Annotated in this window: 59 protein-coding genes, 1 other RNA gene and 2 pseudogenes (1 of these 62 running past the window's edge); 27 read left to right on the top strand and 35 right to left on the bottom strand. The window is 56.0% G+C overall.

Annotated elements, in window-relative coordinates:
- From emrB to D8B20_RS13095, 9 genes are all read right to left on the bottom strand, one after another.
- On the bottom strand, positions 1–1,265 hold the 5' portion of the coding sequence (emrB, locus tag D8B20_RS13135; protein ID WP_145889289.1) for a multidrug efflux MFS transporter permease subunit EmrB. The gene continues 271 nt to the left of window position 1, outside the view; the window shows 1,265 of its 1,536 coding nt (coding positions 1–1,265); its start codon is at positions 1,263–1,265; its stop codon lies beyond the left edge, outside the window.
- A 17-nt stretch (positions 1,266–1,282) separates the two neighbouring features.
- A complete protein-coding gene (emrA, locus tag D8B20_RS13130) occupies positions 1,283–2,455 on the bottom strand; it encodes a multidrug efflux MFS transporter periplasmic adaptor subunit EmrA (RefSeq protein ID WP_145889288.1) in 1,173 nt (390 codons plus the stop codon).
- A gap of 150 nt (positions 2,456–2,605) precedes the next feature.
- On the bottom strand, positions 2,606–3,136 hold the full coding sequence (gene mprA, locus D8B20_RS13125) for a transcriptional repressor MprA (RefSeq protein ID WP_145889287.1): 531 nt from the start codon (positions 3,134–3,136) through the stop codon (positions 2,606–2,608).
- Positions 3,137–3,447: 311 nt separating this feature from the next.
- Positions 3,448–4,635 carry an MFS transporter gene (locus D8B20_RS13120; RefSeq protein WP_145889286.1) on the bottom strand — a complete coding sequence of 396 codons (1,188 nt, stop codon included), beginning with the start codon at positions 4,633–4,635 and terminating at the stop codon, positions 3,448–3,450.
- Between the two features lie 215 nt (positions 4,636–4,850).
- Positions 4,851–5,810: a class 1b ribonucleoside-diphosphate reductase subunit beta gene (nrdF, locus tag D8B20_RS13115; protein WP_145889285.1), complete on the bottom strand. Its 960-nt coding sequence runs from the start codon at positions 5,808–5,810 to the stop codon at positions 4,851–4,853.
- Positions 5,811–5,818: 8 nt separating this feature from the next.
- Entirely contained in the window at positions 5,819–7,957 is a 2,139-nt protein-coding gene (gene nrdE, locus D8B20_RS13110; RefSeq protein WP_145889284.1) for a class 1b ribonucleoside-diphosphate reductase subunit alpha, read from the bottom strand.
- Positions 7,936–8,340, bottom strand: a complete 405-nt coding sequence (gene nrdI / locus D8B20_RS13105) for a class Ib ribonucleoside-diphosphate reductase assembly flavoprotein NrdI (protein ID WP_145889283.1) — start codon at positions 8,338–8,340, stop codon at positions 7,936–7,938. Before nrdI ends, nrdE begins: the two co-directional genes overlap by 22 nt.
- A 4-nt stretch (positions 8,341–8,344) precedes the next feature.
- Positions 8,345–8,587: a glutaredoxin-like protein NrdH gene (gene nrdH, locus D8B20_RS13100; protein ID WP_145889282.1), complete on the bottom strand. Its 243-nt coding sequence runs from the start codon at positions 8,585–8,587 to the stop codon at positions 8,345–8,347.
- Between the two features lie 306 nt (positions 8,588–8,893).
- The gene (locus D8B20_RS13095; protein WP_145889281.1) at positions 8,894–9,211 is read right to left on the bottom strand and encodes a DUF883 family protein; all 318 of its coding nucleotides are present in this window, start codon (positions 9,209–9,211) and stop codon (positions 8,894–8,896) included.
- Between the two features lie 149 nt (positions 9,212–9,360).
- Here D8B20_RS13095 and D8B20_RS13090 point away from each other — a divergent pair, with 149 nt between their 5' ends.
- The 4 genes from D8B20_RS13090 to D8B20_RS13075 all read left to right on the top strand — a co-directional run bounded on the left by D8B20_RS13090 (position 9,361) and on the right by D8B20_RS13075 (position 12,694).
- Positions 9,361–9,699, top strand: a complete 339-nt coding sequence (locus tag D8B20_RS13090) for a DUF2002 family protein (RefSeq protein WP_145889280.1) — start codon at positions 9,361–9,363, stop codon at positions 9,697–9,699.
- Between the two features lie 135 nt (positions 9,700–9,834).
- Positions 9,835–11,250, top strand: coding sequence for an S-methylmethionine permease (gene mmuP / locus D8B20_RS13085; protein WP_145889279.1), 1,416 nt, complete (start codon positions 9,835–9,837; stop codon positions 11,248–11,250).
- On the top strand, positions 11,240–12,175 hold the full coding sequence (gene mmuM / locus D8B20_RS13080; protein WP_145890572.1) for a homocysteine S-methyltransferase: 936 nt from the start codon (positions 11,240–11,242) through the stop codon (positions 12,173–12,175). The genes mmuP and mmuM overlap by 11 nt, the downstream gene beginning before the upstream one ends.
- A gap of 96 nt (positions 12,176–12,271) precedes the next feature.
- Positions 12,272–12,694: a hypothetical protein gene (locus D8B20_RS13075; protein WP_145889278.1), complete on the top strand. Its 423-nt coding sequence runs from the start codon at positions 12,272–12,274 to the stop codon at positions 12,692–12,694.
- 55 nt (positions 12,695–12,749) lie between these two features.
- On the opposite strand, the gene speG is transcribed toward D8B20_RS13075, so the two are convergent.
- From speG to D8B20_RS13045, 6 genes are all read right to left on the bottom strand, one after another.
- Positions 12,750–13,295: a spermidine N1-acetyltransferase gene (speG, locus tag D8B20_RS13070; protein WP_145889277.1), complete on the bottom strand. Its 546-nt coding sequence runs from the start codon at positions 13,293–13,295 to the stop codon at positions 12,750–12,752.
- A 79-nt stretch (positions 13,296–13,374) separates the two neighbouring features.
- A complete protein-coding gene (locus tag D8B20_RS13065; protein WP_145889276.1) occupies positions 13,375–14,049 on the bottom strand; it encodes an ABC transporter ATP-binding protein in 675 nt (224 codons plus the stop codon).
- Complete coding sequence (locus D8B20_RS13060; protein ID WP_145889275.1) at positions 14,042–14,875, bottom strand: ABC transporter ATP-binding protein; 834 nt, start codon at positions 14,873–14,875, stop codon at positions 14,042–14,044. The genes D8B20_RS13065 and D8B20_RS13060 overlap by 8 nt, the downstream gene beginning before the upstream one ends.
- Positions 14,865–15,722 (bottom strand): ABC transporter permease, encoded by an 858-nt coding sequence (locus D8B20_RS13055; protein ID WP_145889274.1) that lies wholly within the window; start codon positions 15,720–15,722, stop codon positions 14,865–14,867. Before D8B20_RS13055 ends, D8B20_RS13060 begins: the two co-directional genes overlap by 11 nt.
- Positions 15,719–16,771, bottom strand: a complete 1,053-nt coding sequence (locus D8B20_RS13050) for an ABC transporter permease (protein WP_145889273.1) — start codon at positions 16,769–16,771, stop codon at positions 15,719–15,721. Before D8B20_RS13050 ends, D8B20_RS13055 begins: the two co-directional genes overlap by 4 nt.
- A complete protein-coding gene (locus D8B20_RS13045) occupies positions 16,771–18,339 on the bottom strand; it encodes an ABC transporter substrate-binding protein (RefSeq protein WP_145889272.1) in 1,569 nt (522 codons plus the stop codon). The genes D8B20_RS13050 and D8B20_RS13045 overlap by 1 nt, the downstream gene beginning before the upstream one ends.
- A gap of 67 nt (positions 18,340–18,406) precedes the next feature.
- Here D8B20_RS13045 and D8B20_RS13040 point away from each other — a divergent pair, with 67 nt between their 5' ends.
- The 3 genes from D8B20_RS13040 to D8B20_RS13030 all read left to right on the top strand — a co-directional run bounded on the left by D8B20_RS13040 (position 18,407) and on the right by D8B20_RS13030 (position 22,648).
- Entirely contained in the window at positions 18,407–18,727 is a 321-nt protein-coding gene (locus D8B20_RS13040; protein WP_145889271.1) for a hypothetical protein, read from the top strand.
- Positions 18,728–19,089: 362 nt separating this feature from the next.
- Positions 19,090–21,810 (top strand): magnesium-translocating P-type ATPase, encoded by a 2,721-nt coding sequence (gene mgtA / locus D8B20_RS13035; RefSeq protein ID WP_145889270.1) that lies wholly within the window; start codon positions 19,090–19,092, stop codon positions 21,808–21,810.
- 160 nt (positions 21,811–21,970) lie between these two features.
- Positions 21,971–22,648 (top strand): SDR family oxidoreductase, encoded by a 678-nt coding sequence (locus tag D8B20_RS13030; protein ID WP_145889269.1) that lies wholly within the window; start codon positions 21,971–21,973, stop codon positions 22,646–22,648.
- A 36-nt stretch (positions 22,649–22,684) separates the two neighbouring features.
- Here the strand turns inward: D8B20_RS13030 and D8B20_RS13025 are convergent, their stop codons facing one another.
- From D8B20_RS13025 to D8B20_RS13000, 6 genes and pseudogenes are all read right to left on the bottom strand, one after another.
- The gene (locus D8B20_RS13025; protein ID WP_145889268.1) at positions 22,685–23,341 is read right to left on the bottom strand and encodes an epoxyqueuosine reductase QueH; all 657 of its coding nucleotides are present in this window, start codon (positions 23,339–23,341) and stop codon (positions 22,685–22,687) included.
- A 230-nt stretch (positions 23,342–23,571) separates the two neighbouring features.
- Complete coding sequence (locus D8B20_RS13020; protein ID WP_145889267.1) at positions 23,572–23,757, bottom strand: YegP family protein; 186 nt, start codon at positions 23,755–23,757, stop codon at positions 23,572–23,574.
- A 186-nt stretch (positions 23,758–23,943) separates the two neighbouring features.
- A complete protein-coding gene (locus D8B20_RS13015) occupies positions 23,944–24,300 on the bottom strand; it encodes a KPN_00521 family repetitive protein (RefSeq protein WP_145890570.1) in 357 nt (118 codons plus the stop codon).
- 419 nt (positions 24,301–24,719) lie between these two features.
- Positions 24,720–25,016, bottom strand: a complete 297-nt coding sequence (locus D8B20_RS13010; protein WP_145889266.1) for a contact-dependent growth inhibition system immunity protein — start codon at positions 25,014–25,016, stop codon at positions 24,720–24,722.
- A gap of 7 nt (positions 25,017–25,023) precedes the next feature.
- Positions 25,024–25,845, bottom strand: coding sequence for an RNase A-like domain-containing protein (locus D8B20_RS13005; protein ID WP_145889265.1), 822 nt, complete (start codon positions 25,843–25,845; stop codon positions 25,024–25,026).
- 311 nt (positions 25,846–26,156) lie between these two features.
- Positions 26,157–26,395, bottom strand: a pseudogene (locus D8B20_RS13000) (primase-like DNA-binding domain-containing protein); the annotation flags it as partial.
- A gap of 373 nt (positions 26,396–26,768) precedes the next feature.
- Between D8B20_RS13000 and D8B20_RS12990 the strand changes: the two are divergent.
- Both D8B20_RS12990 and D8B20_RS12985 read left to right on the top strand, forming a co-directional pair.
- Entirely contained in the window at positions 26,769–27,020 is a 252-nt protein-coding gene (locus D8B20_RS12990) for an ogr/Delta-like zinc finger family protein (RefSeq protein WP_145889264.1), read from the top strand.
- A gap of 181 nt (positions 27,021–27,201) precedes the next feature.
- Positions 27,202–27,387, top strand: a complete 186-nt coding sequence (locus D8B20_RS12985) for a hypothetical protein (RefSeq protein ID WP_186454374.1) — start codon at positions 27,202–27,204, stop codon at positions 27,385–27,387.
- A 182-nt stretch (positions 27,388–27,569) separates the two neighbouring features.
- Here D8B20_RS12985 and D8B20_RS12980 read toward each other — a convergent pair whose 3' ends face one another.
- From D8B20_RS12980 to smpB, 5 genes and pseudogenes are all read right to left on the bottom strand, one after another.
- Complete coding sequence (locus tag D8B20_RS12980) at positions 27,570–28,229, bottom strand: MAE_28990/MAE_18760 family HEPN-like nuclease (protein WP_145889262.1); 660 nt, start codon at positions 28,227–28,229, stop codon at positions 27,570–27,572.
- A 12-nt stretch (positions 28,230–28,241) separates the two neighbouring features.
- Positions 28,242–29,348, bottom strand: a complete 1,107-nt coding sequence (locus tag D8B20_RS12975; RefSeq protein WP_145889261.1) for a DUF262 domain-containing protein — start codon at positions 29,346–29,348, stop codon at positions 28,242–28,244.
- A gap of 10 nt (positions 29,349–29,358) precedes the next feature.
- A pseudogene (locus D8B20_RS12970) lies at positions 29,359–30,554 on the bottom strand (integrase domain-containing protein).
- A 198-nt stretch (positions 30,555–30,752) separates the two neighbouring features.
- Positions 30,753–31,117, bottom strand: a transfer-messenger RNA (tmRNA) gene (gene ssrA / locus D8B20_RS12965).
- Between the two features lie 43 nt (positions 31,118–31,160).
- Positions 31,161–31,643 carry an SsrA-binding protein SmpB gene (gene smpB, locus D8B20_RS12960; protein WP_145889260.1) on the bottom strand — a complete coding sequence of 161 codons (483 nt, stop codon included), beginning with the start codon at positions 31,641–31,643 and terminating at the stop codon, positions 31,161–31,163.
- Between the two features lie 159 nt (positions 31,644–31,802).
- Here smpB and D8B20_RS12955 point away from each other — a divergent pair, with 159 nt between their 5' ends.
- Positions 31,803–32,237 (top strand): type II toxin-antitoxin system RatA family toxin, encoded by a 435-nt coding sequence (locus D8B20_RS12955; RefSeq protein WP_145889259.1) that lies wholly within the window; start codon positions 31,803–31,805, stop codon positions 32,235–32,237.
- Positions 32,227–32,520 (top strand): RnfH family protein, encoded by a 294-nt coding sequence (locus D8B20_RS12950; RefSeq protein ID WP_186454436.1) that lies wholly within the window; start codon positions 32,227–32,229, stop codon positions 32,518–32,520. The genes D8B20_RS12955 and D8B20_RS12950 overlap by 11 nt, the downstream gene beginning before the upstream one ends.
- A gap of 61 nt (positions 32,521–32,581) precedes the next feature.
- Here D8B20_RS12950 and bamE read toward each other — a convergent pair whose 3' ends face one another.
- The 3 genes from bamE to nadK form a co-directional block, all read right to left on the bottom strand.
- Positions 32,582–32,929: an outer membrane protein assembly factor BamE gene (bamE, locus tag D8B20_RS12945; RefSeq protein ID WP_145889257.1), complete on the bottom strand. Its 348-nt coding sequence runs from the start codon at positions 32,927–32,929 to the stop codon at positions 32,582–32,584.
- 183 nt (positions 32,930–33,112) lie between these two features.
- Positions 33,113–34,774, bottom strand: a complete 1,662-nt coding sequence (recN, locus tag D8B20_RS12940) for a DNA repair protein RecN (RefSeq protein ID WP_145889256.1) — start codon at positions 34,772–34,774, stop codon at positions 33,113–33,115.
- A gap of 85 nt (positions 34,775–34,859) precedes the next feature.
- Positions 34,860–35,738 carry an NAD(+) kinase gene (gene nadK / locus D8B20_RS12935; protein ID WP_145889255.1) on the bottom strand — a complete coding sequence of 293 codons (879 nt, stop codon included), beginning with the start codon at positions 35,736–35,738 and terminating at the stop codon, positions 34,860–34,862.
- A 122-nt stretch (positions 35,739–35,860) separates the two neighbouring features.
- Between nadK and grpE the strand changes: the two genes are divergently transcribed.
- Entirely contained in the window at positions 35,861–36,442 is a 582-nt protein-coding gene (grpE, locus tag D8B20_RS12930; protein WP_145889254.1) for a nucleotide exchange factor GrpE, read from the top strand.
- 46 nt (positions 36,443–36,488) lie between these two features.
- Here grpE and ung read toward each other — a convergent pair whose 3' ends face one another.
- Entirely contained in the window at positions 36,489–37,166 is a 678-nt protein-coding gene (gene ung, locus D8B20_RS12925) for a uracil-DNA glycosylase (protein ID WP_145890569.1), read from the bottom strand.
- Between the two features lie 258 nt (positions 37,167–37,424).
- Here ung and grcA point away from each other — a divergent pair, with 258 nt between their 5' ends.
- Entirely contained in the window at positions 37,425–37,808 is a 384-nt protein-coding gene (gene grcA, locus D8B20_RS12920) for an autonomous glycyl radical cofactor GrcA (RefSeq protein ID WP_145889253.1), read from the top strand.
- Between the two features lie 185 nt (positions 37,809–37,993).
- Here grcA and srmB read toward each other — a convergent pair whose 3' ends face one another.
- Positions 37,994–39,322, bottom strand: coding sequence for an ATP-dependent RNA helicase SrmB (gene srmB, locus D8B20_RS12915; protein WP_145889252.1), 1,329 nt, complete (start codon positions 39,320–39,322; stop codon positions 37,994–37,996).
- A gap of 137 nt (positions 39,323–39,459) precedes the next feature.
- On the opposite strand from srmB, the gene trmN reads away from it, so the two are divergent.
- On the top strand, positions 39,460–40,209 hold the full coding sequence (gene trmN, locus D8B20_RS12910) for a tRNA(1)(Val) (adenine(37)-N(6))-methyltransferase TrmN (RefSeq protein WP_145889251.1): 750 nt from the start codon (positions 39,460–39,462) through the stop codon (positions 40,207–40,209).
- On the opposite strand, the gene nadB is transcribed toward trmN, so the two are convergent.
- Positions 40,194–41,813: an L-aspartate oxidase gene (gene nadB, locus D8B20_RS12905; RefSeq protein ID WP_145890567.1), complete on the bottom strand. Its 1,620-nt coding sequence runs from the start codon at positions 41,811–41,813 to the stop codon at positions 40,194–40,196. The two genes, trmN and nadB, sit on opposite strands and share 16 nt — an antisense overlap.
- Positions 41,814–42,254: 441 nt before the next feature.
- Here nadB and rpoE point away from each other — a divergent pair, with 441 nt between their 5' ends.
- The 11 genes from rpoE (at position 42,255) to acpS (ending at position 51,593) form a co-directional block, all read left to right on the top strand.
- A complete protein-coding gene (rpoE, locus tag D8B20_RS12900) occupies positions 42,255–42,833 on the top strand; it encodes an RNA polymerase sigma factor RpoE (protein WP_010617748.1) in 579 nt (192 codons plus the stop codon).
- Between the two features lie 27 nt (positions 42,834–42,860).
- Positions 42,861–43,517 carry an anti-sigma-E factor RseA gene (gene rseA, locus D8B20_RS12895; protein ID WP_145889250.1) on the top strand — a complete coding sequence of 219 codons (657 nt, stop codon included), beginning with the start codon at positions 42,861–42,863 and terminating at the stop codon, positions 43,515–43,517.
- Positions 43,517–44,473, top strand: coding sequence for a sigma-E factor regulatory protein RseB (gene rseB, locus D8B20_RS12890; RefSeq protein WP_145889249.1), 957 nt, complete (start codon positions 43,517–43,519; stop codon positions 44,471–44,473). The genes rseA and rseB overlap by 1 nt, the downstream gene beginning before the upstream one ends.
- Positions 44,470–44,934, top strand: coding sequence for a SoxR-reducing system protein RseC (gene rseC / locus D8B20_RS12885; RefSeq protein WP_145889248.1), 465 nt, complete (start codon positions 44,470–44,472; stop codon positions 44,932–44,934). The genes rseB and rseC overlap by 4 nt, the downstream gene beginning before the upstream one ends.
- A gap of 217 nt (positions 44,935–45,151) precedes the next feature.
- Positions 45,152–46,951: a translation elongation factor 4 gene (gene lepA / locus D8B20_RS12880; protein WP_145889247.1), complete on the top strand. Its 1,800-nt coding sequence runs from the start codon at positions 45,152–45,154 to the stop codon at positions 46,949–46,951.
- A 9-nt stretch (positions 46,952–46,960) separates the two neighbouring features.
- Entirely contained in the window at positions 46,961–47,932 is a 972-nt protein-coding gene (gene lepB, locus D8B20_RS12875) for a signal peptidase I (protein WP_145889246.1), read from the top strand.
- Positions 47,933–48,049: 117 nt separating this feature from the next.
- Positions 48,050–48,730 carry a ribonuclease III gene (rnc, locus tag D8B20_RS12870; RefSeq protein WP_021506523.1) on the top strand — a complete coding sequence of 227 codons (681 nt, stop codon included), beginning with the start codon at positions 48,050–48,052 and terminating at the stop codon, positions 48,728–48,730.
- A gap of 47 nt (positions 48,731–48,777) precedes the next feature.
- Positions 48,778–49,680, top strand: a complete 903-nt coding sequence (gene era / locus D8B20_RS12865) for a GTPase Era (protein WP_145889245.1) — start codon at positions 48,778–48,780, stop codon at positions 49,678–49,680.
- A 3-nt stretch (positions 49,681–49,683) separates the two neighbouring features.
- Positions 49,684–50,412 (top strand): DNA repair protein RecO, encoded by a 729-nt coding sequence (gene recO / locus D8B20_RS12860; protein WP_145889244.1) that lies wholly within the window; start codon positions 49,684–49,686, stop codon positions 50,410–50,412.
- Between the two features lie 69 nt (positions 50,413–50,481).
- On the top strand, positions 50,482–51,213 hold the full coding sequence (gene pdxJ / locus D8B20_RS12855; RefSeq protein WP_145889243.1) for a pyridoxine 5'-phosphate synthase: 732 nt from the start codon (positions 50,482–50,484) through the stop codon (positions 51,211–51,213).
- Positions 51,213–51,593: a holo-ACP synthase gene (gene acpS / locus D8B20_RS12850; protein ID WP_145889242.1), complete on the top strand. Its 381-nt coding sequence runs from the start codon at positions 51,213–51,215 to the stop codon at positions 51,591–51,593. The genes pdxJ and acpS overlap by 1 nt, the downstream gene beginning before the upstream one ends.
- Here the strand turns inward: acpS and D8B20_RS12845 are convergent.
- Together D8B20_RS12845 and D8B20_RS12840 are read right to left on the bottom strand one after the other, a co-directional pair.
- Entirely contained in the window at positions 51,590–51,838 is a 249-nt protein-coding gene (locus D8B20_RS12845; RefSeq protein WP_145889241.1) for a YfhL family 4Fe-4S dicluster ferredoxin, read from the bottom strand. The two genes, acpS and D8B20_RS12845, sit on opposite strands and share 4 nt — an antisense overlap.
- 122 nt (positions 51,839–51,960) lie before the next feature.
- Positions 51,961–52,800 carry a MurR/RpiR family transcriptional regulator gene (locus D8B20_RS12840; protein WP_145889240.1) on the bottom strand — a complete coding sequence of 280 codons (840 nt, stop codon included), beginning with the start codon at positions 52,798–52,800 and terminating at the stop codon, positions 51,961–51,963.
- A gap of 228 nt (positions 52,801–53,028) precedes the next feature.
- On the opposite strand from D8B20_RS12840, the gene yfhb reads away from it, so the two are divergent.
- Positions 53,029–53,667, top strand: coding sequence for a phosphatidylglycerophosphatase C (gene yfhb, locus D8B20_RS12835; protein WP_145889239.1), 639 nt, complete (start codon positions 53,029–53,031; stop codon positions 53,665–53,667).
- A 57-nt stretch (positions 53,668–53,724) separates the two neighbouring features.
- A complete protein-coding gene (gene tadA / locus D8B20_RS12830) occupies positions 53,725–54,219 on the top strand; it encodes a tRNA adenosine(34) deaminase TadA (RefSeq protein WP_145889238.1) in 495 nt (164 codons plus the stop codon).
- Here tadA and mltF read toward each other — a convergent pair.
- Complete coding sequence (mltF, locus tag D8B20_RS12825) at positions 54,216–55,673, bottom strand: membrane-bound lytic murein transglycosylase MltF (protein ID WP_145889237.1); 1,458 nt, start codon at positions 55,671–55,673, stop codon at positions 54,216–54,218. The genes tadA and mltF overlap by 4 nt on opposite strands.
- Between the last annotated feature and the right edge of the window lie 99 nt (positions 55,674–55,772).

Here is a 55,772-nt window from a genome sequence, read left to right as displayed (position 1 = left end):
TCGGTCCACATGGTGGTGGTGATGGAAGTGCCGATCGAGCCGGCCAGCGTACGCACAAAGTTTGAGAGGCTGGAGGCCGCCGCCAGACGCTCCGGCGGTAAACCGGAAAGCGTAATGGTGGTCAGCGGCATGAAGAAGCACGCCACTGCGAAGCCCTGGATAAACTGCGGCCAGGCTGAGGCGCCAAAATCCATCCCCGGCTCAAACGTATACGCACGCCAGTAGAAGCACACCGCATACATGATAAAGCTGAAGGTCACCAGCCGGCGCATATCCAGCTTATGCGCAAAACGCCCGATAATCGGCGACAGGATCACTGGAATAATCCCGACCGGCGCAGAGGCCAGGCCGGCCCAGGTGGCGGTATAGCCGTACACCTCCTGCAGCAGCTGTGGCAGCAGGACAATTGAGCCGAAGTAGAGCATGTACGCCAGGCTAATCGACAAACAGCCAATGGTAAAATTGCGCATCTTAAACAGCGACAAATCCACAATCGGGTGTTTATCAGTCAGCTCCCACACCAGCAGCACCGAGAGCGCCACTACCGCGACCACCGTCAGCACCACGATCTCGGTTGAGCTGAACCAGTCCAGCTCTTTACCGCGGTCCAGCATCACCTGCAGCGCACCAATACCCACCACCAGCAGCACCAGGCCAACAATATCAATCGGGCGGATTTCCGTTTTGGTTTCACGGCCGCGCAGCGTTTGCAGCGTCAGCATCACCACCACCACGCCAATTGGCACGTTGATAAAGAAGATCCAGCCCCAGTGATAGTTATCGCTGATCCAGCCGCCCAGGATCGGGCCGCAAATCGGCGCGACAATCACCGTCATGGCCCACAGCGACAGCGCAATGCTGCGCTTTGCCGGCGGATAATTGCTCAGTAGCAGGCTCTGTGAAAGAGGAATCAGCGGGCCCGCTACCACGCCCTGCAGGATACGGAAGAAGATCAGCATCTCCAGGCTTTCGGACATGCCGCACGCCCAGGAGGCGAGGGCGAACAGGACCGTTGCCCAGGTGAACAGTTTCACTTCGCCAACGCGCTTCGCCAGCCAGCCGGTGATCGGAATCGAGATGGCGTTCGCCACCCCGAAAGAGGTGATCACCCAGGTACCCTGCGAGTTCGACGCCCCGAGGTTACCGGCGATGGTGGGAATCGCCACGTTGGCGATGGTGGAGTCCAGCACCTGCATGAACGTCGCCAGCGACAGGGCGATGGTCATCAGGACTAACGGCGCACCTTCAAGCGGTTTTTGTGCCATAACAGCCTCCGGCGAAGTTAGCCAGCGTTAGCACGGACGATGTCAGCGATCATCTGATTCACCGGCGCAAGGTCAATCGCCAGCGCATTACTTTCATAAGCCGCCCGATCGCGCACGCTGCTGGCCAGCACCGCACCCTCTTTATTCTGGGTGTCCACTTTCACCAGCGTCGACAGGCCAATGCGCAGCGGATGCTGTGCCACTTCCTGCGGGTCCAGTTCAATACGCACCGGCAGACGCTGCACGACTTTGATCCAGTTGCCGGTGGCGTTTTGCGCCGGCAGCAGCGAGAACGCACTGCCGGTGCCCATATCCAGACCGACCACTTTACCGTGATACTCAATGTCATCACCGTAAATGTCGCTGATCACCGTGGCCGGCTGACCAATGCGCACGCCTGCCAGCTGCGTCTCTTTAAAGTTGGCGTCTACCCACAGGTTGGTGGCCGGTACCACCGCCAGCAGCGGCGTGCTGGTGGAGATTTGTGAGCCCACCTGCACACTGCGGCGTGACACATAACCATCCATCGGGCTGCGGATATCGGTGCGCTGCAGAGCCAGCCAGGCATCACGCAGTTCCGCGGCGCTCTGTTTGACTGCCGGCTGGTTTTCCAGATCGGTATTCAGAATCATCGCCTGATTCGCGTTGTACTGCTGCACGGCTACGTCCAGCTGCGCTTTGGCAGTGGCCACTGCATCGCGGGCGTGCTGCAGCTCTTCGCGGCCAATCAAATTAGAAGCGCCCAGCGGTTCACGGCGTTTCAGATCCGCTTCCGCCTGCTCCAGCGCCGTCTGCTGCAGCTTGATGCTGGCCTGATACTGTTTGCTGTTAATCATTAACTGATGCGTCTGCCGCACGCTGGTGGCAAGGGCTGTCTGCGCTTTTTCAAACGCCTGCTGCGCGTCGGTTTTATCCAGTGAGACCAGCACATCGCCTTTTTTCACGAAGTCGGTATCGTCAAACCACACTTTATTGACGCTGCCGGAAACCTGGGCCATCACCTGCACCTGGTTGCCTGCTACATAAGCGTCATCGGTCTCCTGGAAATGGCGCAGCACCAGATACCAGTAAGCCAGATAACCCACACCGATCACGATAAACACGATAGCCAGCAGGATGAGCGCACTTTTGCGCTTATTCTTTTTATTTGCCGGCTGTTGCGGGCTTTGCGCTTCCGCGTTCGCACTCATGTTGTTCTCCACGTTTTCCAGGTAGCCGGGATGCGTTGTTCCGTCAACGCGGTTTCCCGAGTCGAAAAAGGCCAGCGCTTGCGACGCTGGCCGGATAAAAGGGGACTAAAATAGCGATTTCGGAAGGTGATTGTGTCGCACTTCTTGCTATTAGCGGGACAGAGAAGCGATAACCTGATCTTCATCCATTTTATCAAGACGATTAAGCAATTTACGGGTGATGGCTTCCAGCTGCTCCTGCTCGGCAGCGGTCAGCGAAGACCACAGATACTGCAGGCTCTGATGCTGCGGCGGCAGCAGCTGACGTAAGAATTCGTTACCCTTTTCCGTCAGGTGGAGATGCAGGCAGCGGCGGTCATTATCACTTTCACGGCGTTCAATCCAGCCGCGCTTTTCCAGCTCATCGGCGATGCGGGTGGCGTTGGTGCGGGAAGAGCCCAGCGCGGAGCTCAGCTCCGACGGCTGAATACTCTGGTTCTCCTGCGCATCCAGCGTGATCAGCGCCATGAATAAGGTTTCGTTAATTCCCTGCGCCTTCAACATTTTGTTGCGATTATCCAGCAGCTTACCCTGCATGTGCATGCACAGACGGGTCAGGATAATCTCCTGCAGCGGAAAATCTTTATGGCGATTAGCACGGATGTTTAACATCTGCTCAATGGGAGTAAACGAACTTTCCATTTAAAAAACCTCTTAGTTGCAACAAATATAGTAATGAGAGTGACAGATAAAGCGTAGTCATATTTTCCGCCTGTGATTGTTCACACGATCACACTGTCAGCACCTGGCGTACCTGGGTGTTCCGCCACCCGGGGCAACGTCCTGGCCCGCCGCTTTACCGGCAAACGGCTCCTGTCATCCATTCATCCCGTGAAATCTTTTACTGCCTAATAATTTCACGAGAAAAAATAACTCTTGTGAATAAGTGTGCGGCTAACCATAACAAACCCCATCATTAATGAACAGTATTCGTCAGGATTTCACGCACACCTTTACGCTTTCTGAACAGTCTCGTTGCGCGCGTTGCGCCACCAGACCAGCAGGTTCAGCAGGGTAGTAATGACGCCAGCCCCACAAACGCCATACCATCCCGCCAGATGGAAGGCATTGGCTGACACAATCGAGCCCAGCGCGCCGCCGATAAAATAACTGGTCATGTAACCGGCGGTCAGACGATTGCGCGCTTCAGGCATATTGCGGTAAATCACGCTCTGATTGGTGATATGCACACCCTGCACCGCCAGATCCAGCAGCAGGATGCCGCCAATCAGCGCGGGCAGGCTGTGCGCGCCCAGCGCGGTCAGCGCCCAGGACGCCAGCATAATCAGCAGTCCGATGCTGGTGGTGAGCCTGGCCTTTCCTTTATCTGCCAGACTTCCTGCCTGACGTGCAGCCAGCGCACCGGCCGCGCCCACCAGCCCCAGCAGGCCGATTTCGCCCTCGCTGAACCCCCACGGCGGTGAGGCCAGCAGAAACGCCATCGACGTCCACAGCATGCTGAAATTGGCGAAACTCAGGCAGCCGGTCAGGGCGCGGGTACGCAGGACAGCATTACCGGCATAAAGGCTGAAGATGGAGCGCAGCAGTTGCGAATACTTAAGCGGCACCGCCTGCTGGTAGCGCGGCAGATAACGCCACAGCGCCAGCGCCATCAGAATCATGAGTCCGCTGGCGGTCCAGTAGACGCTGCGCCAGCCACTCAGCTGCGCCAGGGTCCCGGCGACGGTGCGCGCCAGCAGAATGCCCAGCAGCAGGCCGCTCATCACCGTGCCCACCACTTTGCCGCGTTTTTCCGGCGCGGCCAGCGTGGCCGCCAGCGGCACCAGAATTTGCGCGACCACGGAAAACAGCCCGGTGATCACCGTGCCCAGCAGCATCAGTGGCAGGGAAGAGGAGAGCGCCGTAATAACCATACCGCCCGCTGCCAGCAGGCTCATCGTCACGATCAGTCCGCGCCGTTCCAGCCTGTCGCCCAGCGGCACCAGCAGCAGTAAGCCGCAGGCATACCCCAGCTGCGCCGTGGTGACAATAAAGCCGGCGAGGCTGACCGAAAGATGAAACTGTTGCGCAATGGTATCCAGCAGCGGCTGTACGTAGTAGTTGCTGGCCACGGCTAGACCGGTCGCCACTGACATCAGGGCAACCAGCGCGGGACTGAGTCCCGGTTGCGTGGGCTTCATCGCGAGCGGGGGAGGTAAATAATCATATGTGGGTAATAATAACCCAAAAAATTATTTCATTAATGTGTTAATTAACAGGACGTACCAGTGCGCTATAGCGCACGCTTCGCTTATTCGATGGCGGCTGCATGTCAGTAAGCGACGGCATCACGTTTTAGCGCCTGCAGAAGCCCGTCAGGCAGTCTGGATGACTCACCCGCCGGGCAGCGTGGCAATCAGAAATTCCAGTCCTCGTCTTCGGTCTCAACTGCCTTGCCCATCACATAGGAGGAGCCGGAGCCAGAGAAGAAGTCATGGTTTTCGTCGGCATTGGGCGAAAGCGCCGCCAGAATTGCCGGGTTTACCGCAGTGAGCTCCGCGGGGAAAAGCGCTTCATAGCCAAGATTCATCAGTGCCTTATTGGCATTGTAATGCAGGAAGGTTTTCACCTCTTCTGCCCAGCCGGTGCCGGCGTACAGCGTGTCGGTGTAAGCCACTTCGTTTTCGTACAGCGCCAGCAGCAGGTCGATGGCAAACTGTTGCAGCGCTTCACGGCGCGCGGCATCCACCTGTTCCAGCGCTTTCTGGTATTTGTAGCCGATATAGTAGCCGTGCACTGCCTCATCGCGGATGATCAGACGAATCAGATCGGCGGTATTGGTCAGCTTACCGCGGCTGGACCAGTACATCGGCAGCCAGAAGCCGGAGTAAAACAGGAACGATTCCAGAAACACGCTGGCAATTTTTTTCTTCAGCGGATCGTCTGCCTGATAGTGCTGCAGCACGATACGCGCTTTGTTCTGCAGCGCCTCATTCTCTTCACTCCAGCGGTAGGCCGCGTCCACATCAGCGCTGTGGCACAGCGTCGAAAAAATCGAACTGTAGGAACGGGCATGCACCGCTTCCATAAAGCTGATGTTCGACAGCACCGCTTCTTCATGCGGCGTCAGGGCATCGCCCATCAACCCTGGCGCACCGATGACATTCTGGATGGTATCCAGCAGCGTCAGACCGGTAAACACGCGGATAGTCAGCTGCTGCTGCGTGCGATCCAGCGCCTGCCAGGCGGGCAGATCGCCGGAGAGCGGTACTTTTTCCGGCAGCCAGAAATTGCTGGTCAGCCGGTTCCATACCTCAAGGTCTTTCTCGTCCTGCAGACGGTTCCAGTTAATAGCCTGAATAGTGGGTGTATGCATGATTATCCTCACAGGGCGCAGGACACGCAGCCCTGCACCTCCGTGCCCTGTAGCGCCATCTGGCGCAGGCGAATGTAATAGAGTGTTTTGATGCCTTTTTTCCATGCGTAGATCTGCGCTTTATTGATATCGCGCGTGGTCACGTCATCACGGAAAAACAGCGTGAGCGACAACCCCTGGTCAACGTGGCGGGTGGCCTCCGCGTAGGTATCGATAATCGCCTCCGGTCCAATCTGGTAAGCGTCCTGATACAGCGCCAGATTGTCATTGGTCATAAAGGGAGCCGGATAATAGACGCGGCCGGTTTTTCCCTCTTTGCGAATCTCAATGCGCGACACAATCGGGTGAATGCTCGATGTCGCATGGTTGATATAGGAGATGGAACCGGTCGGCGGAATCGCCTGCAGGTTCTGGTTATACAGACCATGCGTCATCACCGCGTCGCGCAGTGCCTGCCAGTCAGCCTGGTCGGGCAGGGCAATACCGGCGGCAGCGAACAGCTGTGCGACCCGCGCCGTGCGCGGCTGCCAGCGCCGGGAGAGGTATTTCGTAAAATAGTGTCCGCTGGCGTACTGCGACTGTTCGAAGCCCGCAAAGCGCTGATTACGCTCCTGCGCCAGCAGGCAGGAAGTGCGCAGCGCGTGGTAGGTGACGCAATAGAAATAGATATTGGTAAAATCCAGCGCCTCCTCAGAGCCGTAAGCGATGCCTTCGCGGGCCAGATAGCCGTGCAAATTCATCTGACCCAGCCCAATAGCATGTGACTGGCGATTACCTTCTGCCACCGATGGCACGGCGCGAATATCGCTCATGTCAGAGACGGCGGTCAGCGCCCGAACGGCCCGTTCGACGGTTTGCCCCAGATTGCCGGCATCCATCGCGTGGGCAATGTTCAGCGAGCCAAGGTTGCAGGAGATATCTTTGCCAACGCGGCGATAGCTGAGGTCCTCGTGGTACTCACTGGCCTGATTGACCTGCAGGATTTCCGAGCACAGGTTACTCATATTAATGCGGCCGGCAATCGGGTTGCTGCGGTTTACGCTGTCCTCAAACAGGATGTAGGGGTAGCCGGATTCAAACTGAATCTCAGCCAGCGTCTGAAAGAAATCACGCGGCTTAATCCAGCTGCGACGAATACGCGTGTCGGCCAGCATCGCTTCGTAGTGTTCAGTGATGCTGATATCGCCAAACGCTTTGCCGTAGATGCGCTCCACGTCATAGGGTGAAAACAGCGCCATGTCGCGATTCTCTTTTGCCAGCCGGAACGTGATATCCGGAATGACGACGCCAAGCGACAGCGTTTTGATGCGGATTTTTTCGTCGGCGTTTTCTCGTTTGGTATCAAGGAAGCGCAGAATATCGGGGTGATGCGCGTGCAGCCACACCGCGCCGGCGCCCTGGCGCGCGCCCAGCTGATTGGCGTATGAAAAGGCGTCTTCCAGCATCTTCATCACCGGAATCACGCCGGATGACTGATTTTCAATGCGCTTGATCGGCGCGCCGGCCTCGCGCAGATTAGAGAGCAGGAACGCCACGCCGCCACCGCGTTTCGAGAGCTGCAGCGCCGAGTTCACCGCACGGCCAATCGATTCCATGTTGTCTTCAATGCGCAGCAGAAAACAGGAGACCAGTTCACCGCGCTGTTGTTTGCCGCAGTTCAGGAAGGTCGGTGTCGCTGGCTGAAAGCGGCCGCTCAGTATTTCATCCAGCAGCTGACGTGCCTGCGTCTCATCGCCCTGAGCCAGCGTCAGCGCCACCATACAGGCGCGCTGCGGGAAGGTTTCCAGATAGCGTTTACCGTCAAAGGTTTTCAGCGTGTAGCTGGTGTAAAACTTCCATGCGCCCAGAAAGGTGTGAAAGCGGAAACCGCTGGCTTCCGCCGCCTCATGCAGCTGGCACAAAAAGCCGAAATCGTACTGATTCAGCACGGCGGCGTCGTAGTAGCCCTGATCCACCAGATAGCGCAGTCGTTCTCCCGCTGACGCGAAGGTCATGCTGTTGGGCCGCACGTGCTGCAGGAAAAACTGCCGCGTCGCCTCGCGATCTTTCTCAAACTGAATACGACCTTCGGCGTCATACAAATTCAGCATCGCATTCAGCGCGTGGTAGTCCACCGGCGCAGCCGTTAGTGTGTCTGTCGTTGCCAAAATTGGGTTACTCCCGCTTTTACGTTAGCAATATCGTCAGGCGTCCCGATCAGCTCAAAGCGGTAGAGATAAGGAACCTGACATTTGTGCGCAATGATGTCGCCCGCCAGGCAGAAGCCGTCCCCGAAGTTGCGGTTGCCGGCGGCAATCACGCCGCGGATACCGCGCCGGTTTGCGTCATCATTAAGAAACTGAATTACCTGTGCGGGCACTGCGCCGCGTGCGCCGCCGCCGCCATAGCTCGGCACCACCAGAATATAGGGCTGGCTGATGTGCAGACGCTGCGTTGCGTCAAGCGGAATGCGCTGTGCCGGCAGCCCCAGACGGGTGATAAACCGATGGGTGTTTTCCGACTGGCTGGAAAAATAGACCAGCGGGAACATGGCGCTAAGCTCCGGTTGAGACGTGCTCAGCCAGCCTGGCGAGCTTGTCGGGACGGAAGCCGCTCCAGTGTTCTTCACCGGCCATGACCACCGGCACCTGGCGATAGCCGAGTGTTTTCAGATGCGCCAGCGCGTCAGGCTCGGCATCCAGGTTGATCAGCTGATACGCAACGCCAGCACGATCGAGCGCGTTTTTCGTGGCATCACACTGGACACAGCGATCTTTAGTGTAAATAATAATGCGCATGATTCGTATTTACCTCTATTGGCGGCTGGAGAGCGGATGATGAGGCAGAAGCCACAGACTGCCTTCTTTGTCAGGGCAGATGTCCGTTCGTCATTTTCTGAGGTGAATACTAGATGTAGTGCTTATAGCGATCAAGCGCACTATATATGGGGTTTTGCGATTCTGGCGAGTGGAAAACGGCTCAAGTCAGCAGGCATGCGGTCTGCAGTGGTAAAAAAAAATTTTTTACGTTCTGCGTCAGGAACAGGCGCGTAAAAACGAAAAAGCCCCGCATCTGCGAGGCTTTTGTCTGGGGTAAAGCAGGGCTTAGCGGCGCGACACCAGCAGCGCACCCAGCACCAGGCCAACGGCGGCACCGATACCTACGCCATACCAGGGTTTATCATGCACATAAGCATCGACCTGATAGCCTGCATCGCGCGCCGCCTGAGAGACGCGATTATTATGGCCGTTCAGTTTCGCGCGGGTCTGCTTCAGCAGCGCCTGCGCCTGACTGCGGGCGTTATCGACTTCATCTTTGGCGTCGCTGCCATAGGATTTCAGTAACGCTTCCAGTGAATCGGCCAGTTCGTTTACATCCTGATTGATATCAATGTCATCGTTTTTGCTGGTTCGATTAAACATTTTTCGCTCCCTTTGATTTAAAACGTAATACTAAGTGTAGTCGAAACGTCAATAAACGCAGCGATGTGCCAGGCTTTAGGGAAATTCCGAATGGCCTGTACCCGGGTGCTGTTGTAAGGTTGCGGGGCTGTGAGAAGAGAGGAGCAAGCATGTATTTACGTCCGGATGAGGTAGCGCGCGTACTGGAAAAAGCAGGGTTCGAAATGGACGTCCTGACGCCAAAAACTTACGGTTATCGCCGCGGCGAAAACTATGTCTACGTTAACCGTGAAGCGCGTATGGGGCGCACCGCGTTGATCATTCACCCGACGCTGAAAGAGAAAAGTCAGCACTTTGCGGAACCCGCTTCGGAAATGAAAACCTGCGATCACTACACGCAGTTCCCTCTCTACCTGATGGGCGATTCGCAGGAACATTACGGTATTCCACACGGATTCAGCTCGCGCGTTGCGCTGGAACGCTACCTGCAGGGTGTGTTCGGCGGCTAAGGTTCTGCCCCGTCACGGCGGGGCTGAACGCCTTTCCTGATAAATCCCCACCTTTTGCCACGTTGCAAATCGCTGCGCGGATGCGTATAACTCTGTCTCCATATAGAAGTTTAGACGTCCATATGGATAAAGAGCATGCAAACGCAGGATACGCCTTCACAGGCAAATTTTAAGCGCACCATGAAAGTGCGCCATCTGGTGATGCTGTCGCTGGGTGGCGTGATCGGCACCGGCCTGTTTTTTAACACCGGCTATATCATCTCCACGACCGGCGCCGCCGGTACGCTGCTGGCTTACCTGATTGGGGCGCTGGTGGTGTGGCTGGTGATGATGTGTCTGGGCGAGCTGGCCGTGGCCATGCCGGAAACCGGCGCGTTTCACGTCTATGCCGCCCGCTATCTTAGTCCGGCCACCGGCTACACCGTGGCATGGCTCTACTGGCTGACATGGACCGTGGCGCTGGGTTCCAGCCTGACGGCCGCCGGGTTCTGTATGCAGTACTGGTTTCCGACGGTGCCGGTCTGGCTGTGGTGTCTGGTGTTCTGCCTCGCCATCTACCTGCTGAATATTGTCTCGACGCGCTTCTTTGCCGAAGGGGAGTTCTGGTTCTCCATTATCAAGGTCGTCACCATCATCGCCTTTATCGTGCTGGGCGCGGCAGCGATGTTTGGTTTTATCCCGATGAAAGACGGCAGTGCCGCACCGGGCCTGCATAACCTCACGGCTGCCGGCTGGCTGCCGCACGGGACGCTGCCGATCCTGATGACGATGGTGGCGGTGAACTTTGCCTTTTCCGGTACTGAACTGATCGGCATCGCCGCCGGGGAAACCGAGCAGCCGCAAAAGGCGCTGCCGCTGGCGATTCGCACCACCGTTGCGCGTCTGATCATTTTCTTTGTCGGCACGGTGTTTGTGCTGGCTGCGCTGATTCCTATGGACCAGGCGGGCATTGTGAAAAGCCCGTTTGTGCTGGTGTTTGAGAAGATAGGTATTCCCTATGCCGCTGACATCTTCAACTTTGTGATTCTCACCGCCATTCTCTCCGCGGCGAATTCCGGGCTTTACGCCTCCGGACGCATGCTGTGGTCACTGGCCAATGAAAATACGCTGCCGCGCTGCTTTGCCCGCGTCAACCGCCGCGGAATTCCGGTGCTGGCAATCACCATCAGTATGCTGGGCGGCCTGCTGGCGCTGTTTTCCAGCGTGATTGCGCCCGATACGGTGTTCGTTGCGCTTTCGGCGATCTCCGGCTTTGCCGTGGTGGCGGTATGGCTCAGCATCTGCGCGTCACACTATATGTTCCGCCGTCGCTATCTGCAGGCCGGTCATCCGTTATCCGGGCTGACATGGCGTGCCCCATTCTATCCGCTGGTGCCGCTGCTGGGCTTTGCGCTCTGTCTGCTGGCCTGTGTCGGACTGGCGTTTGATCCGTCGCAGCGTATTGCGCTGTGGTGTGGCCTGCCGTTTGTGCTGCTTTGCTACGCGGCTTATCATCTGACGCAGAAACGCCGGCAAACGCTCACTACAAAGGAGGCTGATGATGCCGCATAACCCCATCGCTGAAGCACTGGCGCAAACGGAAACGCTGATTCTGGATGGCGCCCTGGCTACCGAGCTGGAAGCGCGCGGCTGCGATCTGGCCGATACGCTGTGGTCCGCCAAAGTGCTGATGGAGAATCCGCAGCTGATTTACCAGGTGCATTATGACTATTTTGCCGCGGGCGCTAACGTGGCGATCACCGCCAGTTATCAGGCCACGCCGCGCGGCTTCGCGGCCCGCGGACTGGACAGCGGCCAGGCCAGCGCGCTGATTCGTGAAAGCGTCACGCTGGCACGGCGTGCACGCGATGCTTATCTGGCCGATTCCGGCACCCGGGCTCCGCTGCTGGTGGCCGGTTCGGTCGGGCCGTATGGCGCGTATCTGGCAAACGGGGCCGAGTATCGCGGTGATTACGCGTTACCGGCAGCGGAAATGAAAGATTTTCACCGTCCGCGCGTCGCCGCGCTGCTGGAAGCCGGCGTGGATCTGCTGGCGTGTGAAACGCTGCCCTCCTTTGGCGAAGCGCAGGCGCTGATTAGCCTGCTGGCGGAGTTTCCCGACAGCTGCGCCTGGTTCTCGTTCACGCTGCGTGATGCGCAGCATATCAGCGATGGCACGCCGCTGAGCAAAGTGGCAGAGATTGTCAATGCGGCTCCGCAGGTGATGGCGCTGGGCATCAACTGCGTGGCGCTGGAGAGCGTAACGCCGGCGCTGCAGACGCTGCAGCGCCTGACCACGAAGCCGCTGCTGGTCTACCCTAACTCCGGTGAGCAGTACGATGCCACCACGAAAACCTGGCATTCAGCGCCTTCCGGCTGCACGCTGCAGGATCGCTTTTCCGAATGGCAGCAGGCCGGTGCCCGGCTGATTGGCGGCTGCTGCCGCACCACACCGCAGGATATCGCGGCGATTGCCGCCTGTTGTCAACCGCAATAAAGCGCAGAAAAGCGCCACTGATAGCGCGATTGAAGCGGGTGAAAAGGCAGAGAGGGCAGTTTAGACTGTCCTCTCTGATTCCGATGCGGACCTGCTATGAACCTGCGACTTCTTCTTCCCGCCTGTGCGCTGCTGCTCAGCGGCTGTGCCACGATTGTTGGCTCTGACACGCAACCGGTAAAAATTGACTCGGTGCCGCAGGGGGCGCGCTTTACCGTGCAGGATGAAACCGGTCGCGCCGTGGCGCAGGGCTACACGCCGCAAACCGTTAACCTGGCGAAATCCGACGGCACCTATTTTGGTAAAAAACATTATCAGGTGATGCTGGAGAGCCCGGGCTACGTGCCGCTGACGCTGCCTATCGAAGCGAACGCCAACCTCTGGTATGTGCTGGGCAACATTCCGCTGCTCGGTTTTCCCGGCTGGCTGGTGGTCGATCCCTATTATGGTGGCATGTACGACCTGAAGCCCGCGCACCCGCAGCCGGTGCTGAATGTGGTCGGTGCGCGCGGCCGTTAACCGGGATTATCGCCGCGCGAGATGCCGCGCGGCATGCAAGATGCGCCGGATGGCGCTACTGCGCGGTGGGTTTCACCATGGCGCCGCCGGATTTATGCTGCGCCAGATACTGCTGCTGAAAAATGCACATGCGCAGAGTATTGCGGTACTCGCCGTTAATGAAAAACTCGTGCTTCAGCACGCCTTCCACTTCAAAACCCAGCCGGGTGTAGATGTGGATCGCTTTTTCATTCTCCTGATCGACAATCAGATAGAGCTTGTAGAGATTCAGTACGGAAAAGCCGTAATCCATGGCCAGCTTCGCCGCCTGGCTGGCTAATCCTTTGCCCTGATGCGCCGGCGCGATGATGATCTGAAACTCCGCGCGGCGATGCACGTGGTTGATCTCCACCAGCTCCACCAGTCCGGCTTTTTGCCCGTCATGCTCAACCACAAAGCGGCGTTCGGTCTGATCGTGAATGTGCTTGTCATACAGATCGGACAGTTCCACAAAGGCTTCATAAGGCTCTTCAAACCAGTAACGCATTACGCTGGCGTTGTTATCCAGCTGATGCACAAAATGCAGATCTTCCCGCTCCAGCGGACGCAGTTTCACCGTCATAGGCAGCTCCTTTTGGCGATTGAAAACAGGAAAACCGCAGCGGCGCGATGCCGCACCGCCACGGTCGCTGCCGGTGATTTTACCGCAAATGTTCCGCAATGCGGCCCTGCGCCATGCGCACGGCGCGATCGCACATGTGATCGATCACGTCCGGATCGTGGCTCACCAGCACCATGGTCAGTCCGTCGTTCTGTTTCAGATCGTTAAGCAGATTCAGGATCTCTGCCTGTACCGACATATCCAGCGCGGAAGTCGGCTCATCCAGCAGCAGGATCTTCGGTTCCAGCAGCAGGGCGCGGACAATCGCCACGCGCTGACGCTGTCCGCCGGAAAGCTGATGCGGATAGCGATCTGCCAGCGCCGGGTCCAGCCCGACATGGCGGAATCCCTGATTGATGCGATCGTCAATGTTGTCGCGCTTCAGCAGCTTCAGCGGCTCTGCCAGCGTGCGACGGATGCGGTGGCGCGGATGCAGCGAGGCGTAAGGATCCTGAAACACCATCTGCACATTGCGGCGCAGCGGACCGGTAAACGGTTTGCCGGGCTGCACGGCGGTGCCGGCCAGCGTCATCTCTCCCTGCCAGTGCGGATTGAGCCCGGCCATGACCCACAGCAGCGAGGATTTACCGCAGCCGGACGGGCCGACCAGACCAAAACACTCGCCGGGGGCGACCTGCAGCGACACCTCGTGCACCACGGTGCGCAGCTCATATCCCTGCTTATGCGAAACGCTCAAATTAGCGAGTTCAATCATTGGCTTTCTCCAGCGCCGCGCGATCCAGTACCGGCAGTCGCTCTCCGTGCGTCGCTTTGCCGGGGCGACAGGCCCACAGCGTGCGGGTATAAGGATGGCTGGCGTCAGACAATTGCGCCGCAGGCAGCGTATCCAGCAGCCGTCCTTTGTACATCACCATGACCCGTTCACAGTGTTCTGCCACCTGCTGCAGATCGTGACTGATCAGCAGCAGGCCCATGTTGCGCTGCTCAACCAGACGCCGGATCAATGCCAGCACCTGATCGCGCATGGCGTGATCGAGCGCGGAGGTGGGCTCATCGGCAATCAGTAAATCCGGATCGGTGATCAGCGCAATCGCCAGCATCACGCGCTGGCCCATACCGCCGGACAGCTGATGCGGATAGCGCTTCATCAGCTGACGCGGCTCAGGCAGGCCGACCGCATCCAGCATTTCGCACACCTTCTCTTTGCGCTCGGCACGGCTCAGTTTACGGTGCAGCAGCAGCGGCTCTTCAACCTGCCAGCCAATGGTGCGCGTCGGATTCAGCGCGTATTTTGGATCCTGCATGACCATCGCCACCCGACCGCCGCGCAGGGCGATCCAGTCGCGTTCGCGCAGCGTCAGTGCATCTTCACCGGCGACCTGCAGGCGATCGGCCTGCAGTTGCAGCGAGGGTGACAGCAGCCCCATCAGCGATCGCGCGGTGAGGGATTTGCCGGAGCCGGATTCGCCCACCAGCGCAACGCGCTCGCGGCCAATCTGAAAGCCGATGTTATCCACCAGCAGCGTGGCGTCACTGCGGATAGTCAGGCCACGGGCATCAATTAACAGATCATTTGGCATGGCGGGTATCCAGTCGGTCGCGCAGGCCATCGCCTGTCAGGTTAAACGCCAGGCTGGCGAAAAGAATGGCAGCGCCGGGCGCTGCCGCGACCCACCACTGGTCAAATATCACTTTACTGCCTTCTGCGACCATCGATCCCCATTCGGCGGTCGGCGGCTGAACGCCCATGCCAAGGAAGCCAAGACCGGCGGCGGAGAGAATAATGCCGCCGAGGCTGAGCGCGGCACGCACCACCGCCGTCGGCAGGCACAGCGGCAGAATATGGCCAAACATCAGACGCAGGCCGGTAATCCCCTGCATCCGTGCGGCGGCCAGATAGTCACTGCGGCGCAGCGCCAGCGTTTCCGCACGCGCCTGGCGGGCAAACGGCGGCCAGCTGGTCAGCGCCAGCGCCAGCGCACCGTTCATCAGGCCCGGCCCCAGCATGGCGACCAGCGCCAGCGCAATCACCAGGTTCGGCAGCGACAGAAAGATGTCGGTAATACGCATCAGCACGCGCTCGGTCCAGCCGCCAACGTAGCCGGCCATGATGCCCACCAGCAGGCCGACCGGAATGGTCAGCAGCAGGATCAGCGACACCAGCAGCAGCGTCGGGCGGGCGCCGTAGATCACGCGCGATAGCAGATCGCGCCCGAAGCCATCGGTGCCAAACCAGTGCACGGCAGAAGGCGCCAGCAGGCGCTGGTCAATAACCTGCGCGTTAGGGTCAAACGGTGCCAGCAGCGGGGCCAGCAGCGCCATCGCCACCAGCACTGCCACCAGGGTCAGGCCAATGGTGAGTGACGTGACGCGCGCGCGACGACGGCGCGGGCGCACGGTTTCCATTTCATGCAGTTGTTGGGTCATCGGGTTCTCGGATCGGTTAACCAGGTCAGGGCGTCGGCCACGGCGTTCAGCAGAATAAAGCAGCTGCCAATCAGCAGGGTGGCGCCGAGAATCGCCGGGACATCAGCGGAAAAAAGCGCGTTGGTCATATAGCGGCCCACGCCCGGCCAGGCGAACACGGTTTCGGTCAGCACGGAGCCTTCCAGCAGCGTGGCGTAGGAGAGGGCGATGACGGTGATTAGCGTCCCCAGCACGTTCGGGAAAATATGGCGCAGCAGGATACGCGTGCGTCCGGCGCCTTTGGCGCGCGCCAGCACCACGTACTCTTTGCTGCTCTCTTCCAGCAGCGCAGCGCGCAGCAGACGGGTTATACCGGCCATTGCCAGCAGACCCAGAATCACCACCGGCAGCCACAGGTGGGCAATGGCGTTGCGGAACATCTCCGGATCGCCCGACAGCCAGCTGTCGATCAGGACAAAACCGGTTTTCGGCTCCAGGGTATAGACCCAGATATCGTCCAGCTGACCGGGCCCGGCAGACCAGTGCAGCACGGCATAAAACAGCAACAGGCCGAGCAGACCCAGCCAGAATACCGGCACCGAATAGCCCAGCAGCGAAATAAAGCGCGCCACGTTATCAATCAGGCTGCCGGGTTTCCACGCCGCTAACAGTGCCAGCGCCACGCCGAACACCGCAGCAAAAATCATCGCGCAGGTCGCCAGCTCAATCGTCGCCGGGAAGGTGCGCATCAGATCGGCGCTGACCGGCTGACTGGTCAGGTGGGACAGGCCAAGATTCCCCTGTGCCAGGTGACTGATATAGCGCCAGAACTGCACCAGCAGTGGCTGATCCAGCCCCAGGTCGTGCCGCACCTGAGCATAGGTGGCTTCACTGGCGTGATCGCCGGCAATCTGCTGCACCGGATCAACCGGTGAGAGGTGCGACAGCATGAAGGTGAAGGCTAGCAGCCCCAGCAGCGTCACCAGCAGTGACAGCAGACTGGTGATGAGGCGGCTGACGCGCTGCCAGAGTGGCCGGGCGAACCCGGCCTGTGATGCAGAGACTGCCATTACTTGGAAACCTGCGCGTAGTAAACCATATCCGGGTTAATCCCCTGCACGTAGCCCTGCAGGTTATCGCGCAGTGCGATCAGGTTACGCGCCTGCAGACCGATAACATAAGGAGAGTTTTTCAGCACTTCGCGCTGCATGGCCTGATACAGCGCCACGCGCTTGTTGCTGTCCGCTTCAGCGGTTGCAGCCAGCGTCTGTTTGCTCAGTTCCGGAATGTGCCAGTCAGAGCGATACGCAATGGTTTTGCTGCCATCTTCCGGGTTGTATGCGAACGACGCGGCGTTGGTATTGGGATCAAAGTAATCTGCGCCCCAGGCGTTCAGCGTGGCCTGATACTGATGCGCTTTCACGCGCGTGGAGACTTCAGAGCTCAGGCCCGGCTGGACGTCGACCTTCACGCCCCCTTTGGCGAAGCTGCCCTGCAGCGCCTGCGCAATATCCAGATACGGCGGCTGATTGCTGGTGGAGAGCGTAAAGCTGACGTTGGTCAGGCCTGCTTTCTTCAGAATCGCTTTGGCTTTTTCCGGATCGTAGCTGTATGGCGTGTCGTTCAGGGCTCCGAGGAAACCTTTAGGCAGGAAGGTCTGGTGCACTTCAAACTGGCCCTTCAGCAGATTGTCTGCAATGCCTTTGTAATCGAACAGGTAGCGTGCCGCTTCCCACAGCGCCGGATTCTTCAGCACCGGGTTGGCGCCGACGTTGAACTGAATGTAGTAGAGCGAGGCCATTGGAATGGCTTCGGTTTTTACGCCGGCTTTGCCTTTCAGCGCAGCGATCTGATCGGCGCCCAGGTTACGGGCGATGTCCACGTCACCCTGTTCCAGCAGCAGGCGGCGGGCGGCCGGTTCCGGCACATTCTTGATCAGAATATTTTTCAGCTTTGGCGCGCCGGCTGGCGAGGTTGGGTTCGCGCTCAGCAGAACCGCTTCATGCAGCACCACTTTGCGGATCTGGAACGGGCCGCTGCCGGCAGAGTGCGTGCCCAGCCAGGCGTGACCAAAATCGCCGTTTTTCGCGTTGGCCTGCGCGGTTTTCTCATCAATGATGGAAGAGACCGGCGCAGAGAGCAGGCTCAGCACGTAAGCCGGGCTGACGTTGGCGCTCCAGCTGATTTGCACATGATCGTCATCCACCTTTTTCAGGAAGCTATCGACGTTATCTTTGGTCCAGCCAAGCTGCGTCAGAATGAATGACGGGTCGAGGTTCAGCTTCACGACGCGACCGAGTGAGAAAATGACGTCTTCCGGGCGCAGCGGGTTGCCGCTGGCAAACTTCGCGTCTTTACGCAGGGTGAAGGTCAGGCTGCGGTTATCGCTGCCTGGCTGCCAGGCGGTGGCCAGCGTGGGTTTCAGATCGGTTGGGTTAGCCGGGTCTGACTGTACCAGACGCTGATAAATGTTGGTGAAAGCCTGCACGGTAGTCAGTTCAAAGCCCTGCGCCGGATCGAAGCTGTCAGCGTCGTCGGTGGACTGCGCAATCACCAGCGTATCTTTCGGTGTGACAGCCTGTGCAGAAAAGGCGGCTACCAGCGACAGCGCCAGCAGAGAGGGAATAATTTTTTTCATGTTGTTTCCTTGCCTTAAAAAAGTAACGCGAGTGTACGAAAGCGCTTCAGGTAAGAATAGTCAATTTATGGCTATGCATATGCCTTATGGTTCTAAGGGCGGCGGTTCAGTTATAAGGCGCCGCGGGTTGATGACCTTTTTCCGCGGTGTTTTCTTATGCGGCCATGCAGGGAATATCAACCAATTTACAACGGAAATTAAAATCATCTTTACCGCACCGTTATTTACTTTACCTGGTGATGGCCGGCCTTATAATAGCCGCAACTTCAGACAGGAGAATTCAGTTGGACAGTCACCCTTATCGATGGCATTACATGGCAAGCTGACGCGCGAATTCTTTTGCTGCTGCTTGCCAACACGGCGGGCAGCAATCCTCACACTTCTCTGATGATTGTTCCCGGATATAAACGCTGTAGCGGGCCTGTGCCCGCGGGGATAACATCATGCATATGATTTTCAACGCCCTTTTTCCTCCGCCTCGCTGCGCACGCTGACTGTCAGCGTGCGGGGTTACACCGTGCGTTACGCGGTTTTTACGCCGTAAGACGCCGTTAAATGGATGCTGTTTTTATTTCACTCGCGTTTATCGTGAGCGAGTGATGACGCCCTTTATTCATCCGGGCGAAAAAAGAAATAAGCCTGACAGGTGAATTTCTTTTTTAAAAACGCAGCCATATCAAAGCTTCCCGTTTATTGTGCGCAGGGCGTACAGGGACCGTTATTGCCGTAAATATACCGAGGAGTGTCATAATGACTGACATGAAACTCAGCCAGGATAAAAAAACCTGGAGTGCGCTGCGCCAGCCGCGCCAGCAAAACAACTTTATTATTGAAAACGAAGCCGCCTTCACCGCCGATGAAACGCTGGCACGCCTGCGCAGCGACGCGCAGGGGCTGACGGAACATGAAGCCGGGGCACGTGCCGGGGTTTATGGCCCGAATCAGGTGGCGCACGACAAAGCGCCACCTGCGCTGCTGCAGCTGGTGCAGGCATTTGCGAATCCCTTTATCTATGTGCTGATGGTGTTGGCGCTGGTGAGCTTCTTCACCGATTACTGGCTGCCGCTGCGTAAAGGCGAGGAGACCGATCTGACCGGTGTCATCATCATTGTGACGATGGTAACGCTCAGCGGTTTGCTGCGCTTCTGGCAGGAGTACCGTACCAATAAAGCGGCACTGGCGCTGAAATCCATGGTGCGTACCACCGCCACCGTGCTGCGCCGTGACTCACTGCAGTCGCCACCGGTTAAATGTGAGGTGGATATCAGCACGCTGGTACCGGGCGACATCGTGTTTCTCTCTGCCGGCGATCTGGTGCCAGCCGATGTGCGGCTGCTGGATTCACGTGACCTGTTTATCAGCCAGGCGATTCTGACCGGCGAGTCGCTGCCGGTGGAGAAGTATGATGTGACCGGCCACGTCGCCAGCAAAGGCGCGGATGCCGGCCAGCCGGGCGCGTCACTGCTGGAGCTGGGCAGCGTCTGCCTGATGGGCACCAACGTCTCCAGCGGCAGTGCTAAAGCGGTGGTGGTGGCGACCGGCAGCGACACCTACTTTGGCAGCCTGGCGAAATCCATTGTTGGCGATCGGGCGCAGACTGCCTTTGATCGCGGCGTGAACAGCGTCAGCTGGCTGCTGATTCGCTTTATGCTGGTCATGGTGCCGGTGGTGCTGCTGATCAACGGCTTTACCAAAGGTGACTGGCTGGATGCCACCCTGTTTGCGCTGGCGGTGGCGGTGGGCCTGACGCCGGAGATGCTGCCGATGATTGTCAGTTCCAACCTGGCGAAAGGGGCTATCGCCATGTCGCGGCGCAAAGTGATTGTTAAACGGCTGAACGCGATTCAGAACCTCGGTGCGATGGACATTCTGTGCACCGACAAAACCGGCACGCTGACGCAGGACAACATTATTCTTGAGCATCATCTCGACTGCGCAGGCGTGGAGAACTCGCGCGTGCTGATGCTGAGCTGGCTCAACAGCCATTATCAGAGCGGCACGCCGAATCTGATGGATCGGGCGATTCTGCGCTATGGCAAACACCGTATCAGTGCGGATATGAATGATTACTACGCCAAAGTGGATGAGCTGCCGTTTGATTTTGTGCGCCGTCGCGTTTCGGTGGTGGTGCGCGATCGTCGCCTTAACCAGCAGATGCTGATTTGCAAAGGGGCGGTGGAAGAGATGCTGAGCATTGCCAGCGCCGAGCGCGAAGGCAAGCTGATTCAGCCGCTGGATGACCGCCGCCGTGCCGAACTGCTGGCGCTGGCGCATCAGTATAACCAGCAGGGCTTTCGCGTGCTGCTGGTGGCCAGCCGGATGCTGGAGGAGCCGGGTCTGAAACAGGCGCTGAGCGTGGCCGATGAGCAGGGGCTGACCATTGAAGGGCTGCTGACCTTCCTCGATCCGCCAAAAGAGAGCGCGGCGAAGGCTATCCGCGCACTGCGCGACAACGGCGTCAGCGTGAAGGTGCTGACCGGCGATAATCCGGTGGTGACCGCGCGCATCTGCGAGCAGGTGGGCATCGACAGCGGAGAGATTGTAACCGGCGACCAGATTGCCACCCTGAGTGATGAACAGCTGGCGCAGGCGGTGACGCACAGTGCGGTGTTTGCCAAACTGACGCCGCTGCAGAAATCGCGCATCCTGCGGGCATTACAGCAGCAGGGCCACACGGTGGGCTTCCTTGGCGACGGCATCAATGATGCCCCGGCGCTGCGGGATGCCGATGTGGGGATTTCCGTGGACAGCGCGGCGGATATCGCCAAAGAATCCTCTGACATCATCCTGCTGGAAAAAGACCTGATGGTGCTGGAAGAGGGGGTAATGAAAGGGCGCGAGACCTTTGGCAACATCATCAAGTATCTGAACATGACGGCCAGTTCTAACTTCGGCAACGTGTTTTCGGTGCTGGTCGCGAGCGCGTTTATTCCGTTTCTGCCGATGCTGGCAATTCAGCTGCTGATTCAGAACCTGATGTACGATCTTTCTCAGCTGGCGCTGCCCTGGGACAAAATGGATCGCGAGTTCCTGCGCAAGCCGCGTAAATGGGACGCGCGCAACATCAAGCGCTTCATGCTGTGGATGGGCCCGACGTCGTCGATTTTTGACATCACTACCTTCGCGCTGATGTGGTATGTGTTTGCGGCGCATACGCCGGCCATGCAGTCGCTGTTCCAGTCCGGCTGGTTTGTGGAAGGATTGCTATCGCAGACGCTGGTGGTGCATATGCTGCGCACGCGGAAGATTCCGTTTATTCAGAGCTGCGCAGCACTGCCGGTACTGCTGACGACCGCCGGGGTGATGATCGCCGGGATTCTGCTGCCGTTCTCACCGCTGGGCGCGCTGGTAGGGCTGGTGCCGCTGCCCTGGGCATACTTCCCGTGGCTGGTGCTGACGCTGCTGGGCTACTGCTGCGTGGCACAGGGCATGAAAATGCTCTACATCAAACGCTTTGGCCAATGGTTCTGAATGCAGGGAGGCGTGATGCGCAGACGCAGCCTGGACAGGGTGGTGTGTCACCTGCTGGTAATCATGGTGGCGATTGTCGTGCTAACGTTAGTGTTGCGTTAGCCTCAGTAAGGGCAGGTTATCCTGCCCTTTTTTATTCACTCCGAACGGCGGAAGCAGCATGAATCCACATCAACGGGCACTGATTATTGGCGCATCGCAGGGAATTGGTCTGGCGGTGGTGCAGCAGCTGCTGCAGCAGGGCTGGGAGGTTTGCGCCACCTGGCGCAGCACCCGGGCGGCGGTGCAGCATGAGCGGTTGCGCTGGCTACCTCTGGATATCACGGACGCGGAGCAGCGGAAACAGCTGCTGCAACAGCTGAACGGCGAACATTTTGACGCTGTGCTGATTAACGCCGGCATGCTCGGCCCGCGAGAGCAGGTGCTGCGCGACGCGGATGAGGCCGTGCTGAGCCAGCTGTTTCTGACCAATGCGGTGGCGCCGGTGCGTACGGCAGAACGTCTGCTGCCGCTGCTGCGTGATGAACGCAGCGTGATGGCATTGACCACCTCACAGCTTGCCAGCCTGACGGAAAACCCGCAGGCGACGCTGCCGTTTTATGCCGCCAGCAAAGCGGCGCTCAACATGCTGAGCCGGGCGCTGGCCGGACAGATGGCGGCGCAAGGCACAACCCTGCTGTCGCTGCATCCCGGCTGGGTCAAAACGGCCATGGGCGGGGAAGGGGCCGATATTACGGCTGAACAGAGCGCCAGCGGGCTGGTTACCCAGCTGCAGCGTTTCCGTGGACAGGGCGGGCATCACTTTATTGATTATCGCGGCCAGACGCTGGCCTGGTAAGCACAGCCTGCTGGCGTGCGCCAGCAAGCAACGCGGTTACTCGTCCGGCGCGTAATACTGCACACCAATTTCAATGCGCTCGCGTCCGCTGGCGACGCGATGACGGTTGGTATCGCGCAGCGAATAGATACAGCCGCAGTACTCCTGCTGGTAAAAGCGTTCGCGTTTGCTGATCTCTATCATGCGTGACGAACCGCCGCCTTTGCGCCAGTTAAACTCCCAGTAGAGCATATCCGGATAGCGCGCCGCCGCCCGTACACCGCAGTCATTGATTTGCTGCATATTCTTCCAGCGCGAGATGCCCAGCGAACTGGTGATCACCGGAAAGCCGTGCTCATGCGCATAGAGCGCGGTGCGTTCAAAGCGCATATCAAAACACATGGTGCAACGCTCGCCGCGCTCCGGCTCCCACTCCATGCCCCGCGCGCGCTCGAACCAGTTGTCTTTGTCGTAATCGGCATCAACAAAAGGCACGCCAAACTTTTCAGCAAAGCGGATGTTCTCCTCTTTGCGCAGCTCGTACTCTTTCAGCGGATGGATGTTCGGATTATAGAAGAAGATAGTGTAATCGATGCCGGAAGCCAGCATCGCTTCCATCACTTCGCCCGAGCAGGGCGCGCAGCAGGAGTGCAACAGCACTTTATTGTGGCCATTGGGTAAGGGCAGCGGCTGGCGTTGAAATGTATCGGACATAAATTTAATTAATGGTTAAGGGCGATGCGGCAAGTGTAGGGGCAAAGGCCGGCGGATGCAAAGCGCTGGTGGCGTTTGAGGGGGGGCCTGTGGTGCTGCGTGACAACCGCTCGCCAGTGAGGTGTAGCGGCGCGATGCATCGCGTAATCCATTACGCCGCTATGACAGGTCAAAGAGTATTGCAGGGGCAATGACCCGGCTTTGCGCATCACTGCGCAGGCTGCGCGAAGTCAGGTCTCGTCGTGAAGGGTGGTCGACGTACCGTTCTGCTGCACCGAGCGGATGCCGTTTACCGCCGCCTGTTTAGAGCTGTACATCTCGCTGGTGGCGATGGTTTCGCCGTTGCTGGCTTTAAGCACAAACCAGTATTTCTGTGACAATGCTGTATCACTTTTTTTCAGTACGTAATATCCCATGCGCTTTCTCCTTGTGCCGGCACCCGATGGCCGGTTCGCTTACTATTCGCGCAGGCTGCTCATTAATCAATCACTACTTAGGAATTAACCCGAATCCAGGAGCGGGATCGCAGCGTTTTGTATCAATCCGGTTAGTGGCAGGCACAAAAAAGGCCGCATCGCGGCCTTAGTGAAATTTGCTGAAGATTACTCAGTGACTTTTTTCTTCAGATCGCTGGCACCTTCTTTGGTTTTGTTCCAGCCTTTTTTGGTTCCTTCTTTGGTGGCATCCCACCCTTTCTCGGTGCCTTCTTTGGTTTTGTTCCAGGTTTTCTGCGCGCCTTCGCTGGTTTTGCTGGTCAGGTTGTCGCTTTTACCTTCGGCAGCATGTTTAGCTTTGAGACGCTGCTCTTCGCCCTGATGCTGCGCCTGATGCAGTTTCTCTTTGGCGGTATCCGCGCCAGCCTGAGCATTAGCAACGGTCTCATCGGTGGCATGTGTAGTGGCAGCAAAAGCGGAAGAAGCCAGCAGAAGAGCGGATGCGGCAATCAGTGTCTTTTTCATCATAGTCCCTCATTGAGTGTCATTGGTGTTATGAGCGTAGTTAACACTGGCACAGAGAGCAATGTTGCGCATTAGGATAAAACTGTAAGTGAATCAGAGCGCTGTTTCAGGCGGGTTACGATTGGCGTTGCACAGCGGCGGCAAAAGGCTGTTGTGAGAAGGGAGAATAGGGGCGTGGTGTGTGTCTGAATCTGTACTCATTGTCACTGGATTCAGGCTGATCATCCCTGAAGGTTGCAGGTATAAAAAAGCCCGCAGGCTTGCGCCGTGCGGGCTCTCAGGACTTCGTCGGGCTGGCGGAATCTGAATACATATCCCAAATAATTGTTTTAAAAGTTTTTATTTAATTCAGTTTTCTTCCGTGTACCTAAACGTGTACCAATTATTTTTTCTCATCAGGAAATGTACTCCTGAAAACCTCATGTCTCTGACGAGATCTGACGTACTGTCATCAGGAATTCATGAGCAGTGGTTTCCCAAAGTTCAGGCGAAAAATCAAACCCGTATCGTCTCCTGAACTCCTCTTCGACACCGTTACCATATGCGGAGATAAAACCATCAACTTCTTCGACAAGATCTTGGAGCATCCAGTCTGGTGCTGACTTTTTGAATAGCCGTACTATGCCTTCAATTGTATCCTCGCCATCATTAATGATGTCGGCGTCCTGGTTGAAATAACCGAAAATCAGTTGGTCAAGAAAGTGGAAGTTTTGCATTTTGTACCTATAGATCCGGGAACGCGGTGAGAATGTAATAGGGTTTGCCGTTATATTGCTGAAACTCAATAACAATTCTCACATTTGTCATGACTATCCGCTGGTTACTCCCGCGCCGGAAACCGTAGCCAATCGCTTTACCTGATGCATTACGAATAGTCAGCCTGGCTCCCTGCCTGCCTCCGGCAAGAACGGATTTTATAACGCCCCGGTTAGCAAAGAGCGCTCTCGATATGGCTTCTTCTGCTACCTGCACGTTGGTAAAGGTGGTGGAATACTGCAAACGCTTATTCGCATCAAAGCGGGCTAACAACTCTGCATCACTTTTGCCAACATGTGTGGAAAGCGTATGCCCGCCGGGTTTAAAACCCGTCATTGACTCATGTTCACTGAGTTTGATGCGGCCAGCTCTTACTGATGCTACCCGACTTGCGCCGATGCCAAGTGCAAATCCTAATGGAACAGCGATATCGACAGTCAGGCCGATTTTCATCGCTGTATCGTTATCTGCTCCAAAGGATTTGGCAATTGCTGTTGCTGCCTCGTAAGTTGCCGTGCGGGTATCTCTGCCTACAATGAGCTGGTTTGCCGCAGCGTGAATGCTATCAAGACTATGTGCGCCGACAACTACACATCCTGCTTTTGTTAATCCGGTAGGTTCAGGTGCGATACAAAGCGCGGTGGCGCCTGCCAGCTCAAGTGAACCCATGATAAGCCCCAGCCCTCCAAGAAGGCGGTTACCCATCGTCTCCGCTTCTGTCACTGTCTTGTCAGAGAGTGCGGCAGCAAGCTGAACAGGGGACATCGCGATCTTTATGCCATCATCCATAATGCAGCCTCATGGGTTTAGAAAACAAACCGGACGATCATAACCTTTTTCTGACATGATGAATTATTTCAGGGCCATAAATTATTTTAGTAAGACGTATTTATCCTATTGATGTGAGGTTTTAAGTATTTTAAATCCGTTCGTTAGGTTGTGAAGAGTTAAGGGTTGCATGTACACAGGTGTACATATGCAGTAATCACTCAGGGCTGAAATGTAAAGAAACTGGCTTGAGCCGGTTCGTTTTCCGTGAGGTTTACTGACTGCATGAGGGTTACCAGTCCCACGCTCTCCTCGTGCAGCGTGAGATTGGGTTATATACCGTTATTCGTACGGCGCTTAAGCAGCACGCGCTCATATTTTTTAGGGGCTGCGGCACAGCCTGGCCGAAGGCCGTCAGGCTGCGTGGGTATTAATAGCCGCGCGATTCCATAAAAGACAGGTAAGCATGATAGAAGTAGCACTTCGGATTCAGCGGGCGGATATTAGCGTTGCCTATAAAAAGCCCGGTCGCGGTGCTTATAGGCATTAGATAGCCGCAGAAATCGACCAGCGTCGAATCTCACCGGGATGCGTTGACCAAATTTGCAGATGCTCACTGACAGTCAGCCTGCATAACTTAAGTCCGTCGCTGCTATGGGCCATTAAGCTGGGTATCCGCCGTGAAGAACTTTCCCCGATTTTTGCCGGTGATGACCGGGACCGGATTAAGGACGGGCTTATCTGGTTGGTGAAGCGCTGTCACGGGCGGCGGCTGCTCTGCCAGACAGCATACTAAATGAGGCTCCGCTGCTGGAGAATATTGGTCTGTATTGCCCGCCGTTAACCGGTATTGATATGGAGCTTTATCGCCATCCTGTGCGTCGCCAGAAACTGGCTGAATCAATCCGGACGCAGCGTGCAAAGCTTCAGGAGGGTAGCCAGAAATGATGCACTGTCCCTATTGCAAAAGCGCGGCACATACCAAATCGAGCCGCTATATGTCAGAGCAGGTAAAAGAGCGTTATCACCAGTGCACTAACCTGGACTGCTCCTGTACCTTCAAGACGAATGAGAGCATCACAAAGGTCATCACCGCACCGCCACAGCCGGAAAACGTACCGGAAGCACCACCGGAACCGGCAAGAGAACGCCAGACGCTGGGCCGTTACGGCTCAGCATTCCGCCAGATTCATTAATCCCGTACAGCCGCTGCCACACCAGAGGCTTTTTTGCGCCCATATTCTTTCTTCCCGAAGCTTTTTTCTGGCCAGCCGCTTTGTAAAGAGCCGTGCATGCATAGCATGCATGGATCTGCATGCAAAATCATGTACCGCTTTCCCTTGCTTAGCTCATGCCCGGCGCGGCACGGCGTGCGTTATGCAGTTGCATGAAAAGCGATACATAAAGCGGGCAGGCGTGGCGGGGATAGCATTGCGCGTTGAGGCCTTTGATGATTTTCCAGTGATTATGTTGAATGTGCTTTTACTTTCGGTCGTCCAAGAATTAAAGGTTAACAGTAATCATATCAATCATCGAATGGCTTTTTTTTTAAATGATAGATGACAGAGCTTATGCAATTTAGTTTACATAACTATTGAATTATAGAATGGATTTATAATGGGTAGTTCTCAATGTTCGCTATGGATCTAATGTAATGTTATTTCGCAATATGCTTTGTTTTTTCTTTTTTAGTTGCTTGTTTTTTATTGGGGCTGCATCAGGTTGTGATACAGCCCTTTTTATGATTAATGAGCTATATCTTGCTTTTTTAGATATCTTTTTGTTGATGCGTTGTTTAATAATTCATTTTTGAAGCATCTCATCAGAGTTAGTGTTTCTTGTGATATTTCTTTCCACTGTTTTGCGTTTACATCCAAGAACTCACCATGCGCTATGCTATTTCTACGCTTCAATAGACTTTCATCTATGAAGTTGTATTTCGTGGTAAATTGCTCAACAGATACCCCAATGCTTTTAGCTATATTATCGAATACATGTGATTTTAAATTTGATTCGGTATGTATAGCAGAGTCAAAATTTAATGTCGCTCTCTCCGATTGCCCTGATAGAATAAAATTCAGGGATTCAGATAGAAGGTCATGTTTATTAGTAGTAACGATAACGTTAAGTTGCTTACGCATACCCAATACGATCAGACATTCTTCTAAATCGGCATACCGTAATCTTAAATTAGACAGGTATTCAATGTATTTTTCAGAGCTTTTTTTTATGAAGCCTTCCCAGTGGGCATACAATAATGGGATCGAAGCACGGATCATTGTTCTTTGAGATGCAGAAGTAGATAAGTCAATAGCTCCAGTTAACTGGGATATTTCTTTTATTCTCCATGCCATTTCAGAATCAACATAATCCTGAAAGGAGTCAAGGGTTCGTATCTTAGCCATTGGGATGCTCCCCTAAACCTTGAAGTGTTCAATGGATAATGGCAATAAATTAGCTAATCGAGTCGTACCCCTTACGCCTGCACCAGAGTTTTTTGTAAAACCATCTGTTTCCCATAGTTTTTTTATCTTTTCAACTACAAAATCAATTCTTTCTTGTGGGTTTTGCATCGCAAAGATCTGGTCATAATTTGATTGTAGGCCGTTAGTAATAATTTCATAAAGTGAAATAAGAAATTTACCTTTAAAATCTTGGCCATCCCACTTTTTAAATGCTTTACTTCCAAGGGCATCATTTAGTAAATTAAATATATCCAAGAATACTTTTCCTTCATCTTTAATGTCAATCCCTGCCTTACAAAGTTCCACGTTTGCAAAGTCCAAATGTTCATGGACGTCCATTCCAGGCTGATAGGGATAATGTCGATAAGCAAAGAACTTCAGCAGAAGTTCCATGTTCGCCTGTTTTTCAATGGCATCATCGGTTTGATTTGTAGTAATAGTAAAAGCAGATTGTTCAGAGCAATTTTTAAGCCAGTGATATAGATCAGGGTTAAGCATTACTGCGATACAATTTCGAACTTCTTGCTCGGATAAATTCGCCCCTCCGGTATTTAGCCTTTGGAATAATTCATATTTCGCATAGGGATCGCTGCCCTTTCGTAATATTTCAACGCGTAACCTTGCCCTTTTTATTTCTAATTGGAGTGTTTTCCCTATTTCATTTTCTGGCGTGGCGGGGTTACTCCATTTTTTATTTGATAAACTAGGAAGGAATTGGGTTCCACTTAAAGTCGAAGCAGGGACTAAACCTCCAGTATCTTTATTTTCCAAAAGACCTGAAAACTCTAAAATAGTTGATACACGTTGCAATTCATCAATCAATTCCCAAGTGCCATCTTCATCTTGATGTACGAATATTGGAGGGACTGGAATACCTAATAAGAGAGACTCGATAAAGCGGGTTTTTTGCGATAGCTCCCACCTAAATAATCGTTGATAGTCAGGGGATATGACCAATTCTTTATCTCTGTATAAATTCATCACCTCACCCACAGACATGTCATAGCCATCAGAAATTATTTGTTTTTTAGATAAAATTACTTCTTCTTCTAAACTCATTGTTATTTCCTTATTTATCAGTATTGTATTTGAAGTAAACTTCTTTACCCCACCACGTCATTAATTCTTTTCTAAATTCGAGATATGAAGAACGGTTATATGCTCGTCTGACTTCATTTTTATCACTATGAGCTAATGCCGCTTCTATCACATCAGGATTGAAGCCAGCCTCGTTTAGAGCTGTGCTTGCTATAGAACGTAGTCCATGTGCAACTAATTTTCCCCCATAGCCTATTCGTTTTAATGCGGCATTAGTAGTCTGGCTATTCATTGCTTGCTTTGGATCATTTCTACTTGGAAATACATGTTCACGTTGACCACTTATTGGCTTCATCACCATCAGAATGTCTAACGCTTGCGGGGACAACGGGACGATGTGCTCGCGCTTTGCTTTCATCCGTTCAGCAGGGATCGTCCAGAGCCTCTCCTCTGTATTGATTTCTAACCATTGAGCGCCTGAAGCTTCAGAAGGGCGGACAAGAGTTAGAAGCTGCCATTCAATTAGACAGCGAGTTGTAACAGACAAGTTTGACATCCTAAGAGAATGCATCAGTTTTGGCAATTCTTCAGGGCGCAGCGTAGGCATGTTTTGCTTTTTAGGTTTTTCAAAAGCCATACCGACGCCAGAAGCCGGATTTGTATCAATTAACCCCGTATTGACGGCATAAATCATGATCTCGTTAATGCGTTGAACCAAACGGCGGGCTGTTTCAAGCGCCCCGCGAGCTTTTATCGGCTCCAATGCTTCAGCGATCGTACTGGCCTTAAGCGCTTGAACAGGAATCTCACCAATCGTAGGGAATATGTCCTTCTCCAGTGATCGCCAAATATCCTTCGCGTAGTCCTCAGTGACGCTTTTGCTCTTAAGCTGGAACCATCTTCCGGCCACTACTGAAAAAATGCTATCCAGTTCGATTCGGCGTTGTTCCGATACTTCCTCTTGCTGCTTCTGCGGGGCAATCCCTTGCGCAAGCAGAGACAGATATTGGTCACGCATTTGGCGAGCGACAGCGAGCGTAAGGGCAGGGTAAGAACCTAGGCTGAGATTTGTACGACTGCTGCTTTCTGGACGCTGGTAGCGAAAACGCCACAGCTTCTTACCTGATGTTTTGACGAGCAGGAAAAGCCCATCACCATCATTAGCGTGAAGTCTTTCTCCTGAGGCTTAGCTTTGAGGATTTCGTTATTGGTGAGGGGGCGTATCATCCGCCCATGACTGGTTTCCGTCCATAATTGGTACACGTTTTAGGCCCACGTTATAGCGTGTACCTAAACGTGTACCAATTATCTCTGGAGTCAGGCGGATCGCCGGGAGATTACAGACACAAAAAAGCCCGCAGGGCTTGTGCCATACGGGCTTCTAGGACTTCTACGGATGGCTCTGGAACCATCTTTGAAGAATTTTGGTGGAGCTGGCGGGAGTTGAACCCGCGTCCGAAATTCCTACATCCTCGGTACTACATGCTTAGTCTGGTCTTTACATTCGCTTGCCAGCTGCGGACAGACACGCCACTAACAAACTAGCCTGATTGGATTTAACGCTTCAACCCCAGGCAGGGCATCCACGCGATCTCTTTTAGGTTTGACCTCTCTTGATCCCCGTCCTAAGAGCGGAGGCTAGGGAGAGAGGGCTCTGAGCAGGTTATTAAGCTGCTAAAGCGTAGTTTTCGTCGTTTGCGACTATTTTTTTGCGGTTTTTTAGCGAGGCCTACCGCACCTCGGCATGCACCTTGGGTTTCGCGAATCCCGTCGAATCCAGAATCAGCCCCAAGACTTCTGATACTAGCAAGAAACGTTTGAATAATCCAGCGCTTAACGGCGGGAATTCTTCATGATCCGGGCTTTATCCATCTGCCATTCGCGATCTTTAATGTCAGCGCGCTTATCATGTTCTTTCTTACCGCGCGCTACGCCAATTTTCAGCTTGGCCCAGGCATTCTTCCAGTACAGTGACAGCGCGACCACCGTGTAGCCTTCGCGGTTGACGCGCCCGTACAGGGAATCCAGCTCGCGCTGATTCAGCAGCAGTTTGCGGTTACGTGTAGGGTCGCAGACCACATGGCTGGAGGCGACGGCCAGCGGCTGAAAAGTGGAGCCGAACAGATAAGCTTCGCCATCGCGCAGCAGAATATAGCTGTCACTGATGTTCGCCTTACCGGCGCGGAGTGATTTAACTTCCCATCCCTGCAGCGATAAGCCTGCTTCGAACTCTTCTTCAATGAAGTATTCGTGGCGGGCGCGTTTGTTGAGGGCAATCGTGGCTGAACCGGGTTTGTGAGCTTTTTTCTTAGTCATAGTGCGGCGTAGTCTACATCACTCAGTCTGTGGGCGCATCCCCTGTCCTGCGGGGCGGTAAAAAACACACTATTTTAGCACAGCTGGCAAAGCCGTGAATTTTTGTTTAATGGCTTAAAATGGTATAATTCAACGGTTTTGTGACCAACAGGAACCCTTATGGCCCAGATTAGCCGTTCAGCGCTGGTCCCTTATAGCGCTGAACAGATGTACCGGCTCGTGAATGATGTGGATGCTTATCCTGAATTTCTTCCGGGCTGCACCGGCAGCCGCGTGCTGGATAACAACGGAAACCAGATGACCGCGGCCGTGGATGTTTCCAAAGCCGGTATCAGTAAAACCTTCACCACGCGTAACACGCTGACGGACAATCAGAGCATTCATATGCAGCTGGTTGATGGCCCGTTCCGCAAGCTTTCCGGTGGCTGGAATTTCGTCTCCCTGGGTGACGACGCCTGCAAAGTGGAGCTGAATCTCGACTTTGAGTTCACCAATATGCTGGTGGAAATGGCCTTCGGCCGCATCTTTAAAGAGCTGGCCAACAGCATGGTGCAGGCTTTCACGCAGCGGGCAAAAGAGGTTTATCGTGGCTGATATCCACGTTGAGGTGGTTTACGCACTGCCGGATAAACAGTATCTGCACTCTGTGACGCTGGAAGAGGGCGCCACGGTCGAGCAGGCGATTAAGGCCTCGGGGATATTGTCGCTGCGTAAAGATATCGATCTCGCCAGCAACAAAGTTGGCATCTACAGCCGACCGGTCAAGCTGGGTGATGAAGTGCAGGATGGCGATAGGGTAGAGATTTATCGTCCGCTGATTGCCGATCCCAAAGAGATGCGGCGCCAGCGTGCTGAGCGTTCAGCTGCGAAGAAGTAGGCGCTTTGCCTGACTGCAGACACAAAAAAGGCGCTGGTGCGCCTTTTTTATTGCATCACAATCAGCCTTCTGTGCCGGTCAGACGCGGTTTATTATCAATATTGGTCAGTGTGCCATTGCTGTCGAACGTCAGCGTCAGCGTTTGCTGTTTAACACGCTCATGGCCTGGTTCCTGACGGAACACGTAATACCAGACGTTGCTGCCAAACGGATCGCGCATCATCGGGGTACCGAGGGTGTAAGCCACCTGCTGCTGCGTCATGCCGGTGTGAATCTTTGAAACATCGTTGGCGACCAGGTAATTACCCTGATTGATATCCGGACGATACACCACGCGCTCAAGCGTGGAACATCCGGCGGTCATCATCAACATTACCACTGCCGCGGCAGTCAGCGTTTTACAGCGCATCTCTACATTCCTTTTCTGGGGCCAAACGCCTTCAACAGGCAGTTTTGTTGCCATCAAATTCTGAACTCTGCATACGGCAGGCTTTATTATGGCGATATCGCTGCCGATGATAATAAACCTTTGACCTATTTAAAACCTCTGCAGAGCAAGCATATGACCACCAACCGGGAAAAAAGTGCGTTATCAGGCGGCTAAAAGTTCTTTGGCATTAGCCAGCGTGTTGCGGGTGACTTCACTGCCGCCCAGCAGTCGCGCCAGCTCCTGCAGACGCGCACGTTTGTCCAGCGGCTGCATATGCGTTTCAGTCATCTCGCCATCGGTCTCTTTACTGACGTAGAAATGCTGATGGCCGCAACCCGCCACCTGCGGCAGGTGCGTGACGCACATTACCTGGGTGGATTCGCCCAGCTGACGCAGCATCTGGCCAACCACCGCTGCGGTCGGTCCGCTGATGCCCACGTCGACTTCGTCGAAAATCATCGCCGGCGTTTCCATCTTCTGCGCCGTGATCACCTGGATCGCCAGCGCAATACGTGACAGCTCACCGCCGGACGCCACTTTGCCCAGCGGCTGCAGCGGCTGGCCCGGGTTGGTGGTCACGCGGAAATCAATACGGCTGGCACCCTCTGCGGTCAGCTGGTCCGGATTGAATTCCAGCACAATGGCGAACTGACCGTGCGGCATGGCCAGCGTGCGCATGCTTTGCGTAATCAGCTGGCTCAGCTCCTGAGCCGCATGTTCGCGCTGTGCATGCAGCGTTTGTGCACTGGCCATCGCCGCCTGATGATGCAGCACCACTTCGCTTTGCAGGCTTTCCTGATCGCTCTCCTGCTGTGAAAGCTGTTCGGCTTCATCCAGCAACTGCTGATAGAGCACCGGCAGTGCTTCCGGGGAAACATGATGCTTACGCGCCAGCGCAATCTGGCGCGACAGGCGCTGTTCCAGTTCATAGAGGCGATTCGGGTCGAGATCGAGGCGTTCACAGTAATGACGCAGTTCGTCGCTGGCTTCGCTGAGCTGAATGGCAGCTTCTTCCAGCAGGTTAAATACGCCGCTGACTTTGTCATCCAGCGCGACCAGCTCACTCAGCATATTGCGTGCGCTGTAGAGCAGGCTCTGCAGGTTAGTGTCATCGCTGTCCGCAAGGATTTGCAGCGCCTGCTGGCTGGTCGACAGCAACTGGCCGCTATTTGCCAGACGCTTATACTCTTCGTCAATCTGCTCATATTCCCCTGGCTGCGGGGCAAATTCATTGAGCTCTTTGAGCTGATACTGCAGCAGTTCACGACGCGCTTCGCGCTCCTGGGACAGCTGCTGGTGCTGCGCCAGCGCGCGGCAGCTTTGATGCCAGCGCTGATAGTGCTGACGCATGTCACTCAGCGCGCCATCGTGTGCGGCATAGGCATCCAGCAGATGCTTCTGATGATCGGTTTTAAGCAGGAGCTGGTGAGCATGCTGGCCGTGAATCTGGATCAGCAACTGGCCCAGTTCACGCAGCTGTGACAGCGGCACGGCGGTGCCATTAATGAAGCCGCGCGAGCGACCATCTGCGCTAATGACGCGGCGCAGCAGACACTCGTTGCCTTCATCCAGCTGATTTTCTACCAGCCACGCCTGGGCAGAAGGGGAGGATTTAAGCTGGAAACGCGCGCAGATATCGGCACGGCTGGCGCCCTGGCGCACCATATCTGCTTCGGCACGACCACCCAGACACAGGCCCAGTGCATCGATAGCAATAGATTTCCCTGCGCCGGTTTCTCCCGTGATCGCTGTCATACCACGATGAAAATCGATTTCCAGTTCACGAACGATAGCAAAGTTACTGATGGTCAGTTGCGCCAGCATACAATCACCTGTATGTAAAAACAGATATGGTTTTTCATACAGTATAAACTGGTTTTTTATACAGTAAAGTAGCCAGGATTGATTTTCAGAACAATTTTTTAGACCAGCCGAGTTTCGAGCTTAACGTATTAAAATAGTTATAATTTTTGGGGTGAATCAGATTCAGATGGTTGGCGCTGCGGCGAATCAGCACATCCTCACCTTCCTGTATCGGCAGCGCAATCTGGCTGTCACAGCTAATCTCAAGGTCGCTGCGCAGGGAGGAGAAGCGCAGACGGATAGTGCTGCTGCTGTTGATCACCAGCGGTCGGGCGGAAAGCGTGTGCGGGAACATCGGCACCAGCACAATTGCGTCCAGCGAAGGCGTGAGGATCGGGCCACCTGCCGAAAGCGAATAAGCGGTGGAGCCGGTCGGGGTAGAGATAATCAGACCATCGGAGCGCTGTGAAAAGGCAAACACCTCATCAATATAGACTTCGAATTCGATCATGTGCGCCACTTTGCCCGGGTGCAGTACCACTTCATTGATGGCGCTGCCGATGCGCGGCGAGCAGTCTTCTTTGCACACCTGCGCTTCCAGCAGAAAACGGCTCTCTGTGAAGTAATCCCCCCGCAGTACGTCATCCAGCTGCTGCTGCGCGTTGTCCGGGTCGAGATCGGTGAGAAAACCGAGATTGCCGCGGTTGATGCCAATCACTTTGATGTCGTAGCGCGCCAGCACGCGCGCGGCACCCAGCATGTTGCCATCGCCGCCCACTACGACAGCCAGATCGGCGAACTGGCCAATCTCCGCCAGACTGCCGGTGCGGACGTCGGTTAAATCCAGTTCGCGCGCAATCTGCTGTTCAACGATCACCTCATAACCCTTCGCGGTCAGCCAGCGCCAGAGCATCTCATGGGTGGTTAACGCAGTAGGATGACGCGGATGACCAACGATCCCAATGCAGTTAAAGTGTTTGTTCATTTAGCGGGTGTTCCTCATAAGCCAAAACGGCCAGGCAATGTGATGGGTTCACTTGAAACCGTCAAACTGATCCCCATAATAAGCCAACCAGCGAGATGAATGTGCAAAACGCGGAGAAATTCATGAGTAGTAAAGAACAGAACACCCCAAACGAGCAAGTCTCAGACGAAATTCAACAGGATCAGCAGCAGCACGCGGAAGCCGAGACAGCACCTGAGGTGGATCCGCGTGACGAGCGTATCGCGCAACTGGAAGCGGAATTAGCCCAGGCGCAGGGCGGCGTGCGTGATGCACAGCTGCGTGCTCAGGCAGAGATCGAAAACATCCGTCGCCGTGCTGAAATGGATGTGGAAAAGGCGCACAAATTCGCGCTGGAAAAATTCGCCAATGAGCTGCTGCCGGTGATCGATAGCCTGGAACGTGCGCTGGAAGTGGCGGATAAAGAAAACAGCGCGCTGTCATCAATGATTGAAGGTATTGAGCTGACGCTGAAATCGCTGCTGGGCGCGGTACGTAAGTTTGGCGTGGAAGTAGTGGGCGATACCCATGTGCCATTCAACCCGGATGTCCATCAGGCGATGTCGATGGTGGAATCGGAAGAGGTTGCGCCTAACCACGTGCTGATGGTGATGCAGCGTGGTTATACCCTCAACGGCCGCCTGCTGCGTCCGGCAATGGTTGCGGTGTCAAAAGCCAAAGGCTGAGTCTGCTCTGCATCGAAAACGGCCGCCCCGTGCGGCCGTGATTGTTTCAGGGCAGCACGGGCGTCCAGTCAATCGGCGTTTCGCCAGCCTGACTCAGCAGCGCGTTAGCCTGTGAAAAGTGTTTGCAGCCAAAGAAGCCGCGATGCGCCGAGAGCGGCGAAGGGTGTGGTGCTTTCAGCACGTGATGACGTTGCGTATCAATGATGCTGCCTTTCTTCTGCGCATGCGAGCCCCACAGCAGAAAAATCACCCCTTCACGATGCGTATTGATGACGCTGATAACGTTATCGGTAAAGGTTTCCCAGCCGAAGCGCGCGTGCGAGTGGGCTTTGCCCGCCTCTACCGTCAGCACGGTATTCAGCAGCAGGACACCCTGCTTCGCCCAGCTTTCAAGAAAACCGTGCTGCGGACGCCGGAAGCCGGGAATATCCTGCTCCAGCTCTTTGTACATATTCAGCAGCGAAGGCGGAATTGCCACGCCCGGCAGCACCGAAAAGGCCAGACCGTGCGCCTGGTTCGGGCCGTGGTACGGATCCTGTCCCAGAATCACCACTTTGACGTCGCCCAGTTCGGTCAGCCGGAAGGCGTTAAACACATCTTTTTGCGGTGGATAAACCGTCACGCCTGCCGCGCGTTCATCCGCCACCGCTTTCAGCGTCTCAACGAAATAGGGTTTCTGTTTCTCTTCAGCCAGCACATCGTGCCAGGTCAGCTTCTCAGCCATCATTTACTCCCTGCAGAATTATCGGGTTAGCTTAACGTGTCACGAACGCCAGCAGAAGGGCAAAAGTACGCGGCATCGCCGCAGAAAAAGCCGGCGGCTGATGTTCAGCAAATCAGCTGGTTAGCTTAGCAAAGAATCTGTCGCCCGGCCGGGATTGATGCAGGTCAAAACCTGTTCGCCCGCACAGTGCTATACCGTACAGCGTTAATAGCTGACGGCGCGCGGCTCTGCCCGCTGCGCTCACTTCCGGAGGTGTTTATGATTACAGGGATTCAAATTACCCAGGCGAATAACCCGCAGCTGCTGAACTCGTTCTGGCTGCTGGACAGTGAAAACGCGCAGGCGCGCTGCCTGTGTGCAAAAGGGGATTATGCGGAAGATCAGGTGGTGGCGGTTAGCGAACTGGGTGAGGTGACCTGGCGGGAGATTCCGCTGGAGCAAAAACCCGAGGTACGCATTGAAGGCGGCCAGCATCTGAACGTGAATGTGTTGCGTCGTGAAACGCTGGAAGATGCGGTACTGCATCCGGAGAAATATCCGCAGCTGACGATTCGCGTGTCAGGATACGCCGTACGCTTCAACGCCCTTACGCCAGAACAGCAGCGGGATGTGATCACCCGTACCTTTACTGAAAGCCTGTAATTGCACAGCTGACGAAAAGCTGCACAGCGGGAAAAGGCGCATGACTGCCTGCCACAGCCATGCTTTTTGCCTTCAATGTGAAAAAGCAGGCGCTGCCCGCTAAACAGCGCGCGAAACCGCTGTTTCTCTGCCCGTAAATAAAAAAATCGCCTCATCAGAGGCGATTTTTCTCAGTCGGTGCCGTTTTATTCCGCAGCAGACCCGGAGGTGTCCGTGCCGCTGGGCTTGCGCCGCTTACCGATATTTTTGGTGTCGCGATGACGCTTCTTCACACGCGGTTTGTCGTCTTCTTTGGCTTTCTTCTCTTTACGCTTCGCAAGCACTTTTTTCGACGGTTTACCGGTGGCTTTGGCGGCAGGTGCGCGCGTTTCCGGACGCAGCTCGTCGATCACGCGCGATTTCAGCGGCTCATTCAGATAACGGCTGATTTTACCCAGCAGCGGATGGTCATGCGCTTCCACCAGTGAAATCGCGGTGCCTTTACGCCCGGCGCGGCCGGTGCGCCCGATGCGGTGCAGATAAACGTCTGCGGTGCGTGGCACATCAAAGTTGATCACGTGGGTGACGTCATCAATGTCAATGCCGCGAGCGGCAACATCGGTGGCGACCAGCACGTTAACGCGGCCTTCGTTCAGGCGTTTGATCGCCTCATTGCGATTCGCCTGCACCATCTCACCTTCAAGATAACTGCAGCGCAGGCCGGCTTCGTGCATCCAGGTAACCAGCTCGTGCAGGCGCTCACGCTTGCGCACAAACACAATCGCGCGTTTCACTTCCGGCTGTTTCAGCAGATGTACCAGCAGTTTGGTTTTGTGCTCAAGGTTATCCGCGCGGTAATACCACTGCTGGATTTTCTTGCGCTCGCTGTTGCTGGGGTCCGCTTCAATCGCCACCGGATCGTTCAGCAGGCGCTCGGCAAAATCTTTAATGTTGTCGCCTTCCAGCGTGGCGGAGAACAGCAGCGTCTGTTTGCGCCAGCGGGTTTCGCCGGCGATGGTTTCGATATCCTGGGCAAAGCCCATATCGAGCATGCGGTCGGCTTCATCCAGAATCAGGGTTTCAACCGCGCGACAGTCAAAGTTCTCTTCTTTGATGTACTGCAGCAGACGGCCGGTGGTGGCCACAACGATGTCCTGGTTCTCGCTGAACACTTCGGCGTGGTTCATATACGCCACGCCGCCGGTGATGGTAGCGATATCCAGATGGGTGTTTTTTGCCAGTTCCCGCGCATGGTCGGCTACCTGCATCGCCAGTTCGCGCGTCGGAGTCAGGATCAGAATACGTGGCGGGCCGGATTTTTTACGCGGAAAATCGAGCAGATGCTGCAAAGCCGGCAGCAGATAGGCTGCGGTTTTCCCCGTTCCGGTGGGTGCCGAACCCAGAACGTCACGGCCTTCCAGCGCGGCAGGAATGGCCTCAGCCTGAATGGCTGTCGGGCGCGTGAAGCCTTTATCCTGCAGGGCATTCAGCAGGCTTTCGTCGAGTTCGAGTTCGGAGAATGTGGTTACGGTCATGGTCTACCTCAGTTTGGGGCGCTGATTATAGACAGTTCAGCCACAATCTTCATCTGTTTGTGCATCACAGCTGAAGGTGAATTCACGTCGCGACCACGTTACACTCCCGGCAGTAAAAAATTCAACGGTTGTCAGGTATGTCTCAGCAGCAGCCGCCCGCGCGGGCGATGTTAAGAAAAGATGGGTTTACGTTTAAGCAGTTTTTTGTTGCGCACGATCGCTGTGCGATGAAGGTCGGCACCGATGGCGTGCTGCTCGGGGCCTGTGCGCCCGTGGCCGGCGTTCGCCGCGTGCTGGATATCGGCTGCGGCAGCGGCCTTATCGCCCTGATGCTGGCGCAGCGCACGCCGGAAAATGTACAGATTGATGCGGTTGAGCTGGAGGCCAGCGCCGCGGCGCAGGCGCAGGAGAACGTTGATGCCTCGCCGTGGAAGGCGCGGATCAGCGTGCACCCGCAGGATATCGTCAGCTGGAGCGAGCAGTGCGATAAGCGCTATTCGCTGATTGTCAGCAATCCGCCGTTTTTCGCGCCCGGCATGGCCTCGTCCAGTGCGGCGCGCGATACCGCCCGCAGCACAGCAACGCTGGATCATCCCACCTTATTACGCTGTGCCGCTCAGCTGACAGAAGAAGAGGGGCTGTTCTGCGTGGTGCTGCCGGCAGAAGCCGGTGAAGCGCTGATTGCCCTGGCGAAGGCGGAAGGCTGGCATCTGCGGTTTCGCTATGATGTGGCGCCTTATGCTCAGCGTCCGCCTAACCGGCTGGTTGTGGGGCTGTCGCCTGTTGCCGGTGAAGTGGTACAGGCGCGTCTGGCCATCCGCGACGAAGATAAAAGCTACTCGGCTGACTGGCTGAGTCTGGTCAAAGATTTCTATCTGTTCCGGTAAGCGGGCGGCTGCAGCAGGGTAGGCACCGCGTCCGGTAGCGTATGCGGAAAATCGCGTGTGAAGTGCAGCCCGCGACTCTCTTTACGCGCCAGCGCGCAGCGCACCATCAGCTCCGCCACCTGCGCCAGGTTGCGCAGCTCCAGCAGATGACTGGAGAGGCGAAAGTGGCCGTAATATTCCGCAATCTCCTGCTGTAACAGCGTAATGCGGCGCAGGGCGCGCTCCAGGCGTTTGGTGGTGCGGACAATGCCCATGTAATCCCACATGCAGAGCCGCAGTTCATGCCAGTTATGCTGGATCACCACGCGCTCATCCGCATCATCCACCCGGCTCTCATCCCATGCAGGCAGGGTTTCGGCGGCGGCGATGTCCGGCAGGCGCTGCAACAGATCTTCTGCTGCCGACCAGCCATACACCAGGCACTCCAGCAGCGAATTCGACGCCATGCGGTTGGCCCCGTGCAGGCCGGTATAGCTCACTTCGCCAATCGCATACAGGCCATTCACATCGCTGCGGCCATGCCGATCGACGACTACGCCGCCGCAGGTATAGTGCGCAGCCGGCACCACGGGAATCGGCTGGCGGGTCAGATCAAATCCAAACGTCAGCAGCTTTTCGTAAATCATCGGGAAGTGCGCGCGGATGAAGGCTTCCGGCTGGTGGCTGATGTCCAGATACATGCAGTCGACGCCCAGCCGTTTCATTTCGTGATCGATGGCGCGCGCGACGATGTCACGCGGGGCCAGCTCGGCACGCGGATCGAAATCCGGCATAAAGCGGCTGCCGTCCGGACGCAGCAGGTGCGCACCTTCACCGCGCAGCGCTTCGGTCAGCAGGAAATTCTGCGCCTGCGGATGAAACAGGCAGGTGGGGTGGAACTGGTTAAACTCCAGGTTTGCCACGCGACAGCCTGCCCGCCAGGCCATCGCGATACCGTCGCCGGAAGCGACGTCAGGATTCGTGGTGTACTGATACACTTTCGCCGCGCCACCGGTGGCAAGCACCACGGCACGGGCGCTGCAGGTTTCCACCTGTTCACGGTTGCGGTTCCAGAACCACGCGCCCACCACCCGCTCCGGACCGGGTAGCCCCGCTTTACCGGAGAGGATGAGATCAACGGCGTTGGCGCGCTCAATGATACGGATATTGGGATGACTGAGCGCCTGGCTGACCAGCGTGCTTTCAACCGCGCGGCCGGTGGCATCTGCGCTGTGCAGAATGCGGCGGTGGCTGTGTCCGCCTTCACGCGTCAGGTGATAACGCGCTTCACCGTTCTGCTCTGTCTCTTTATCAAAGGCCATCCCGTGATCGATCAGCCACTGCACGCTTGCGCGGGCATGGCTGGCGATAAAATTGACCGTGTCACGGTCGCACAGGCCTGCGCCTGCCACCAGCGTATCTTCAACGTGGGATTCAATGCTGTCAGCTTCATCAAACACCGCCGCAATCCCGCCCTGCGCGTAAAGCGTCGAACCTTCATTCACCTGTGCTTTACTCAGCACGGTCACCTGATAGTGCGGCGCAAGACGCAGCGCCAGGGATAATCCGGCGGCACCGCTGCCGATGATCAATACATCACACTGGTAATCGGGTTGGGTCATCATGGTGTTTAATTTACTAAACAAAAGGTCCTGCGAGCATAAGCCCGGGCGCCAGGGATGTGAAGTATTTTAAACAAATATCGCGGCGAATCAGCGCAGCCAGCGCGATCTGCCTTAGTATTTCAACCAGTTATCTTTATGAACGGGGGGATCGGGTTTTTTATATAAAACACACTGTCAATTCAGGTAATAAAGGTGAAAAATGCGGCGTCATAAGGTACTCTGCCAGCGATTATCGGTGCCGCCAATGACACCGCCAGCGTGGCGACCGCTACACTGAAAGACAATCAACAACAATGATGTCGTGGTTCCGGTACGGAAAATATCAGGTCGTAGTGAACTTCAGACCAGAATGGGACTCTAAGCGCATGCTTGCTCACAACACATGAGATGTGCTGGCAGTTCACTTACGCATAAAAGAGATTTGGGGAGACATTACCTCGGATGAGCGAGCAGTTAACGGATCAGGTTCTCGTTGAGCGGGTTCAGAAAGGAGATCAAAAGTCATTTAATTTACTGGTGATTCGATACCAGCATAAAGTGGCGAGCCTGGTTTCACGTTATGTCCCTTCAGGCGATGTGCCTGATGTGGTTCAGGAATCTTTTATCAAAGCGTATCGCGCTCTGGAGTCGTTCCGGGGTGACAGCGCCTTTTATACGTGGTTGTACCGTATCGCGGTCAACACGGCAAAAAATTACCTGGTGGCTCAGGGGCGTCGTCCGCCTTCCAGCGATGTGGATGCAATCGACGCGGAAAATTTCGAAAGTGCGGGTGCGCTTAAAGAAATTTCGAACCCTGAGAACTTAATGTTGTCAGACGAACTGAAACAAATTGTTTTTCGGACCATTGAGGCGCTGCCTGAAGATCTGCGTATGGCTATCACGCTCCGCGAGCTGGATGGTCTGAGCTACGAAGAGATTGCCGCCATTATGGATTGCCCGGTCGGTACCGTACGTTCCCGTATCTTCCGCGCCCGAGAGGCCATTGATAATAAAGTTCAACCGCTTATCCAACGTCAGTGATAACGGCTACTGGAAGGGTACCAAAGCATGCAGAAAGAAAAACTTTCCGCTTTAATGGATGGTGAAACTTTAGATAACGAACTGCTGTCGGCGTTATCAAAGGATGCAGATCTACAGAAAAGCTGGGAGAGCTACCACCTTATCCGCGATACCTTACGCGGTGACGTGGGCCAGGTACTGCATTTTGATATCTCCGCTCGCGTAGCGGCAGCCATCGAAAATGAGCCAGTGCGTAAAACCACGCCGCTTATTCCGGAAGCGCAGCCGGAGCCTGCCCGCTGGCAGAAAATGCCGTTCTGGCGTCGCGGTGGCAACTGGGTAGCGCAGGTAACACAGATTGGTGTCGCAGCCTGTGTTTCCCTGGCGGTGATTGTCGGCTTCCAGCACTACAACAGCCAGCCGTCAGGCAGCAGCACAGAGACCTCCGATGCGCCAGCGTTCAATACGCTGCCGATGATGGGGAAAGCGTCGCCGGTTAGCCTGGGTGTCCCTTCTGATGCTTTTGACACCAACAGTTCAAACCAGCAGGTGCAGGAGCAGCGTCGCCGCGTGAATGCCATGCTGCAGGATTATGAACTGCAACGCCGTCTGCATGCCGATCAGGTTCAGTTTGAGAAAAACGATCCTCAGCAGGCGCAGGCCACCGTACCCGGAACGCAGTCGTTAGGAACTCAGCAGCAGTAATGAAGCAGCTTTGGTGTGCCGTTAGCCTGCTGGCAGGCAGCCTGTTCTGGTCATCTACCGCCCCGGCGCAGACAACAGCGTCCGGGGCGTTGTTACAGCAGATGGAGCAGGCAAGCCAGAATCTCAACTACGAGTTCGCCTATATCAATGTTTCCCGTCTGGGTATTGAATCTCTGCGTTATCGCCATGCGGTCATTGACGATCGCGTGTTCGCGCAACTGCTGCAGATGGACGGGCCGCGCCGGGAAGTGATTCAGCGCGGTAACGACATCAGCTATTTTGAACCCGGTCTCGATCCTTTCTCCCTGCCAGGCAACCACATCATTGATGCGCTGCCAGCGGTGATGTTTGCGGATTTCTCACGCCTTGCTGCCGCCTATGATTTTATCCCGGTAGGCCGCTCACGCATGGCCGATCAGATGTGCGAAGTGGTGCGCATCGTTTCCCGTGATGGTACGCGCTACAGCTATGTGGTGTGGCTGGATGTGGACACCAAACTGCCGCTGCGTATTGATCTGCTGGACCGCGACGGGGAGACACTGGAGCAGTTCCGCGTCATCAGCTTCGCCGTGGACGAAGGGGTTCGCAATCTGATGCAGGGGCTGGAGAAAGCCAATCTGCCCCCCTCGCTGTCACTGCCTGCCGGGGATAAAGTGCAGCTCAGCTGGCAGCCAGGCTGGCTGCCGGCCGGCATGAAACTGATCTCGCAAAGCCGTCGTGATATCCCGGCGATGAACAAAACGGTTGAATCCCGCCTCTATAGCGATGGGTTGTTCAGCTTTGCCATTAACATCACGCCGGCGGAAAAAAACAGTGCGCCGCAGTCATTGCGCACAGGACGCCGCACGGTGCAGACCGAAGTGCGCGATAATCGCGAAATTACGGTGGTGGGTGAATTACCGCCCGCCACGGCCAAGCGTATCGCGGACAGTATCAATTCGGATTCAGCAAAATGATGAGAGAATGGGCCACCGTCGTGGCGTGGAAAGAGGGTGTGGCTACGCTGCACTCTGAGGCAAAAACCTCCTGCAACAGCTGCTCAGCCCGCAAAAGCTGCGGCAGCCACGCCCTGAATAAACTGGGCCCGAAAAATGCGCACGTCATGACCATTGCCAGCGCAGAACCGCTGCAGCCGGGCCAGCGCATTGAGTTAGGTATTCGCGAAAGCAGCCTGCTGGGTTCGGCGCTGCTGGTCTACATGACACCGCTGTTTGGGCTGTTTCTGGTGGCCGGGCTGTTTCAGATGCTGTTTCACAGTGACCTCGCGGCGGCCTGCGGTGCGCTGCTGGGCGGCGTCGCGGGCTTTATTGTTGCGAAGGGCATCTCCGGTATCTATGGCGAGCGCGCAGCGTTTCAGCCGGTGATCCTCAGCGTGGCGCTACCGCCCGATGCGCTGCGGGTCGAAAACGAAGCTTGACGCCATTCGGGCCGCGGATTGCGCGGCCTTTTCATTTCTCCTTAACCGCTGAAATCTGTTGCGATTCCCACGAGTTCCATTCTTTAACGCGCGGCGTTAACAGTGTAATATGCGTCGTCATTAATGAGGCCGACAGGGTTCCGGGTAAAGCTCACTTTCCTGAATGTGTCCGTGCTCACGTTTTCAACTGATTTACTACGTGAAGATATTCATATAAATGAAGCACATACGAAATTTCTCCATCATCGCTCACATTGACCACGGTAAATCGACGCTCTCTGACCGGTTGATTCAGATTTGTGGTGGCCTGAGCGATCGTGAGATGGCGGCGCAGGTTCTGGATTCGATGGATCTGGAGCGCGAGCGCGGCATTACCATTAAAGCGCAGAGCGTTACGCTCGATTACCACGCGCCAAACGGTGAAACTTACCAGCTCAATTTTATCGACACCCCAGGCCACGTTGACTTCTCCTATGAAGTTTCCCGCTCGCTGGCGGCCTGTGAAGGGGCACTGCTGGTGGTCGATGCAGGGCAGGGCGTTGAAGCACAGACGCTGGCAAACTGCTACACCGCCATGGAAATGGATCTGGAAGTGGTACCGGTACTGAACAAAATCGACCTGCCTGCTGCCGACCCGGAGCGCGTGGCGGAAGAGATTGAAGATATTGTCGGCATTGATGCCGCCGACGCCGTGCGCTGCTCGGCCAAAACCGGCATAGGCGTGCCGGATGTGCTGGAGCGTCTGGTACGCGATATCCCGCCGCCGGAAGGCGATCCGGAAGGGCCACTGCAGGCGCTGATTATCGACTCCTGGTTTGATAACTACCTCGGCGTTGTCTCGCTGATCCGTATCAAAAACGGCACGCTGCGCAAGGGCGAAAAAGTCAAAGTCATGAGTACCGGTCAGGTTTATAACGCCGATCGCCTGGGCATTTTCACGCCGAAGCAGGTGGACCGCACCGAGCTGAAATGCGGCGAGGTGGGCTGGCTGGTGTGCGCCATTAAAGATATCCTGGGCGCGCCAGTGGGCGATACCCTGACCCTGCAGCGCAACCCGGCGGACAAAGCACTGCCAGGCTTTAAAAAAGTGAAGCCGCAGGTTTATGCCGGTCTGTTCCCGGTCAGCTCTGACGATTATGAAGCTTTCCGTGACGCGCTGGGCAAACTGAGCCTGAATGACGCCTCGCTGTTCTACGAGCCAGAAAGCTCTACCGCGCTGGGCTTTGGTTTCCGCTGCGGCTTCCTTGGCCTGCTGCATATGGAGATCATTCAGGAGCGTCTGGAGCGTGAATACGATCTCGATCTGATTACCACCGCGCCAACGGTGGTGTACGAAGTGCAGACCACCGATGGCGAAATTGTCTACGTTGACAGCCCGTCCAAGCTGCCGCCGCTGAATAATATTGAAGAACTGCGTGAGCCTATTGCAGAGTGTCACATGCTGCTGCCACAGGAGTATCTGGGCAACGTCATTACGCTGTGCGTCGAAAAACGCGGTGTTCAGACGAATATGGTGTACCACGGCAACCAGGTTGCGCTGACCTATGATATTCCGATGGCAGAAGTCGTGCTCGATTTCTTCGACCGTCTGAAATCCACGTCACGCGGCTATGCGTCGCTGGATTATAACTTCAAACGTTTCCAGGCCTCTGACATGGTGCGCGTCGACGTTCTGATTAACTCAGAACGTGTTGATGCGCTGGCGCTGATTACGCACCGGGATAACTCACAGTATCGTGGCCGCGAGCTGGTGGAAAAGATGAAAGATCTGATCCCCCGCCAGCAGTTCGATATTGCGATTCAGGCAGCAATCGGCAACCACATTATCGCTCGCTCAACAGTGAAGCAGCTGCGTAAGAACGTCCTGGCGAAATGCTATGGCGGTGACGTCAGCCGTAAGAAAAAGCTGTTGCAGAAGCAGAAAGAAGGTAAGAAGCGAATGAAGCAGGTCGGTAACGTTGAGCTGCCGCAGGAAGCATTCCTTGCCATTCTGCATGTCGGTAAAGACAGCAAATAAGGAATTTTAATGGCTAACATGTTCGCCCTGATTCTGGTGATCGCGACCCTGATTACCGGGATCATCTGGTGTATTGATCGCTTTAAATGGGCGCCGGCGCGCCGTGCGAAACAGGCCGCTGCGCAGGCGCAGGCAGGCACCACACTTGACAGTAAAACGCTGGCAAAAGTCTCTGCGCAGCCAGGCTGGGTGGAAACCGCCGCCTCGGTTTTCCCGGTGCTGGCAGTCGTGCTGATTGTGCGTTCGTTCATTTTTGAGCCGTTTCAGATCCCCTCCGGCTCCATGATGCCAACGCTGCTGATTGGCGATTTCATTCTGGTGGAGAAGTTTGCTTACGGCATAAAAGATCCGATTACGCAGACTACGCTGATCCCGACCGGCCATCCGCAGCGCGGTGATGTCGCGGTATTCAAATACCCGAAGGATCCGAGCGTGGATTACATCAAGCGCGTAATTGGTCTGCCGGGCGACAAAGTGGTGTTTGATCCGTACAGCAAGACGCTGACCATCAATCCGGGCTGTGGTAACGGCAAATGCGACACCGCACTGCCGATCACCTACACCAATATTGAGCCAAGCAATTTCATTCAGACCTTCAGTGGCTTTGATGGCAACGAAACCGGCAACGGCTTCTTCCAGGTGCCGCAGGGAGAGACGATGCGCGGCGGACTCCGTCTCGGCACGCGTAAAGAGACGCTGGGCAACGTGACGCACGATATCCTGCTGGTCAACGAAGCACAGAGCCAGGCAAGCATGTACTATCAGCAGCCAGGCCAGCCTCAGTCGACGTGGGTCGTGCCGCAGGGGCAATACTTCATGATGGGTGATAACCGTGACAACAGCGCCGACAGCCGCTACTGGGGCTTCGTGCCTGAGAAGAATCTGGTCGGTAAAGCGGTCGCCATCTGGATGAGCTTCGAAAAACAGGAAGGACAGTGGCCGACCGGCGTACGCCTGAGTCGCATTGGCGGTATTCACTGATAAACAACGGTTGGCTTTCTGCTGGTCAGGAAGCCACTGCACACCAAACAGAACGCGCTGGAATCTCAGCCCTGTTTGGTATGCAGAATGACAGACGCACAGATTAACTGGAATCGCATGAACCCCATCCTCATTAATAAGCTGCAGCGCAAACTGGGCTACACTTTTACTCATCCGGAACTCCTGCAGCAGGCGCTGACTCACCGCAGTGCCAGCAGCAAACACAACGAGCGTCTTGAATTTCTGGGCGATTCCATTCTCAGCTATGTCATCGCCAATGCGCTGTACCATCGCTTTCCGCGCGTTGACGAAGGAGACATGAGCCGCATGCGCGCCACGCTGGTGCGTGGCAATACGCTGGCAGAGATGGCGCGTGAATTTGAGCTGGGCGAATGCCTGCGCCTCGGACCGGGCGAGCTGAAAAGCGGCGGTTTCCGTCGTGAATCCATCCTCGCGGACACCGTGGAAGCGCTGATTGGCGGCATTTTCCTCGACAGCAACATTCAGACGGTTGAAAAGCTGATTCTTGACTGGTATCAGAATCGCCTTGAGCAGATCAGCCCCGGTGACAAACAAAAAGATCCGAAAACGCGCCTGCAGGAGTATCTGCAGGGACGTCATCTGCCGCTGCCTTCTTATCTGGTGGTGCAGGTGCGTGGCGAAGCCCACGATCAGGAATTTACCATCCACTGCCAGGTCAGTGGCATGGCAGAACCGGTGGTGGGCGTTGGTTCCAGCCGCCGGAAAGCAGAGCAGGCCGCCGCCGAACAGGCGCTGATCAAGCTTGGTCTGGAATAACCCGTTACAGCGCAGCGCCCTCTGGCGCTGATCAAGTCAGGACCCGAATGAGCGAACTCGAAACATACAGCGGCTTTATTGCGATCGTTGGCCGGCCAAACGTCGGCAAATCCACCTTACTGAACCAGCTGCTGGGGCAGAAGGTGTCGATCACCTCGCGTAAACCGCAAACCACACGCCACCGTATTATGGGCATTCACACCGAAGGGCCGTATCAGGCGATCTACGTGGATACCCCCGGTCTGCACATGGAAGAGAAGCGGGCAATCAACCGCCTGATGAACCGTGCGGCCAGCAGTTCCATCGGTGATGTGGAGCTGATTATTTTTGTCGTGGAAGGCACCCGCTGGACGCCGGACGATGAAATGGTGCTCAACAAGCTGCGCGACGGTAAAGTACCGGTGGTGCTGGCGGTGAACAAGGTGGATAACATCCAGGATAAAAGCATCCTGCTACCGCATCTGCAGTTCCTCAGCCAGCAGATGAACTTCCTTGAGATCGTGCCGATCTCTGCGGAAACCGGCAAAAACGTTGATGCCATCGCAGAGATTGCCCGCAAGCGCCTGCCGCTTTCCGATCACCACTTCCCGGAAGATTACATCACCGATCGTTCACAGCGCTTTATGGCCTCTGAAATCATCCGTGAAAAGCTGATGCGTTTCCTGGGTGCAGAGCTGCCGTATTCGGTTACGGTGGAGATTGAACAGTTCGTCTCTAATGAGCGCGGCGGTTACGACATCAATGGCCTGATTCTGGTCGAGCGCGAAGGGCAGAAGAAGATGGTGATTGGCAACAAAGGGGCCAAAATCAAAACCATTGGTATTGAAGCGCGTAAAGACATGGAAGAGATGTTTGAAGCAAAAGTGCACCTTGAGCTCTGGGTGAAGGTGAAATCGGGCTGGGCGGACGACGAACGTGCGCTGCGCAGCCTGGGTTACACAGACGACTAACCCATGGAAGGCTGGCAACGCGCTTTTGTGCTGCATAGTCGCCCTTACAGCGAAACCAGCCTGCTGCTCGATCTGTTCAGCGAAAGCGAAGGGCGCGTACGCGTGCTGGCGAAAGGCGCGCGCTCGCGCCGCTCGCAGCTGAAAGGGGCGCTGCAACCCTTTACCCCGCTGCTGGTGCGCTGGGGCGGCCGCGGTGAGGTGAAGACCTTGCGCAATGCCGAAGCGGTGTCGCTGGCATTGCCGCTCAGCGGTATCACGCTCTACTGCGGCCTGTACGTCAATGAACTGCTGTCGCGCGTGCTGGAGCAGGAAATCCCGTTCTCCGATCTCTTCTTCGATTATCTGCACTGTATCCAGACGCTGGCGGCCGGTCAGGGTTCACCCGAACCGGCACTGCGCCGCTTTGAGCTGGCGCTGCTCGGCCACCTGGGCTACGGCGTGGATTTTCTCCACTGCGCGGGCAGCGGCGAAGAGATTGAAGAGACGATGACCTACAGTTATCGCGAAGAAAAAGGGTTTATCGCCAGCCTGGTGGTCAATCAGCGCAGCTTCACCGGCCGGCAGCTGCGGGCACTCTGGTCCCGGGAGTTTCCGGATGCCGACAGCCTGCGCGCCGCCAAACGCTTCACGCGGATGGCGCTGAAACCCTATCTGGGGGGAAAACCGCTGAAAAGCCAGGAGTTGTTTCGTCAGTTCATCCCGAAAAAGAAACCGGATGCGGCGAACGACTGAGCTGGTCGTACCGCGCGGCAGATGCAACGCGATACACTGCAACTTCACTGAATACATTTGAGGATTGTCATGGCTGAGCTGCTGTTAGGGGTCAACATCGACCATATTGCTACCGTCCGTAATGCGCGTGGCACCCAGTATCCCGATCCGGTCCAGGCGGCGTTTGTTTCCGAACAGGCGGGCGCAGACGGCATTACCGTGCATCTGCGTGAAGATCGCCGCCATATTACCGATCGCGACGTCCGCATTCTGCGTGAAACCATTCAGACGCGCATGAACCTTGAAATGGCCGTCACCGACGAGATGATCGCCATCGCCTGCGACATCAAACCGCATTTTGTGTGTCTGGTGCCGGAAAAGCGTCAGGAAGTGACCACCGAAGGCGGGCTGGACGTGGCCGGTCAGCAGGACAAAATCAACGCGGCAGTGAGCGCGCTGAGTGCCGCCGGTATTCTGGTGTCGCTGTTTATTGACGCCGATTCGCGTCAGATTGAAGCCGCCGTGGCCAGCGGGGCGCCGTACATTGAAATTCATACCGGTGCCTATGCCGAAGCGCCGGAAGGGCCGGCGCGTGAAGCCGAGCTGGTGCGCATCCGTCAGGCAGCGACCTTTGCCGCAAGCCTGGGACTGAAAGTGAATGCCGGGCATGGTCTGACTTACCACAACGTGCAACCAATCGCTGCGCTGCCGGAGATGCATGAGCTGAATATTGGCCACGCGATTATTGGCCGGGCGCTGTTCAGCGGGCTGGCGGAGGCGGTGGCTGAGATGAAGCAGCTGATGCGGGAAGCGCGTCGCTGATGGCGATTCTCGGACTCGGCAGTGACATCGTCGAAATTGAACGCATCGCCGGGGTGATAGACCGCTCCGGCGACCGTCTGGCGCGCCGCGTGCTGAGCGAAGCGGAGTGGCAGCAGTATCAGGCACATCAGCAGCCGGTGCGCTTTCTGGCCAAACGGTTTGCGGTGAAAGAAGCGGCGGCAAAAGCGTTTGGCACCGGCATTCGCGGCGGTCTGGCTTTCAACCAGTTTGAAGTCTACAACGATGCGCTGGGCAAACCGGGTTTACGCTTTTTTCAGCAGGCTGAAGTGATTGCCCGCCAGCTCGGCGTCAGGCATGTTCACGTCACCCTTGCCGATGAGCGGCATTACGCCTGCGCGACGGTGATCATTGAAAGCTAAGGGTGCAGCCGGACAAACTTTTCCCACAGTGCATCGCGGCTTTCAGGATGCTGCGGGTCAGTAATAATCGTGTTATCGATCGGGCACACGCTCTGGCAGGTGGGCACCTCGTAATGGCCCACGCACTCCGTGCAGCGCGCCACATCAATTTCGTAAATCACATCGCCCAGGCTGATCGCCTGGTTCGGGCACTCCGGTTCGCACATATCGCAGTTAATGCATTTCGCCGTAATCAGTAAAGCCATGAGGATGTCAGCGTTGTGAGGAAAGGCGCGCACCTTACCATAAATCAGGCGGCGGCGCGCGGGGCGGTCATTGCGCGGGATCAAGCGCACTGCATATTCCACCGGCTGCGGCGTGCAGCAGGCTAAATCAGCTTTTTCACCAGCGCTTCGCTGTGACGAATGTGGCTGGAGGCGCGTTCCGGATCGTGCTGCACCAGCGCCATAAACAGCAGGTCGGTCAGCGCCAGCTGGGCGCTGGTGGAGGAGATGGCGGCGCTGCGGGTGCTCTGCTCTTCGGCTACGGTGTAGAGACAGAGCGTAGCGCACTGCTGCAGTGAATTCGGCGTAAAGCCGGTAAACGCCAGCACATCTACGCCAATTTCTGCCGCCTCCTGTGCGGCAAGGTTGATCTCCCGTCGCTCGCCGGTATAGGAAATGGCCAGCAGCACATCGCCCGGTGCCATCGCCTGCACGCTGGCCAGCAGCGCGTGCATATCCTGCTCGGCGACGGCATTAATGCCGATCTTCATCAGCTTCCACGAGAAATCTTTCGCGACCAGACCAGATGCGCCGATACCAACCAGCAGGATACGGTTGGCATTTTTCAGCAGGTGCAGCGTCTCCAGCAGCTTCTCTTCACTGTTGATATCCAGCGTGGCGCGGATCGCGGAGATCTTCTCCGTCAGCAGCTTTTCGCCCACTACTTTTAGCGGATCGTCGCTCAGAATGTGGTTGTGCACGGTAATGGCATCGCGGTCAGCCAGCGATTCGCTCAGCGCCAGTTTCAGCGCCGGGAATCCCTTGTAACCCAGCTTCTGCGCAAATTTCACCACGCTTGACTGGCTGACGCCGGATTCTTCTGCCAGCTTTTGTGAACTCAGATGCCGTGCCCGGTCGGGCTGCGACAGCAGAAAATCGGCCAGCCGGCGCTCATTCAGCGCCAGGCGGGGGTAAAGCTGGCGAATTCGCAGCAATGAACTCATGTTCGATCCTCAATCCATATTCCCGCACCCTGCGCCCTGATTTAAGCGGCACGGCCGGGTTGACAGGTAGCAGCACTCTGAGGCAAAGAATAAACTATTCTGCCGGGATTGTAGTGCCCGGAATTAAAAATCACGGCTGCGCGCGATCGCAGCGGTATCATCCCAGGGTGGGCAGCGCCTGTCTACACTGTAAGACAAACACTGTCCGGCTAATGAAAGGAGTAAGGTTTGACTAAGGGTTCGCATCGTCGCGTCGTGTTTTTTGACCTTGACGGCACACTGCATCAGCAGGACATGTTTGGTACGTTTATGCGCTATCTGCTGCGACGTCAGCCGCTGAACCTGCTGCTGGTGATACCACTGCTGCCGGTGATTGGCCTGGGGATGCTGATCAAGGGCCGGGCGGCACGCTGGCCGATGAGCCTGCTGCTGTGGGCCATTACCTTCGGCCACAGCGAAACGCGTCTGCGCCAGCGTGAAGCTGAATTTGCCCGCTGGTTCCGGGCGCGCGTAACCGCGTTTCCGGTGGTACAGCAGCGGCTGACAGACTACCTCAGCAGCGATGATGCTGACGTGTGGCTGATTACCGGCTCACCGCAGACGCTGGTGGAACAGGTCTATTTTGATTCGGCTTTTCTGCCGCGGGTGAAACTGATCGCCAGCCAGATGCAGCGCGGCCGCGGCGGGCGCATCCTGGCGATGCGCTGTCTCGGGCATGAAAAAGTGGCGCAGCTGGAAGAGAAAATCGGCACGCCGCTACAGCTCTACAGCGGCTACAGCGACAGCAAGCAGGATAACCCGCTGCTGTTTTTCTGCCAGCATCGCTGGCGCGTGACGCCACGCGGTGAACTGCAACAGCTGGAGTGAATTGCGCGGCGATTCCGTCTATAATGCGCCGCCATTTTAATCCGCAGGAGTTGCCCGTTGAGCCTGGAAACCGATGAATACTGGATGCGCCATGCGCTGATGCTGGCGCAACGCGCGTGGGAGCAGGGCGAAGTGCCGGTGGGCGCCGTGCTGGTCCAGGGCGACCGGGTCATTGGCGAAGGCTGGAACCGGCCGATTGGCCAGTGCGACCCTACCGCGCACGCAGAAATTATGGCGCTGCGTCAGGGAGGGAAAATCCTGGAAAATTATCGTCTGCTGGACACCACGCTCTATGTCACGCTGGAACCCTGCGTGATGTGTGCGGGAGCGATGGTGCACAGCCGTATCACCCGACTGGTGTACGGGGCAAACGATGAGAAAACCGGTGCTGCCGGGTCGTTGCTGGATGTGATTGGCCATCCGGGGATGAATCATCAGATTCAGATAGTGCGTGGCGTGCTGGCACCGGCCTGTGCCAGCCTGCTGAGTGATTTTTTCCGCATGCGGCGTGAACAAAAGCGCGCGCTGCGCCAGGCACAGCGCAGCAGTTAATTCATGGCAATTTTGGGTTCGACCGCCGGGTAACCGGCACCCAGCTCCGCTTCCAGCGCCGACTGCTGCGCCAGCCGTTTCTCCTGCTCCTGCAGATAGCCCACCAGGCTTATCTGATACTTCCGGATATTCTCAACATAGTTGTAGGCTTCATGGCCGCGCGCATAGCCGTAGGTCGTCTGCGTGTAGTAGCGCTTCTGGCTCAGCATCGGCAGGCGCAGTTTCACATCGGCCCAGCTATCCGGGTTTCCTCCCTGTTTCTGCGTCAGCCGCCGCGCATCCAGCATATGGGCATAGCCCATGTTATAAGCCGCCAGCGCAAACCAGATGCGTTCATCTTCCGGGATGGTTTCCGGCACCTTCTCCATCATGCGCTGCAGATATTCGCTGCCGCCACGGATACTCTGCTCCGGATCGAGCCGGTCATCCACGTCCAGGCTATCGGCGGTATTACGCGTCAGCATCATCATGCCCCGCACGCCGGTGGGGGAGGTGGCCTGCGGATTCCAGTGTGACTCCTGATAGGAGATGGCCGCCAGCAGCCGCCAGTCCATGCTTGCTGAATACTTCTCAAACAGCGGTTTGATATCCGGCAGGGTGTTATCAATGGCGCGCAGGAAGGTGCGCGTATCGACATAATCAAAAGTGCCAACGTGGCCGAGGTATTTCTCCTCCAGCCGCGCCATGGTGCCTTCTTCACCCATCTGGCTGTAGAAATCCAGCATGGCGGCATTCAGGCTGTCATCCTGATTGCGCGGCAGATACCAGGTCACCGGCTCTTCATCCGTGATATCAAATGCGACCGCCAGCTGCGGATGGATACGCTGCAGCAGACCAATGGTAACGGAGTCGCCAACGGTATAATCCAGCTTGCCGTCGGCCACCGCTTCCAGCAGCGCTTTCTGGCCCTGATCGGTGGAGATCGCCCAGTCGAGATCGGGATAGCTGTCAGCTTTGGCGGCACGCAACGTAGACAGATATGCCGAGCCCGACTGCACAATCAGGCGGCCTTTCAGATCGCCGAGGGTTTTCGGCCGTGGCTTGTCAATGCGGTACACCAGCTGCTGCGATACCGAGTAGTAGCTCGGGCCGCTTTGATAGTGCGCCAGACGCTCGCTGTTGTAGATCAAACCGGCAGCCAGCAGATCCGCTTTGCCATCGTCGAGGTCGTCAAACAGGTCACCCAGATTCGGTCGCACGGTGACTTCCAGTTTTACGCCCAGGTAATCGGCGAAGCGTTTCGCCAGCTCGTAGTCCATACCGGCTGGGGCGTTATTGATGGTGTAGTAAGTCAGCGGCGAGTTGACGGTACTGATGCGCAACACACCGCGTGATTTAATCTGTGATAACGCGTCTTTTCCCCCCCCGTACCAGGGAATGGAAGGCCACAGTGCAAGCGCCAGCAGCACGGTAACCAGACCGATAAAAAGATAGTTTATTTTCAGGCGTTTCAAATAGTTGTCTCTTAATGGCTCACAGGCCTCTGTCTTTTAAAGGCAGTATTAATGTTGTTTTGCACTCCCAGAGCGAGGGGCATTTTGCGCAACAAAGCG

This window comes from Candidatus Pantoea soli, from assembly GCF_007833795.1.
Taxonomy (GTDB): domain Bacteria; phylum Pseudomonadota; class Gammaproteobacteria; order Enterobacterales; family Enterobacteriaceae; genus Pantoea; species Pantoea soli.
This window is presented reverse-complemented; position numbering and strand designations above follow the sequence as displayed.

Bases quoted from the DNA above. Each gene is read 5' to 3' on its own strand.
- emrA (WP_145889288.1), bottom strand. From the start codon at position 2,455: ATGAGTGCGAACGCGGAAGCGCAAAGCCCGCAACAGCCGGCAAATAAA.
- mprA (WP_145889287.1), bottom strand. From the start codon at position 3,136: ATGGAAAGTTCGTTTACTCCCATTGAGCAGATGTTAAACATCCGTGCT.
- D8B20_RS13120 (WP_145889286.1), bottom strand. From the start codon at position 4,635: ATGAAGCCCACGCAACCGGGACTCAGTCCCGCGCTGGTTGCCCTGATG.
- nrdF (WP_145889285.1), bottom strand. From the start codon at position 5,810: ATGCATACACCCACTATTCAGGCTATTAACTGGAACCGTCTGCAGGAC.
- nrdI (WP_145889283.1), bottom strand. From the start codon at position 8,340: ATGTTCCCGCTGGTCTATTTTTCCAGCCAGTCGGAAAACACCCATCGG.
- nrdH (WP_145889282.1), bottom strand. From the start codon at position 8,587: ATGCGCATTATTATTTACACTAAAGATCGCTGTGTCCAGTGTGATGCC.
- D8B20_RS13095 (WP_145889281.1), bottom strand. From the start codon at position 9,211: ATGTTTAATCGAACCAGCAAAAACGATGACATTGATATCAATCAGGAT.
- D8B20_RS13090 (WP_145889280.1), top strand. From the start codon at position 9,361: ATGTATTTACGTCCGGATGAGGTAGCGCGCGTACTGGAAAAAGCAGGG.
- mmuP (WP_145889279.1), top strand. From the start codon at position 9,835: ATGCAAACGCAGGATACGCCTTCACAGGCAAATTTTAAGCGCACCATG.
- mmuM (WP_145890572.1), top strand. From the start codon at position 11,240: ATGCCGCATAACCCCATCGCTGAAGCACTGGCGCAAACGGAAACGCTG.
- D8B20_RS13075 (WP_145889278.1), top strand. From the start codon at position 12,272: ATGAACCTGCGACTTCTTCTTCCCGCCTGTGCGCTGCTGCTCAGCGGC.
- speG (WP_145889277.1), bottom strand. From the start codon at position 13,295: ATGACGGTGAAACTGCGTCCGCTGGAGCGGGAAGATCTGCATTTTGTG.
- D8B20_RS13065 (WP_145889276.1), bottom strand. From the start codon at position 14,049: ATGATTGAACTCGCTAATTTGAGCGTTTCGCATAAGCAGGGATATGAG.
- D8B20_RS13060 (WP_145889275.1), bottom strand. From the start codon at position 14,875: ATGCCAAATGATCTGTTAATTGATGCCCGTGGCCTGACTATCCGCAGT.
- D8B20_RS13055 (WP_145889274.1), bottom strand. From the start codon at position 15,722: ATGACCCAACAACTGCATGAAATGGAAACCGTGCGCCCGCGCCGTCGT.
- D8B20_RS13050 (WP_145889273.1), bottom strand. From the start codon at position 16,771: ATGGCAGTCTCTGCATCACAGGCCGGGTTCGCCCGGCCACTCTGGCAG.
- D8B20_RS13045 (WP_145889272.1), bottom strand. From the start codon at position 18,339: ATGAAAAAAATTATTCCCTCTCTGCTGGCGCTGTCGCTGGTAGCCGCC.
- D8B20_RS13040 (WP_145889271.1), top strand. From the start codon at position 18,407: ATGGCTATGCATATGCCTTATGGTTCTAAGGGCGGCGGTTCAGTTATA.
- mgtA (WP_145889270.1), top strand. From the start codon at position 19,090: ATGACTGACATGAAACTCAGCCAGGATAAAAAAACCTGGAGTGCGCTG.
- D8B20_RS13030 (WP_145889269.1), top strand. From the start codon at position 21,971: ATGAATCCACATCAACGGGCACTGATTATTGGCGCATCGCAGGGAATT.
- D8B20_RS13025 (WP_145889268.1), bottom strand. From the start codon at position 23,341: ATGTCCGATACATTTCAACGCCAGCCGCTGCCCTTACCCAATGGCCAC.
- D8B20_RS13020 (WP_145889267.1), bottom strand. From the start codon at position 23,757: ATGGGATATTACGTACTGAAAAAAAGTGATACAGCATTGTCACAGAAA.
- D8B20_RS13015 (WP_145890570.1), bottom strand. From the start codon at position 24,300: ATGAAAAAGACACTGATTGCCGCATCCGCTCTTCTGCTGGCTTCTTCC.
- D8B20_RS13010 (WP_145889266.1), bottom strand. From the start codon at position 25,016: ATGCAAAACTTCCACTTTCTTGACCAACTGATTTTCGGTTATTTCAAC.
- D8B20_RS13005 (WP_145889265.1), bottom strand. From the start codon at position 25,845: ATGGATGATGGCATAAAGATCGCGATGTCCCCTGTTCAGCTTGCTGCC.
- D8B20_RS12990 (WP_145889264.1), top strand. From the start codon at position 26,769: ATGATGCACTGTCCCTATTGCAAAAGCGCGGCACATACCAAATCGAGC.
- D8B20_RS12985 (WP_186454374.1), top strand. From the start codon at position 27,202: ATGCAGTTGCATGAAAAGCGATACATAAAGCGGGCAGGCGTGGCGGGG.
- D8B20_RS12980 (WP_145889262.1), bottom strand. From the start codon at position 28,229: ATGGCTAAGATACGAACCCTTGACTCCTTTCAGGATTATGTTGATTCT.
- D8B20_RS12975 (WP_145889261.1), bottom strand. From the start codon at position 29,348: ATGAGTTTAGAAGAAGAAGTAATTTTATCTAAAAAACAAATAATTTCT.
- smpB (WP_145889260.1), bottom strand. From the start codon at position 31,643: ATGACTAAGAAAAAAGCTCACAAACCCGGTTCAGCCACGATTGCCCTC.
- D8B20_RS12955 (WP_145889259.1), top strand. From the start codon at position 31,803: ATGGCCCAGATTAGCCGTTCAGCGCTGGTCCCTTATAGCGCTGAACAG.
- bamE (WP_145889257.1), bottom strand. From the start codon at position 32,929: ATGCGCTGTAAAACGCTGACTGCCGCGGCAGTGGTAATGTTGATGATG.
- recN (WP_145889256.1), bottom strand. From the start codon at position 34,774: ATGCTGGCGCAACTGACCATCAGTAACTTTGCTATCGTTCGTGAACTG.
- nadK (WP_145889255.1), bottom strand. From the start codon at position 35,738: ATGAACAAACACTTTAACTGCATTGGGATCGTTGGTCATCCGCGTCAT.
- grpE (WP_145889254.1), top strand. From the start codon at position 35,861: ATGAGTAGTAAAGAACAGAACACCCCAAACGAGCAAGTCTCAGACGAA.
- ung (WP_145890569.1), bottom strand. From the start codon at position 37,166: ATGGCTGAGAAGCTGACCTGGCACGATGTGCTGGCTGAAGAGAAACAG.
- grcA (WP_145889253.1), top strand. From the start codon at position 37,425: ATGATTACAGGGATTCAAATTACCCAGGCGAATAACCCGCAGCTGCTG.
- srmB (WP_145889252.1), bottom strand. From the start codon at position 39,322: ATGACCGTAACCACATTCTCCGAACTCGAACTCGACGAAAGCCTGCTG.
- trmN (WP_145889251.1), top strand. From the start codon at position 39,460: ATGTCTCAGCAGCAGCCGCCCGCGCGGGCGATGTTAAGAAAAGATGGG.
- nadB (WP_145890567.1), bottom strand. From the start codon at position 41,813: ATGATGACCCAACCCGATTACCAGTGTGATGTATTGATCATCGGCAGC.
- rpoE (WP_010617748.1), top strand. From the start codon at position 42,255: ATGAGCGAGCAGTTAACGGATCAGGTTCTCGTTGAGCGGGTTCAGAAA.
- rseA (WP_145889250.1), top strand. From the start codon at position 42,861: ATGCAGAAAGAAAAACTTTCCGCTTTAATGGATGGTGAAACTTTAGAT.
- rseB (WP_145889249.1), top strand. From the start codon at position 43,517: ATGAAGCAGCTTTGGTGTGCCGTTAGCCTGCTGGCAGGCAGCCTGTTC.
- rseC (WP_145889248.1), top strand. From the start codon at position 44,470: ATGATGAGAGAATGGGCCACCGTCGTGGCGTGGAAAGAGGGTGTGGCT.
- lepA (WP_145889247.1), top strand. From the start codon at position 45,152: ATGAAGCACATACGAAATTTCTCCATCATCGCTCACATTGACCACGGT.
- lepB (WP_145889246.1), top strand. From the start codon at position 46,961: ATGGCTAACATGTTCGCCCTGATTCTGGTGATCGCGACCCTGATTACC.
- rnc (WP_021506523.1), top strand. From the start codon at position 48,050: ATGAACCCCATCCTCATTAATAAGCTGCAGCGCAAACTGGGCTACACT.
- era (WP_145889245.1), top strand. From the start codon at position 48,778: ATGAGCGAACTCGAAACATACAGCGGCTTTATTGCGATCGTTGGCCGG.
- recO (WP_145889244.1), top strand. From the start codon at position 49,684: ATGGAAGGCTGGCAACGCGCTTTTGTGCTGCATAGTCGCCCTTACAGC.
- pdxJ (WP_145889243.1), top strand. From the start codon at position 50,482: ATGGCTGAGCTGCTGTTAGGGGTCAACATCGACCATATTGCTACCGTC.
- acpS (WP_145889242.1), top strand. From the start codon at position 51,213: ATGGCGATTCTCGGACTCGGCAGTGACATCGTCGAAATTGAACGCATC.
- D8B20_RS12845 (WP_145889241.1), bottom strand. From the start codon at position 51,838: ATGGCTTTACTGATTACGGCGAAATGCATTAACTGCGATATGTGCGAA.
- D8B20_RS12840 (WP_145889240.1), bottom strand. From the start codon at position 52,800: ATGAGTTCATTGCTGCGAATTCGCCAGCTTTACCCCCGCCTGGCGCTG.